This is a genomic window from Paenarthrobacter sp. NPDC089675 (assembly GCF_044749185.1).
Lineage (GTDB): Bacteria > Actinomycetota > Actinomycetes > Actinomycetales > Micrococcaceae > Arthrobacter.
This window is the reverse complement of sequence record NZ_JBIVHM010000003.1, coordinates 228,295-283,827: the sequence shown is the minus strand read 5'-3', so window position 1 is coordinate 283,827 and position 55,533 is coordinate 228,295. Positions and strand designations below refer to the sequence as shown.

56 protein-coding genes (2 of these 56 cut by a window edge) are annotated in these 55,533 nt (G+C 61.2%); 30 read left to right on the top strand and 26 right to left on the bottom strand.

The genetic code is table 11. The features are described 5' to 3' along the window. Positions 1-984: the 3' portion of an MFS transporter gene (locus ACIPY2_RS08940; RefSeq protein ID WP_400266021.1), read on the top strand. It extends 369 nt beyond the left edge of the window; the window shows 984 of its 1,353 coding nt (coding positions 370-1,353); its start codon lies off the left edge, out of view; its stop codon occupies positions 982-984. A 9-nt stretch (positions 985-993) separates the two neighbouring features. Here the strand turns inward: ACIPY2_RS08940 and purN are convergent, their stop codons facing one another. Next, complete coding sequence (purN, locus tag ACIPY2_RS08935) at positions 994-1,563, bottom strand: phosphoribosylglycinamide formyltransferase (protein WP_400266020.1); 570 nt, start codon at positions 1,561-1,563, stop codon at positions 994-996. 11 nt (positions 1,564-1,574) lie between these two features. Here purN and ACIPY2_RS08930 point away from each other — a divergent pair, with 11 nt between their 5' ends. Beyond that, on the top strand, positions 1,575-2,024 hold the full coding sequence (locus ACIPY2_RS08930; protein ID WP_400266019.1) for a hypothetical protein: 450 nt from the start codon (positions 1,575-1,577) through the stop codon (positions 2,022-2,024). 30 nt (positions 2,025-2,054) lie between these two features. On the opposite strand, the gene ACIPY2_RS08925 is transcribed toward ACIPY2_RS08930, so the two are convergent. Then, on the bottom strand, positions 2,055-3,386 hold the full coding sequence (locus ACIPY2_RS08925; RefSeq protein ID WP_400266018.1) for a DUF6350 family protein: 1,332 nt from the start codon (positions 3,384-3,386) through the stop codon (positions 2,055-2,057). Between the two features lie 420 nt (positions 3,387-3,806). Between ACIPY2_RS08925 and ACIPY2_RS08920 the strand changes: the two genes are divergently transcribed. After that, the gene (locus tag ACIPY2_RS08920; RefSeq protein WP_400266017.1) at positions 3,807-5,273 is read left to right on the top strand and encodes a flotillin family protein; all 1,467 of its coding nucleotides are present in this window, start codon (positions 3,807-3,809) and stop codon (positions 5,271-5,273) included. Continuing rightward, positions 5,266-5,520, top strand: coding sequence for a hypothetical protein (locus ACIPY2_RS08915; RefSeq protein WP_400266016.1), 255 nt, complete (start codon positions 5,266-5,268; stop codon positions 5,518-5,520). The genes ACIPY2_RS08920 and ACIPY2_RS08915 overlap by 8 nt, the downstream gene beginning before the upstream one ends. A 46-nt stretch (positions 5,521-5,566) precedes the next feature. Here ACIPY2_RS08915 and ACIPY2_RS08910 read toward each other — a convergent pair whose 3' ends face one another. The 3 genes from ACIPY2_RS08910 to ACIPY2_RS08900 form a co-directional block, all read right to left on the bottom strand. Beyond that, entirely contained in the window at positions 5,567-5,944 is a 378-nt protein-coding gene (locus ACIPY2_RS08910; protein WP_400266015.1) for a hypothetical protein, read from the bottom strand. Beyond that, complete coding sequence (locus ACIPY2_RS08905) at positions 5,941-6,306, bottom strand: J domain-containing protein (protein WP_400266014.1); 366 nt, start codon at positions 6,304-6,306, stop codon at positions 5,941-5,943. Before ACIPY2_RS08905 ends, ACIPY2_RS08910 begins: the two co-directional genes overlap by 4 nt. A gap of 230 nt (positions 6,307-6,536) precedes the next feature. Further along, positions 6,537-6,959, bottom strand: coding sequence for an Hsp20/alpha crystallin family protein (locus tag ACIPY2_RS08900; RefSeq protein ID WP_400266013.1), 423 nt, complete (start codon positions 6,957-6,959; stop codon positions 6,537-6,539). 141 nt (positions 6,960-7,100) lie between these two features. Between ACIPY2_RS08900 and ACIPY2_RS08895 the strand changes: the two genes are divergently transcribed. Together ACIPY2_RS08895 and ACIPY2_RS08890 are read left to right on the top strand one after the other, a co-directional pair. Next, entirely contained in the window at positions 7,101-7,538 is a 438-nt protein-coding gene (locus ACIPY2_RS08895; RefSeq protein ID WP_400266012.1) for a MerR family transcriptional regulator, read from the top strand. A 203-nt stretch (positions 7,539-7,741) separates the two neighbouring features. Continuing rightward, complete coding sequence (locus tag ACIPY2_RS08890; protein ID WP_400266011.1) at positions 7,742-8,263, top strand: hypothetical protein; 522 nt, start codon at positions 7,742-7,744, stop codon at positions 8,261-8,263. Positions 8,264-8,342: 79 nt separating this feature from the next. Here ACIPY2_RS08890 and ACIPY2_RS08885 read toward each other — a convergent pair whose 3' ends face one another. Both ACIPY2_RS08885 and ACIPY2_RS08880 read right to left on the bottom strand, forming a co-directional pair. Beyond that, a complete protein-coding gene (locus ACIPY2_RS08885) occupies positions 8,343-10,229 on the bottom strand; it encodes an FG-GAP-like repeat-containing protein (RefSeq protein ID WP_400266010.1) in 1,887 nt (628 codons plus the stop codon). 67 nt (positions 10,230-10,296) lie between these two features. Beyond that, positions 10,297-12,207 (bottom strand): FG-GAP-like repeat-containing protein, encoded by a 1,911-nt coding sequence (locus ACIPY2_RS08880; protein WP_400266009.1) that lies wholly within the window; start codon positions 12,205-12,207, stop codon positions 10,297-10,299. Between the two features lie 160 nt (positions 12,208-12,367). Here ACIPY2_RS08880 and ACIPY2_RS08875 point away from each other — a divergent pair, with 160 nt between their 5' ends. Together ACIPY2_RS08875 and ACIPY2_RS08870 are read left to right on the top strand one after the other, a co-directional pair. Further along, positions 12,368-13,543 (top strand): glycosyltransferase family 4 protein, encoded by a 1,176-nt coding sequence (locus tag ACIPY2_RS08875; RefSeq protein ID WP_400266217.1) that lies wholly within the window; start codon positions 12,368-12,370, stop codon positions 13,541-13,543. Beyond that, positions 13,540-14,898 carry a UDP-glucose dehydrogenase family protein gene (locus tag ACIPY2_RS08870; RefSeq protein WP_400266008.1) on the top strand — a complete coding sequence of 453 codons (1,359 nt, stop codon included), beginning with the start codon at positions 13,540-13,542 and terminating at the stop codon, positions 14,896-14,898. The genes ACIPY2_RS08875 and ACIPY2_RS08870 overlap by 4 nt, the downstream gene beginning before the upstream one ends. Positions 14,899-14,989: 91 nt before the next feature. Here the strand turns inward: ACIPY2_RS08870 and ACIPY2_RS08865 are convergent, their stop codons facing one another. After that, on the bottom strand, positions 14,990-15,241 hold the full coding sequence (locus ACIPY2_RS08865) for a hypothetical protein (RefSeq protein WP_400266007.1): 252 nt from the start codon (positions 15,239-15,241) through the stop codon (positions 14,990-14,992). Positions 15,242-15,955: 714 nt separating this feature from the next. Here ACIPY2_RS08865 and ACIPY2_RS08860 point away from each other — a divergent pair. Continuing rightward, positions 15,956-16,384 (top strand): hypothetical protein, encoded by a 429-nt coding sequence (locus ACIPY2_RS08860; protein ID WP_400266006.1) that lies wholly within the window; start codon positions 15,956-15,958, stop codon positions 16,382-16,384. Positions 16,385-16,629: 245 nt separating this feature from the next. Here ACIPY2_RS08860 and ACIPY2_RS08855 read toward each other — a convergent pair whose 3' ends face one another. The 4 genes from ACIPY2_RS08855 to ACIPY2_RS08840 all read right to left on the bottom strand — a co-directional run bounded on the left by ACIPY2_RS08855 (position 16,630) and on the right by ACIPY2_RS08840 (position 21,829). After that, positions 16,630-17,886, bottom strand: coding sequence for an APC family permease (locus ACIPY2_RS08855; RefSeq protein ID WP_400266005.1), 1,257 nt, complete (start codon positions 17,884-17,886; stop codon positions 16,630-16,632). A 19-nt stretch (positions 17,887-17,905) separates the two neighbouring features. Further along, complete coding sequence (locus tag ACIPY2_RS08850) at positions 17,906-20,455, bottom strand: LuxR C-terminal-related transcriptional regulator (protein WP_400266004.1); 2,550 nt, start codon at positions 20,453-20,455, stop codon at positions 17,906-17,908. A 401-nt stretch (positions 20,456-20,856) separates the two neighbouring features. Beyond that, positions 20,857-21,060 (bottom strand): cold-shock protein, encoded by a 204-nt coding sequence (locus ACIPY2_RS08845; protein WP_021472668.1) that lies wholly within the window; start codon positions 21,058-21,060, stop codon positions 20,857-20,859. 232 nt (positions 21,061-21,292) lie between these two features. Continuing rightward, entirely contained in the window at positions 21,293-21,829 is a 537-nt protein-coding gene (locus tag ACIPY2_RS08840; RefSeq protein ID WP_400266003.1) for a hypothetical protein, read from the bottom strand. 152 nt (positions 21,830-21,981) lie between these two features. Here ACIPY2_RS08840 and ACIPY2_RS08835 point away from each other — a divergent pair, with 152 nt between their 5' ends. The 8 genes from ACIPY2_RS08835 (at position 21,982) to ACIPY2_RS08800 (ending at position 28,198) form a co-directional block, all read left to right on the top strand. Continuing rightward, positions 21,982-22,341, top strand: a complete 360-nt coding sequence (locus ACIPY2_RS08835) for a TfoX/Sxy family protein (RefSeq protein WP_400266002.1) — start codon at positions 21,982-21,984, stop codon at positions 22,339-22,341. Positions 22,342-23,282: 941 nt separating this feature from the next. Further along, entirely contained in the window at positions 23,283-23,627 is a 345-nt protein-coding gene (locus ACIPY2_RS08830; protein WP_400266001.1) for a hypothetical protein, read from the top strand. After that, the gene (locus ACIPY2_RS08825; protein ID WP_400266000.1) at positions 23,627-24,166 is read left to right on the top strand and encodes a hypothetical protein; all 540 of its coding nucleotides are present in this window, start codon (positions 23,627-23,629) and stop codon (positions 24,164-24,166) included. Before ACIPY2_RS08830 ends, ACIPY2_RS08825 begins: the two co-directional genes overlap by 1 nt. 345 nt (positions 24,167-24,511) lie before the next feature. After that, positions 24,512-26,143, top strand: coding sequence for an AAA family ATPase (locus ACIPY2_RS08820; RefSeq protein WP_400265999.1), 1,632 nt, complete (start codon positions 24,512-24,514; stop codon positions 26,141-26,143). A 9-nt stretch (positions 26,144-26,152) separates the two neighbouring features. Continuing rightward, entirely contained in the window at positions 26,153-26,578 is a 426-nt protein-coding gene (locus tag ACIPY2_RS08815) for a hypothetical protein (protein WP_400265998.1), read from the top strand. Further along, entirely contained in the window at positions 26,575-26,793 is a 219-nt protein-coding gene (locus ACIPY2_RS08810) for a hypothetical protein (protein WP_400265997.1), read from the top strand. The genes ACIPY2_RS08815 and ACIPY2_RS08810 overlap by 4 nt, the downstream gene beginning before the upstream one ends. Next, positions 26,790-27,581, top strand: coding sequence for a ComEA family DNA-binding protein (locus ACIPY2_RS08805; protein ID WP_400265996.1), 792 nt, complete (start codon positions 26,790-26,792; stop codon positions 27,579-27,581). Before ACIPY2_RS08810 ends, ACIPY2_RS08805 begins: the two co-directional genes overlap by 4 nt. An 11-nt stretch (positions 27,582-27,592) precedes the next feature. Continuing rightward, the gene (locus tag ACIPY2_RS08800; RefSeq protein ID WP_400266216.1) at positions 27,593-28,198 is read left to right on the top strand and encodes a 4Fe-4S single cluster domain-containing protein; all 606 of its coding nucleotides are present in this window, start codon (positions 27,593-27,595) and stop codon (positions 28,196-28,198) included. A gap of 170 nt (positions 28,199-28,368) precedes the next feature. Here the strand turns inward: ACIPY2_RS08800 and ACIPY2_RS08795 are convergent, their stop codons facing one another. After that, entirely contained in the window at positions 28,369-28,554 is a 186-nt protein-coding gene (locus tag ACIPY2_RS08795; RefSeq protein WP_400265995.1) for a hypothetical protein, read from the bottom strand. 108 nt (positions 28,555-28,662) lie between these two features. On the opposite strand from ACIPY2_RS08795, the gene ACIPY2_RS08790 reads away from it, so the two are divergent. The 4 genes from ACIPY2_RS08790 to ACIPY2_RS08775 all read left to right on the top strand — a co-directional run bounded on the left by ACIPY2_RS08790 (position 28,663) and on the right by ACIPY2_RS08775 (position 31,526). Then, a complete protein-coding gene (locus ACIPY2_RS08790) occupies positions 28,663-29,130 on the top strand; it encodes a hypothetical protein (RefSeq protein WP_400265994.1) in 468 nt (155 codons plus the stop codon). A 94-nt stretch (positions 29,131-29,224) separates the two neighbouring features. After that, positions 29,225-30,019 (top strand): hypothetical protein, encoded by a 795-nt coding sequence (locus ACIPY2_RS08785; RefSeq protein WP_400265993.1) that lies wholly within the window; start codon positions 29,225-29,227, stop codon positions 30,017-30,019. A gap of 42 nt (positions 30,020-30,061) precedes the next feature. Further along, complete coding sequence (locus tag ACIPY2_RS08780; RefSeq protein WP_400265992.1) at positions 30,062-30,217, top strand: hypothetical protein; 156 nt, start codon at positions 30,062-30,064, stop codon at positions 30,215-30,217. A 52-nt stretch (positions 30,218-30,269) separates the two neighbouring features. Continuing rightward, complete coding sequence (locus ACIPY2_RS08775) at positions 30,270-31,526, top strand: flavin-containing monooxygenase (protein WP_400265991.1); 1,257 nt, start codon at positions 30,270-30,272, stop codon at positions 31,524-31,526. Here the strand turns inward: ACIPY2_RS08775 and ACIPY2_RS08770 are convergent. Together ACIPY2_RS08770 and ACIPY2_RS08765 are read right to left on the bottom strand one after the other, a co-directional pair. After that, positions 31,523-32,146, bottom strand: coding sequence for a dihydrofolate reductase family protein (locus ACIPY2_RS08770; protein ID WP_400265990.1), 624 nt, complete (start codon positions 32,144-32,146; stop codon positions 31,523-31,525). The genes ACIPY2_RS08775 and ACIPY2_RS08770 overlap by 4 nt on opposite strands. A gap of 104 nt (positions 32,147-32,250) precedes the next feature. Next, positions 32,251-33,648, bottom strand: coding sequence for an APC family permease (locus ACIPY2_RS08765; protein WP_400265989.1), 1,398 nt, complete (start codon positions 33,646-33,648; stop codon positions 32,251-32,253). Positions 33,649-34,214: 566 nt separating this feature from the next. Here ACIPY2_RS08765 and ACIPY2_RS08760 point away from each other — a divergent pair. Then, positions 34,215-34,949: an SHOCT domain-containing protein gene (locus ACIPY2_RS08760; protein WP_400265988.1), complete on the top strand. Its 735-nt coding sequence runs from the start codon at positions 34,215-34,217 to the stop codon at positions 34,947-34,949. Between the two features lie 3 nt (positions 34,950-34,952). On the opposite strand, the gene ACIPY2_RS08755 is transcribed toward ACIPY2_RS08760, so the two are convergent. Both ACIPY2_RS08755 and ACIPY2_RS08750 read right to left on the bottom strand, forming a co-directional pair. Continuing rightward, on the bottom strand, positions 34,953-36,188 hold the full coding sequence (locus ACIPY2_RS08755) for an McrC family protein (RefSeq protein WP_400265987.1): 1,236 nt from the start codon (positions 36,186-36,188) through the stop codon (positions 34,953-34,955). Beyond that, entirely contained in the window at positions 36,188-39,139 is a 2,952-nt protein-coding gene (locus ACIPY2_RS08750) for an McrB family protein (RefSeq protein ID WP_400265986.1), read from the bottom strand. The genes ACIPY2_RS08755 and ACIPY2_RS08750 overlap by 1 nt, the downstream gene beginning before the upstream one ends. Positions 39,140-39,444: 305 nt before the next feature. Between ACIPY2_RS08750 and ACIPY2_RS08745 the strand changes: the two genes are divergently transcribed. Further along, complete coding sequence (locus ACIPY2_RS08745) at positions 39,445-40,035, top strand: HNH endonuclease (RefSeq protein ID WP_400265985.1); 591 nt, start codon at positions 39,445-39,447, stop codon at positions 40,033-40,035. A 339-nt stretch (positions 40,036-40,374) separates the two neighbouring features. Here the strand turns inward: ACIPY2_RS08745 and ACIPY2_RS08740 are convergent, their stop codons facing one another. Both ACIPY2_RS08740 and ACIPY2_RS08735 read right to left on the bottom strand, forming a co-directional pair. Further along, positions 40,375-40,656, bottom strand: coding sequence for a hypothetical protein (locus ACIPY2_RS08740; RefSeq protein WP_400265984.1), 282 nt, complete (start codon positions 40,654-40,656; stop codon positions 40,375-40,377). A 284-nt stretch (positions 40,657-40,940) separates the two neighbouring features. Beyond that, positions 40,941-44,096, bottom strand: coding sequence for a DUF3427 domain-containing protein (locus ACIPY2_RS08735; RefSeq protein WP_400265983.1), 3,156 nt, complete (start codon positions 44,094-44,096; stop codon positions 40,941-40,943). A gap of 119 nt (positions 44,097-44,215) precedes the next feature. On the opposite strand from ACIPY2_RS08735, the gene ACIPY2_RS08730 reads away from it, so the two are divergent. After that, the gene (locus ACIPY2_RS08730; protein ID WP_400265982.1) at positions 44,216-44,719 is read left to right on the top strand and encodes a hypothetical protein; all 504 of its coding nucleotides are present in this window, start codon (positions 44,216-44,218) and stop codon (positions 44,717-44,719) included. Here ACIPY2_RS08730 and ACIPY2_RS08725 read toward each other — a convergent pair. Both ACIPY2_RS08725 and ACIPY2_RS08720 read right to left on the bottom strand, forming a co-directional pair. Further along, a complete protein-coding gene (locus ACIPY2_RS08725; protein ID WP_400265981.1) occupies positions 44,685-45,470 on the bottom strand; it encodes a hypothetical protein in 786 nt (261 codons plus the stop codon). The two genes, ACIPY2_RS08730 and ACIPY2_RS08725, sit on opposite strands and share 35 nt — an antisense overlap. Before the next feature lie 208 nt (positions 45,471-45,678). Next, positions 45,679-46,800, bottom strand: coding sequence for a TM2 domain-containing protein (locus ACIPY2_RS08720; RefSeq protein ID WP_400265980.1), 1,122 nt, complete (start codon positions 46,798-46,800; stop codon positions 45,679-45,681). Positions 46,801-47,371: 571 nt separating this feature from the next. Between ACIPY2_RS08720 and ACIPY2_RS08715 the strand changes: the two genes are divergently transcribed. Then, positions 47,372-47,647, top strand: a complete 276-nt coding sequence (locus ACIPY2_RS08715) for a hypothetical protein (protein ID WP_400265979.1) — start codon at positions 47,372-47,374, stop codon at positions 47,645-47,647. A 193-nt stretch (positions 47,648-47,840) separates the two neighbouring features. Here the strand turns inward: ACIPY2_RS08715 and ACIPY2_RS08710 are convergent, their stop codons facing one another. Both ACIPY2_RS08710 and ACIPY2_RS08705 read right to left on the bottom strand, forming a co-directional pair. Further along, entirely contained in the window at positions 47,841-48,689 is an 849-nt protein-coding gene (locus tag ACIPY2_RS08710; RefSeq protein WP_400265978.1) for an alpha/beta hydrolase, read from the bottom strand. A gap of 15 nt (positions 48,690-48,704) precedes the next feature. After that, positions 48,705-48,887, bottom strand: a complete 183-nt coding sequence (locus ACIPY2_RS08705; protein ID WP_400266215.1) for a PLDc N-terminal domain-containing protein — start codon at positions 48,885-48,887, stop codon at positions 48,705-48,707. 243 nt (positions 48,888-49,130) lie between these two features. Between ACIPY2_RS08705 and ACIPY2_RS08700 the strand changes: the two genes are divergently transcribed. The 3 genes from ACIPY2_RS08700 to ACIPY2_RS08690 all read left to right on the top strand — a co-directional run bounded on the left by ACIPY2_RS08700 (position 49,131) and on the right by ACIPY2_RS08690 (position 50,839). Beyond that, positions 49,131-49,442, top strand: a complete 312-nt coding sequence (locus ACIPY2_RS08700; protein ID WP_400265977.1) for an ArsR/SmtB family transcription factor — start codon at positions 49,131-49,133, stop codon at positions 49,440-49,442. After that, positions 49,439-49,846: an SRPBCC domain-containing protein gene (locus ACIPY2_RS08695; protein ID WP_400265976.1), complete on the top strand. Its 408-nt coding sequence runs from the start codon at positions 49,439-49,441 to the stop codon at positions 49,844-49,846. Before ACIPY2_RS08700 ends, ACIPY2_RS08695 begins: the two co-directional genes overlap by 4 nt. Positions 49,847-49,945: 99 nt before the next feature. Beyond that, positions 49,946-50,839, top strand: a complete 894-nt coding sequence (locus tag ACIPY2_RS08690) for an FG-GAP repeat domain-containing protein (protein WP_400265975.1) — start codon at positions 49,946-49,948, stop codon at positions 50,837-50,839. On the opposite strand, the gene ACIPY2_RS08685 is transcribed toward ACIPY2_RS08690, so the two are convergent. Genes ACIPY2_RS08685 through pnuC form a run of 3 tightly spaced genes read right to left on the bottom strand, consistent with a single transcriptional unit; the run spans position 50,840 to position 53,384 of the window. Further along, positions 50,840-51,598, bottom strand: coding sequence for an NUDIX hydrolase (locus ACIPY2_RS08685; protein ID WP_400265974.1), 759 nt, complete (start codon positions 51,596-51,598; stop codon positions 50,840-50,842). Beyond that, positions 51,595-52,710, bottom strand: a complete 1,116-nt coding sequence (locus tag ACIPY2_RS08680) for an AAA family ATPase (RefSeq protein WP_400265973.1) — start codon at positions 52,708-52,710, stop codon at positions 51,595-51,597. Before ACIPY2_RS08680 ends, ACIPY2_RS08685 begins: the two co-directional genes overlap by 4 nt. Further along, positions 52,707-53,384: a nicotinamide riboside transporter PnuC gene (pnuC, locus tag ACIPY2_RS08675; protein ID WP_400265972.1), complete on the bottom strand. Its 678-nt coding sequence runs from the start codon at positions 53,382-53,384 to the stop codon at positions 52,707-52,709. The genes ACIPY2_RS08680 and pnuC overlap by 4 nt, the downstream gene beginning before the upstream one ends. Positions 53,385-53,583: 199 nt before the next feature. Between pnuC and ACIPY2_RS08670 the strand changes: the two genes are divergently transcribed. Beyond that, positions 53,584-54,771: a TerC family protein gene (locus tag ACIPY2_RS08670; protein WP_400265971.1), complete on the top strand. Its 1,188-nt coding sequence runs from the start codon at positions 53,584-53,586 to the stop codon at positions 54,769-54,771. A gap of 149 nt (positions 54,772-54,920) precedes the next feature. Next, positions 54,921-55,533 carry the 5' portion of a DUF1648 domain-containing protein gene (locus ACIPY2_RS08665; protein ID WP_400265970.1) on the top strand. Its footprint extends 137 nt past the window's final position, so the window shows 613 of its 750 coding nt (coding positions 1-613); it begins with the start codon at positions 54,921-54,923; its stop codon lies off the right edge, out of view.

Below are 55,533 nucleotides of genomic sequence, written 5' to 3'. Positions count from 1 at the left end.
GCGGGCTTCGGACTTGGCGGTTGCATTCCGGTGGACTATGCCCTGGTCGGCGAGTTCACGCCCCGGAAGCAGCGCGGCAAGGTCCTCACCGCCATGGATGGGTGGTGGCCCGTGGGCGCTGCCCTGTGTGGCTTTGTTTCCGCCGGACTCGTGGCTGCGTTTGCCGACTGGCGGCTCACGATGCTCATCATGGTGATTCCGGCGCTCTTGGTGTTCTGGGTTCGGCGTTCGGTCCCTGAGTCTCCTTTGTTTCTGATCCGCAAAGGCCGACGCGTTGAGGCCGCCGCCGTGATCGATGGACTCGTGGAAGCTACAGGCGCATCCGCCCGCGCCTACAGTTTGCCCGAACCACAGGATGCGCCGCGGCTCTCCCCCGGCAGCGCATGGGGCCAGCTCCGCCGGATTTGGACTTTCAACTGGAAGATCACCACAGCGGCGTGGGCGTTGTTCTTCTCCGTGCTGCTGGTCTACTACTTGTCCCTCACGTGGATGCCGCGGATTCTCATTGGTGCCGGGTTCGAGGAATACAAGGCCTTTGTCACTACTGCGGGGATGGCCGCCGTCGGGCTTTTGGGCGTTATTGTTGCAGCCCTCCTGGTGGAGCGCGTGGGCCGCAAATGGATCCTGGCGATCACGGGTCCCTTGTCCGCCGTGACTTTGGTGATCGTGGCATTGGTGGTGGACGTTCCGACGGCTGCAGTGTTCTGGCTGCTTGTCTTCGGCTTTGTGGTCCAGGTGGCCATCCCCGTGCTCTACGCCTACGTGTCCGAGCTGTACCCGACTGAGCTCCGGGGCTCCGGCTTCGGGTGGGCCTCCACGTTCTCCCGCATCGGTGCCGGGTTCGGGCCGCTCGTGTTTGCCTCGTACTTCTGGCCGGAGTTCGGACTCGCGACCTCGTTCGCCCTCGCGGGTGGGCTGGTGCTGATCTCCGTGCTGTGGATGGCATTGTTCGCCCCGGAAACGAAGCAGCGCGAACTCTCGTAGCGCTTTCCCCTAGTTGGGCTGCGCGGCGAGGTCGGCGAGGGTCTGGACCAGCAGCCGGCGCTCGACCACCTTTATGCGCTCGTGCAGGGTCTCCTCAGTGTCATCCGAAAGCACAGTAACGGCTTCCTGGGCGATGATCGGGCCCGTATCCACCCCGGCGTCGGCCCAGTGCACCGTGCAGCCGGTGACCTTCACGCCGTAAGCCATGGCGTCCCGGACACCGTGCGCGCCAGGGAATGACGGCAACAGCGCCGGGTGTGTGTTGACGTACTTGCCACCGAAAGCTTCGATGAAGTCCGCGCTCACGATCCGCATGAAACCGGAGGAAACCACAACATCCGGCTTGTAGGAGAGAACCTTGTCGCGCAAAGCCGCATCCCACTCGGAACGGGTCTCAAAGGAGTTGAAGTTCACCACGAAGGTCTCAATGCCGGCCTCGTCCGAGCGCTCCACGCCATAGGTATCGGGACGGTCCGCACCCACGGCTGCGATCTCGACGTCCAGCTCACCCGACTTCACTGCGTCAATGACAGCCTGAAGATTGGAACCGGTACCGGACACGAGGACAACAATGCGCATTGCACTAGCTTATGGGCGGCTCGCGTAGGCTGGAAAACATGAATCCCGACGTCGGTCCCCGGCCGAGCCAGCAATCCCGCGCCGAGGCGGAGAAGTCCGCATTCGGCGTGACGCAGATCCTGTTCCGTGCGTTCCTTTTGTCGGCTTTGGGATCGTTCTTCGTTTTCTCACTCAACGTGAAATACGTGTGGCTTAGCGCCATCCTGACAGCCGCGGGCCTGATCCTGGGCATCGTTGTTCTGGTCCGTGCGGTGAAGTTCAAGCACTCCAAGCTGGTCCTGTTCGGAACCATTTCCGGCCTGGTTGTCTCGGCGATCATGTGCCTGCTGATCCTGACGTCCGTGCTCTTCTACAAGCAGGTCACCACGTACCAGGACTGCACGCGTTCGGCCCTGACGGAGAACGCCAAGTCGCAGTGCCTGTCCCAGCTGGAAGACTCCATGCCGGGCTCGTTGCGCTAGGCACCTCCGGCGGGACCATCCGCTGAAGCGTCAGGCGTGTTCGTCGTCGTACGCGTTTTCGTCCAGGTTCGCCTCGCGCAGCTTCTGGCTGCGTTCCAGCCACGGCCCTACTGCGTAGCCGATAACGACGCCGATCCCCACCTCGGCGGCAATCCAGACCGCCGTCCACAACGGGTTCGGCCCGATTTCGGTGAGCCGCCCGATGCCGGCCGATCCACGCGCAATCCACGCCAGGCCTCCGCTGAGCAGTCCGGCCGTGGCCCCGATGAGCGCCCCGAGGAAGAGCGTCGAAGCCGCCGCCGTGAACCAGCGGGCCTTGATCTTGATGGAGAGCCACTCGTCAAAATGGTTTTCGCCCTCACGAAGGAACCACCAGCCCGCCATGATCCCGGCGAAGACGGGCAGCGCGAGTGCCATGCCGCCGAGGTCGAGTTGCCCTGCGGGCAAGCCGCCGAAAATCGGGACGGCGGGCAAAGGTCCGACGGCGGTTCCCAACGGTCCCGCTGTGGAGCCGACGCCGAGCGAGAAGCCGGCACCGGATGACCACGCGAGCGTGAAGATCACGAGGTTCGGCAGGAAACCGAGCTGCGCAATGGTAAGGACGGCCCCGCCAAGGGCACCTGCTTTGAGGCCTTCGTAGACGGCGATGATGTCTGTCCAATGCCAGATAATGTCCACGGCCAGGAGCAGTGCTGCGAGTGAAACAGCGGCCATGGTGGCCACGAATCCGGCCTTCACGGCTGATCCAACGTAGGAGCCTGCCCAGCGCGAGTGCTGGCTGGTCTTGGCGAGCCACGCGACGGCGTCGACGCCGATGAGCCGGCTCCAGGAACCGGCCTCACGTCGTGCGCCGATCACCATTCCCAGTCCGAACGAGATCAGTGGAATGGACATGGCCAGCCACAGATTGATCACCACATCCGATGTCCTGCAGATGAATCCGGTGGCGGCCCCGAAGGCCGCGTACACGGTCCATGCGCCGAGAAGGGCCTGCCACAACTGGTCGGTGTAGGAGGCCCGCGCCAGCCGCCTGCCGGCACGCCATGCGAGCAGGAACGGGATCAGGGTCAGGCCGAGGGGTATCAGGGACAAGGAACCCGAGCCGGGTTGTCCAGCAGTACCGAGATCAACCTGTGCAAGATGCAGGGGAACACCGTGAATCAGGAGCCACGCCTGCCCGGCCAAACGTGCCAGGGCATCCACGTTGCGGTTCTGGAAACCGTCCGTTGCCCAGACGCCCACCAACGGCAACACCACGACGACGGCGGAAATGAAGGCTGCCTGCGCCGATTCCAAACCACCCTGCAGCCAAAGGGGCATCGGGAGGCCACGGTTTCCGGTCTGATCATCGCGCAGTTTCATCGTGATCTATCGTGCCACGGCGGGCATCCTTGCCCGGGAAGGCTGCCCCGTTGTCCGCGTATTTCCAGAGCTTTTTCCTTGGGCGGGCCGTAAAATTGGAGGTGGTTTCACAGTCTTGAGGAGACCCGGAAATCATCGAAGCCGGGAACTAGGAGCGGCCAATGGACAGGTGTCACAACTAACTACAGAACGTCGTACTAGCAGCTGGTGCAACCGCGCATGGATACACTCCAGGTTGCACCAGCCTTCTCATGCGCTTCCCTTCTCAGCGACCGTCAGCCAGCGCCCCGGGATAGCCCAGGCATCAGCAGCACAAATGACGCACAAAATTGCTGGACTCCCTGACACCCCGGACTCAGACTGTGTACACGAGCAACCAAGTTGGCTTCCGCACGGGTTCTTTGGAAAGGGACAGGGTCCATGAACGACCTTTCAGCATTCTTCCCACTTATCGCTGCGATCCTTGGCGTGGTTGTGGCCATCGGATTCGTGTGGCTGGCAACCAAGGCCATGTGGAAGGTGGCGGAGCCCAATGAGGCGCTGATCATCTCCGGCCTCACGCGGGGAACGCTGGAGAACACCGACGGCATGGATTTCAAGATTGTCACCGGCAAGGGGGCCCTGGTGATCCCGGGGCTGCAAACCGTGAGGCCACTCGCACTGACGTTGAACGAGACGGAGCTGAAGGTCTCGTGCGTGACGTCCCAAGGCATCCAGGTAATCGTTGACGGGGTGGTGATCTACAAGATCGGTGACGCTCCGCCGTTTATTGCCAATGCTGCCCGCCGGTTCCTTGGGCAGCAACCCAAAATGGAGAGTCAGGTGTACAACGTCTTCGAAGGGCACCTGCGTTCGATCATTGGCAGCATGACCGTGGAGGAGATCATCCGCGAGCGCGACAAGCTCGCTTCGCAGGTGCGTAGCGCCAGCGGCGTGGAGATGGAGAAGCTGGGGCTCGTGGTGGATTCGTTGCAGATCAAGGACCTGCAGGATCCCACTGGATACATCCAGAACCTGGCCAAGCCGCACATCGCGCAGGTCAAGATGGAGGCCCGGATCGCCGAGGCAACGCGCAACCGGGAGGCTGCCGAAAAGGAAGCGGAAGCTGCAGCCCTCATCGCTGATGCGCAAAGCCGCTCGGCCATCCAACAGTCAGCGGCCCAGGCCAACGCCGAACAGGCACGTGCAAATGCTGCACAGGCTGGACCGTTGGCCGACGCCACTGCCCGCCAGGAAGTGGTGGTACAGGAGACGCAGGTGGCAAAGCTTGAGGCTGACCGGGAGGAACAGAAGCTCCAGACCACTATCCGCAAACCGGCCGATGCGAAGGCTTACGCCCAGCGCACGGAGGCCGAGGCCAAGAAGGCTGCGGACATCAGCGCCGCTGAAGCCCTGGCCAAGCGCACCGAGCTCGAAGCCCAGGCCAATGCCCGGCGCGTGGAACTTGAGGCCCAGGCCAACGCGGGTGCTGCCGCCGCCATGGCCGGTGCAACCCGCGTCACCGGTGAGGCCGAAGCTGCGGCGACGACGGCCCGGGGCAATGCGGCAGCTTCGGCCGTGAAGGCCAAGGCCCTGGCCGAAGCCGAGGGAATCAAGGCCCGCGGCGAGGCCCTGGAGTCGAACCAGGATGCCGTCATCACCCAGCAGATCGCCGAGAACATGCCGGCGATCGTATCCGCTGCGGCCGAGCCCTTCTCCCGAATCGGGCAACTCACGGTGCTCAACGGCGGTGAGGGATTGAACAGTATGGTTGGGGGCATCCTGTCGCAGGTAGGCAACTTCCTGCCCTCACTTGCCGCTGCACTGCGGGGCAAGGAAATGCCCGTACGGCCGGCACCCGGAAAGGCTCCGGCGCGCCCGATGCCTGCGAAAGAGCCCGATGCATAAAGAGGTGAACCGGAGCCTCACGGGCAGGATCGGTCGCGTCACGGGAACCATCGGGCCAGGCACCCTCGGCGAGGTGATGCTCCCCTATCTGGGCGGCACGAGTGCGTTCTTCGCCCTCCCCTTCGACAAATCCAGCGAGTACCGCGTGGGCGAAAAGGTCCTGGTGATCTACTTCGAGCCGCCGCAGACGGTATATGTGGAGGAACTGCCGGCGGAGCTGCGGGAGTCCTGGCCGGACGGCGGTTGAGGTACGACGGGGACGGGCTGGGTTCGCGGCGGACAGCGGTGGACCGTTAGGGCTGCGGCCCGTAGATGAACTCCTTGGCGTGGTTGACGGCCTTCTTGAACGCATCGTTGCGCAACGAAACCTGTTCCCTTGATGCACCCTTCCCCGGCTCGGCAAAGGCCGTGGGCCCGGGCCGGAGGATCCAGATATCGCCGGCCGGGGGCAGATAGAAAACCCCGAAGGAACGGTGCTCCGGATCGTCCGTCCAGATGGGGACCACGGCAACGGCAGCACCCGTATCCACGTTGATCCACTGTGCCCGGGGCATCGGCTGCTCATGCACTTCCGGATCCAGGAACGGAGCTGTGCCCTTGCCCCAGCGTTCCTCGAAGCGTTCGTAAAACGCCGGGATCAGGTGGCTGTCGTAGGAGCGCCACGCACTCATAGAGGTCTCCTTTGGTTTCTGTTTGAGGGTGTCCACCGGGTTGGTCCGAAGCTCAGGGGTTGCTGCCGCCGCGCTGGTTCCTGGTCCGCCGTCGTGCGGTGCCAGCGGACCTTGACCGGCGTACCGGAGCCGCGTCCGCTGCGTTCGTGGTCGTAAGCCGCCCGCCTTCCCGGGTCCGACAAAACGACGTAAGCCTGCATGATCGCGTGCAACTGCTGGAGGTCGGCCGCCTCGGAGGTACCGGCGTCGCGCGTGTCCGGGTGGTGGCGCCGCAACAACGCGCGGTAGGCGCGGGCAATGTCCCGCGCCGTGGCGGTTGGCGCGACGCCGAGGGTCGCGTAGTAGTCAGGTTGGGTGGCCAAGGCAGGTTTCCGGTAAAGCGTGCGGCGGGTGGGAGACGGCCCCCGGCAGCGGAACAAACGGTACCGGGGGCCGCCCGTTCGGGAGACAACGTCGGGGGCCGCGTTTCCTCTGCGCAACAAGCGCTATGGCGTGGCGCGAAGCCTGCGCCCATTCTTCCGATGCGGCCGGTCCGAAGCTCCCGCTTGGGCGCTCCGCGTCGAGCAAGGGGCTCGACGCGGAGCGGGCTCGATTAGGCGTTGATCTCCTGGCGCTTGCCGTTGGACGTGATCTCGATGCGCCGCGGCTTGGCCTTCTCGGCGACCGGGATGCGGAGCGTCAGCACGCCGGCGTCGTAGCTGGCTTGGACGCCGTCGGTATCCAGGGTGTCGCCGAGGATGAGTTGCCTGCTGAAGACGCCTTGGGGTCGTTCGGCGGCGATCATCTCGGTGTCTTCGCCCGCAGGCGACTTCCGCTCGGCCTTGACGGTGAGGACGTTGCGTTCAACGTCCAGTTCAACCGAGGCCGGGTCCACCCCCGGCAGGTCGAGGGCAACAATGAATTCCTCGCCCTCCTGCCAGGCATCCATGGGCATGCCGGCAGGGCGTGCTGTTGTGCCAAAAACCTGTTGGGCGAGCCTGTCGAATTCGCGGAACGGGTCAGTGCGCATCAGCATTTGGTTCTCACTCCTTCAGATCTTGATGCTGATTCTGTTGTAGTGCCAGCCTTCCAGATCTGTGTTGGCTGGTATAGATTTTTTATAGCACCGGGCAGAGAGTGGTGCAAGAGGATTTTTCGAGGAATTTAGGAGTGGTTGGTGGCTGGTTCTGGTGGCGATGCTTCGGCGGAAACGCACGACGGCGGACCCGAGGGTACCGTATCCGGCGCTCTCTCCGGCGTTGCTTCTTCGCGGGACGACCTGGGCGTTTACGCGATCTCTGTGGCGGCCGAGCTCGTGGGCATGGGCCAGCAAAACATCCGGCTCTACGAACGCAAAGGGCTGCTCACCCCGGACAGGACTGACGGCGGCACCCGGCGCTACAGCGAGACCGACCTTGTGACCCTGCGGCGGATCGGAATGCTCCTGGACGAAGGGCTCAACCTTGCCGGCGTGAAGCTGGTGCTGGAGTTGGAAGCGACAAACCGGGGGCTGGTGGCGGACAACCGTGGACTTACCGAAGACAACCGGGAGTTGCGGGCGGACAATCGTGGGCTGCGGAAGGATTTGAAGCGGGCGCGGGGTGGGGAGGATTGAGTTTGCGAAAGGCGTGGCCAATAATTCCGGTTGAGAGTAATCTCTGACCCGATGCCGCATACCCGCATCAGTTACAAAGCGGCTTGCCCTGTTTAAGGCCGCCGTCAGGGACTCGTCCCGTGAGCACCGGCACTAGGTCTCCTTCCCACCCCATGGGATGGTGCCGCCATTCATCACCGCACAGCTCAAAAATCGAGAACATCATGAAGAACAAGTACATCCCCAGGCTTGCGCCTGTGGCGGTATTACTCGCTGCATTACTCGCACCCGCCGCCCCGGCGGCGGCCGACCAGAGTTTCATCCTCCCGGCAGGGCTCGGCTGCGAATTCAATCTGGGATTTGATTCGAAAGGTGGCAATCTGCAGACAAAGCAATTCACTGACAAGAACGGGGACGTGGTCCGCGTCCTCTCGGCCGGGAAGGGCGTACTCCTGACGTATACGAACTACGGCGAGGACCCCGCGAATCCGGTTGCCGGTAAGTCGATAACGATCCGGACAGACGGCTCCGTCACAAGCACGCGAGTCAACCCCGATGGGACGCAAACGGTAACCGCTACAGGTCACAACGGGCTGATCCTGTTCCCCACCGATGTACCGGCAGGGCCAACGACCATCCACTACATCGGCAAGCTGGTTTACAACGTCGACCCCTCGACCGGCGTCTTCACGTTCGTGAGCAGCACGGGCCAACAACGGGATATCTGTAAAGAACTGTCCTCGTAAGAAGCGTCAACCTCGTAAAGTGAACGGCCGGCCCTGCTCTTACGGCCGGCCGTTCAGCGAGTTCCAAGAGCCCGTTTGCTTAGAGGATAGCCTTCATGCCGTTCCACCCTTGACCCATGACGCTGCCAATGGGCCACTTGGCGCCTCCACTACCTGAAAAGAGCCACAGTGCGCCGGAGGAGTCGCGGGCCATGATGTCCGCTTTTCGATCTCCGCTGAAGTCACCGACTGCGAAAAGTGCCGTCATACCATTCCACCCTTGACCGTACTGCACTTGGGGCAGCCAGCCGCCCGCGCCATTTCCCGGATAGAGCCAGAGCCGGCCGCTGGAGTCTCGGGCCATAACGTCAGACGCTCCGTCGGTATTGAAGTCACCGACGCCAACGATGTCAGTCATTGCCGACCAGCCCGAGCCAACTTGGACGCGGGGTAGCCAGCCGCCCTTGCCGTTGCCGGGGTAGAGCCACAGAACGCCGCTGCCGTCACGAGCCGCCACATCGATGCTTCCGTCTCCGTTGAAGTCGCTCACCCCGGTGATTGCTGTCATGACGTTCCACCCGGATCCTGCCTGTACGCGCGGCAACCAACCGCCTGCACCGTTTCCGCCGTAGAGCCAGAGCACGCCGGAAGTGTCGCGAGCCAGTACGTCGGAGTAACCGTCTCCGTTGAAGTCGCCCGGAGCCACGATTGCGGTCATGACATTCCAGCCTTGACCGATCTGCCGCCGATCGAGCCATCCCGCCGCACCGTCACCGGGGTAGAGCCAAAGTGCTCCAGAACCGTCACGAGCCAGAACGTCAGCGGTGCGGTCTCCGTTAAAGTCGTTCTTCACTGGTTGCGGGTTAGCGGGCCGAATGACCGTCACAGAAGCGCTGCCCTGGTTCGCTACGTACGCGGTGCCTGTGTAATCGTGGATGGCCACGGCCACGGGCTGAACGCCAGTTCGGACGACTGTCGAACTATTGGACGAATCGATGATGGAAATGCCACCGCGGCTCAGCGTTGCATAGGTCCTGTGGCGGGTGGAATCCACCGTCAAGGAAGTCGGCGGGCTGGGAATGCTGATCTGGGCCACCTTGCTTCTCATTGCAGGGTTGACCAACAATATTGAAGAGTTGCCCGCGGCGTTCAATGATTCGATGTAGACGAGGCCAGTCCAAGAGTCGACAGCCAGCTTCCCGAACGTTTCGTTGGTCTGAAGGATGAGGCTCGAATGATTAGAGTCGTCAACCAGCCCCAGTTCGCTCTGCGGGTTACCGATGTAGCTTCCCGCGACCGTACGGTAGACCGCGTTCGTTTGAGTATTCACAGCATGACCAACAGCATCCCCTGCTCCGAGGACGTAGACGTCCTTGGCGTTTGATTGTCCATCTATGACGGTAAAGACGCCGTCCGTTGTCACGAAGACCTTGTTTCTGAACGAATCAACGACCACGCTTCGAGGACGTGACGTGTAGTAAGGGATATCGACGGGCATAGGACTCGTCCGGGGGTCAAGGACGGTGATCCCGTTGCTGTAGGCGACATAAACCTTGCTTGTCACCGGGTTGACGGCCACAGTGCCAGGGTTGGGGCCGGTCTTAACCCGTCCCGCGACTGTGGCCCCGTTCATGACGACCAGGGATCCGTTAGCACCGGCTTTGCCTGCAACACTGACGTAGGCGGTGCTGCTACCGATCGTTGCTACACCTTGAGCGGCGCCCCCAACGTCAACCGTGGTCACCTTTCGTGTAACGGCATCAATGACCGACACGCCGCTGTCGGTGGCAACGTAGACGTCGCCGGTGTAAGTGACGGCTACGTCGTGCGGGGCTGTCCCGACAGGGATGTCGAACGATGTCGAGTCGGCCACCGCCGGAGACCCCACCAACAACGAAACGGCCAGTGAAGCAACGACGGCGAGTGCCGCCGTCGTGCGTTTGAAACCGGGCGCAGGCACAGCTGAACCGGACACGACAGAACCCATGGGACCCCCAAGAAGTGAGACGCGATAGCCGCGTCGATGAGCGGAGTCTACACGGCTGTCAGGAAACTCACAGAATCGCCGTCATTCCGTTCCACCCTGTGCCCACACGGGACGCCGTAGGCCACCACGAGCCTCCCTGCCCGGAGTACAACCAGAGCTCCCCTGCGGTGTTCCGGGCCAGGATGTCAGCCCGACCGTCGCCGTCGAAATCGCCGGGACCAACAAGCGAGTTCATCGCGTTCCAGCCCTGCCCGATTGCCTGTCGAGGCAGCCAACTGCCGTAGCCGTTCGGCGGGTAGAGCCACAATGCGCCGGCCCCATCACGAGCAGCGATGTCGGCGAGGCCGTCCCCGTTGAAGTCGCCAACACCGGTGATCTCGGACATGTCGGACCACCCTGAGCCCACCCACATCCTGGGCAACCAGCCGCCGCTGCCGTCGCCACGGTAGACCCACAGGCCGCCACCGCGGTCTCGCGCAGCCACATCCACGAATCCGTCGCCGTGGAAGTCGAGGCCCTCAATGGCACTCATCCCTTCCCAACCACTGCCGATCTGCAGGCGCGGCTTCCAGCCTGCCGAACCGTTGCCGGGGTAAAGCCACAAAACGCCGGATCCGTCACGAGCCATGACGTCTGCGTTGCCGTCACCGTTGAAGTCTCCTGGGGCGAGCAGGGCCGTCATGACATTCCAGCCGACACCGACCTGAAGGCGCGGCAGCCAGCCGCCCGAACCATCGCCCGGGTACAGCCACAGCACACCCGAGGCGTCACGGGCCAACAGGTCAGCAAAGGAATCGCCGTTGAAGTCATTCTTGGCTGAGGCCGCCACCGTTCCGTCGATCACCGAGACGGACGCACTGTCGTAGTTGGATACGTAGGCCTTGCCCGTGGAGGGGTTCACGCCGATTGCAACCGGGTTCTGCCCCGTGAAGACAGCCGACGAACTGTTATCGGCGCCGTTAATGATCGTGACGCCGCGGCCGGACATGGCGACGTAAATCTTGTTGCTTGCTTGGTTCACCTCGATGTCGCGGACTAGCGTGGGCGTGGTGATTTGGGCAATTTCGGTGAAGGCCGCCCCGTCTATGACTTTGACGTAGCCCTCCAGGGAGTTGCTGTCCGCGGCAACGTAGATTCTGTTGGTGGCCGTGTTGACTGCCAGCATCCCTACCTTGCTTGAAGTCTCGAGCTTTGCTGTGGTCTTGTCGGTTGCGCCGTCTATGACGCTCACACCAGGGCCGTACCTGCCGAGGGTTGTGTAGTAGATCCTGTTGGTGGCTGGGTTGACTGCCACGGCAAGGATGCCCCCGGCACCGATGATGATGTCCCCGGTGACGCTCCCGGCGGCGTTGATGACCTTGATGGTTCCGCCGGACTTTACGTAAACCTTGTTGGTGGCACCGTTCACCACAATGTCCTGTGCACCCCCGGAGAGAGGAACGGTAGAAACTGCGTTGGTGGCACCGTCGATGATGGCAACGCCTGCAGTGAGGCCAACGTAGATCTTGTTGTTCCTTTCGTTGACCGCGACGACTCCCGGTCCAGGCCCCACGGACACAGACGTAACAGCCCGGGTCACCCCATCCACCACAGCAACGGTGCCACCGATCTCGCTGACGTAGACCTTGTTTGTGGCGGTGTTCACCGCGACGTCCACCGGCATGTCTCCCGAGTACAGCTTGCCCGCGCCCGTTGCACCGTCGATGACGGAAACACCTTCAAAAGTGGTGACGTATGCCTTGTTGGTAACGGGGTTCACGGCGATTTCCCCCGGCCGCTCTCCTACGGAAACAGCGCCGGTCACCGCGTCTGCGATGGCAGGACCAGGACAGGCAACACCGCCCACCAACAAAACCAGCCCCAAACCGACGGCGACAATCCGGGCCGCCGCGAGGCGCCGACGTCGTACGCCTCCCAGGTGTTGACGTCGTACGCGAACCGAGCCAAGCGCGCGCAAAGAAGCCCCAACAGCACCCATTTTTTGAACCCCCAAATCCGGAACGCCCCAGCGCGTCCGTAGAACGCCAGACTACAACCGGGCGCGGACAAAGAACATGAACCTCCTGTTAACCAACTCTTCCTCCACACGCCACCCGTTCGAACCCGCAACGCCAACCTCCGCGACCACCGTTGAAGGCGTGAGGATCGCAATCATCGCCGAATCATTCCTGCCGCTGATGAACGGGGTAACGCACTCGATACTGCGGGTGCTGGATCATCTGCAGGAGCGCGGCGATGAGGTGATGGTGATTGCGCCGTCGACGTCGGACACTGATGTTTCGAGCGTCGTGAAGGGTGCGTATGTGCACCGGCTTCCGTCCGTGCCGCTGGCCGGGTACACGAATGTGCGGGTCGCGTTGGGTGGTGTGAATCGGGTCAAGCGTATCCTTGCCGATTTTGCCCCCGACGTCGTTCATCTCGCCTCTCCGTTCGTGCTCGGCTGGCGCGCCGTGCAGGCCGCCGACCAGCTCGGGATCCCGACTGTCGCGATCTATCAGACCGAGGTACCCAGCTATGCCGCCCGTTATGGCGTGCCATTCCTTGAGAACTGGGCCTGGAACCGCGTGGACAACATCCACCTCCTGGCCACCCGGACGCTGGTGCCGTCCACGTTCGCGCTGAACCAGTTGCGCGGGCGCGGCATCATGCGCGTGGACATGTGGCGTCGCGGTGTGGATACCGCACGTTTCAACCCCGCAAAGCGTTCGACGGCGTGGCGCAGCTCGGTGGCGCCGGAGGATCACCGCATCATCGGCTATGTGGGGCGCCTCGCCGTGGAGAAGCAGGTGGAGGACTTGGCGGTCTTGAACGGCCTGCCGGACACCACGCTGGTGATCGTTGGCGATGGACCGCAGCGAGCCGCCCTTGAAACACAGTTGCCGGACGCTGTGTTCACAGGATTCCTTGGCGGAGATTCCCTCGCGGAAGCCGTGGCTTCCTTCGACCTTTTCGTCCATCCTGGCGAGTTCGAGACCTTCTGCCAGACCATCCAGGAAGCCATGGCTTCGGGCGTTCCCGTAGTGGCGACCGGCCGCGGTGGTCCCCTGGATCTCGTGGAAAACTCCCGCACCGGTTGGCTGTATGAACCCGGCAACCTGGCTCAATTGCGTGGTTACGTGCAGGACCTGATGGGCGACGACGCCAAGCGCCGCGCGTTCGCGACGGCGGCCAACGCTTCGGTCCAGGGACGGACGTGGCCCGTGCTCTGCGCTGACCTGGTGCGGCACTACGACGAAGTGATCAACGGAGTGCCTTCTGACCCAGGCCCCGACAACGACTCTGAACTGACTCCAAGCAAAGGACCTTTCTCATGAAGATTTCTGTGATCGGCTGCGGCTACCTCGGCGCTGTCCACGCCGCCACCCTCGCTTCGATGGGCCACACTGTGGTGGGCATCGACGTCGATTCGCACAAAGTCGAGCAGCTCAACAAAGCTCTCGCCCCCTTCCACGAACCCGGCCTGGATGAGCTCCTTGAGGATGGCCGAACCACCGGACGACTCGTTTTCACGTCGGACTTCTCCTTGGCGGCGGATGCCCAGGTGCACTTCCTCTGCGTCGGCACCCCGCAGTCCAAGACCTCGGACACCGCGGACCTCAGCTACCTGATGAGCGCCACCCGGAGCCTGCTCCCCTACCTGGCCAAGGGTGCCGCCGTCGTCGGTAAATCCACGGTGCCGGTGGGCACGGTGGAAAAGCTGCGCGACCTCCTGGCCCGCCGCTCCGATGTGCTCCTCGGCTGGAACCCCGAGTTCCTGCGCCAAGGCACGGCCGTGAAGGATTCGCTGGTGCCCGACCGCTTGGTCTACGGTGTCCCGGGCGGCAAGGGTGCCGCAGCCGGTGCGCCCGTCACCGCCGTGCTGGATGCCGTGTACGAGCCGCTGGTCACCGCCGGAATCCCCCGCTTGGTATGCAATTTCGCGACGGCGGAACTGATCAAATCAGCGTCGAACGCGTTCCTGGCCACGAAGATTAGCTTCATCAACGCGATGGCCGAGCTGTGCGACGCGTCGGGCGCCGACGTCAGCGAACTCAGCGAAGCCATGGGCTTGGACCCGCGGATCGGTAACCGCTACCTGCACGCCGGACTCGGATTCGGGGGCGGCTGCCTTCCCAAGGACATCCGCTCGTTCCGGGCGCAAGCACGCGAACTCGATGTGCCGTCGGTGGACGAATGGATGGCCTTGGTGGACTCCGTAAACGTGGACCAGCGGTCCCGCGCCGTGGAGATCGCCCGCGAAATGTGCCGCGGCTTCCTGTCCGGACGCACGGTTACGATCCTCGGCGCAGCCTTCAAGCCAGACACCGACGACATCCGCGACTCGCCCGCCCTGGACGTCGCCCAGCAACTCGCCGCAGCCGGCGCCCACGTCACTGTCACCGACCCCAAGGCCATCAACAACGCCTGGATCCGCTACCCGCAGATCCGCTTCGAAGCCTCCACCAAGCGCGCCCTCGAAGGCGCCGAACTGGTGCTGCTGCTGACGGAATGGAACGAATACGTTGCGTTGTCGCCTTCCGAGGTCGGGGCACTCGTACGACGCCGGATGGTGCTGGACGCGCGCAACGTCCTGAACGCTGATGCATGGCGGGCGGCCGGCTGGACTGTACGCGGTTTGGGGACCGGCGCTGCGGTTGCGGCGGAGGAACGGAAGCACGCGCGGGCGTAGGTTTTCCTGGCGGAGGCACACCGCGAACTGTAACTTTCGGGGTGAGCTAAGTCATAGAAAGCTTCTCCTCCCCTTACCGATTCGGTGGGTGTTAGGGTCTCACCAGCGCCATCGCATCGGCGCATTCAAAAGGGGGCATTACTTTGAAATTGCGTGATTTTCGCACGTCCAAAAATAAGCATTTCCGTGGCAAGTCTTCCAGGGCTGTCGGTGGAAGGGCATTGGGTTTGGTGGCTATCGGCTCGCTCGTGGTCTTCACTACAGCCTGCGGCGGCACGTCTACTGCCAGCTCGGTGAATAGCTCGAAAGCATCGACTTCGTCGAGCCCGTCTCCGACGCCCACACCTTCGAAGATCGCAGGGACCGCGTGTACAACGGAGAAGACAACGCAGGTCGGAGCCGGGGAAACCTACATCTGTGGCGTGGACCGCGCCGGCAAACTGACCTGGTTGGACTCAGCAACAGCCAAGAAACTTTCGGACGAGCGCGCTGCCGAAGCCGCAGCAAAGGCTGCCGCAGAGAAGGCCGCGGCTGAGAAGGCTGCTTGCCGACAAGGCCGCCGCTGACAAGGCCGCCGCCGACAAAGCTGCGGCGGATCAGGCAGCGGCCGCTCAAGCTGCGGCTGCAAAGGCAGCCGCGGACCAGAAAGCCGCCCAGGCTGCGGTCCCCAAGGCCGCTCCGCAGGCACCAAGTGGCTGCGACCCCAATTACTCGGGTTGCGTTCCCATCGCCTCCGACGTGGACTGCGCCGGCGGTAAGGGCAACGGTCCGGCCTATGTTCGAGGTCCCGTGACCGTGATTGGTACTGATATTTACGGTCTGGACAGCGACGGGGACGGTATCGGCTGCGAGAAGGGCTAGCTTTGAGGGGCCGGGGCGTCGGCAACGCCGGCACCCCGGCCTCGGGCTAGGAATGGGACCTTCGGACGCCGCGAACCCCTAGACCGTCCGCGCCACTACCTAGATCAGCCCAAATCACCACCTAATTACTCCCAAATTCAGCTAGGGAGACCGATTTCCAACACCTAGACGGATTTTTCGGGTTCAGAATCTGACCATGGTGACACGCTATTTCCCCTGGGCCCTCCGCGTTCTCGGCTTCATCATCATTGGGGGTTCGGTCCTGTCGGCGACACTGCTGAACATGGCCCCGCCGCCACACGGTTTGAAGGTCCTCGACCCCGACATCCTGAAGACGACCGCCGTCGTTCTTCTCGCAGTCCTGGGTGGCTTCGCACCGGCGTTGACGCTGTTCACCAAAGCGGTCAAGTATCCGCTGGCGAAGGCTGCCGTGTTCGCGGCTGCAGCATTCACGAACGCCATGACGCTTGGCCCGCAGGTGGCAGTGGCGGTCCAGGACGTCTCGTCCACCGCCGCGGAGATCGCCAGCCTTGTCCTAACGCTGGGAAGCTTGCTCGTCTATATGGACAGAGTGCAGAGCAAACTCGCCTCGAAGAGGGCCGGAAGTACGAATTCCACCACCTAGAAAAATCCGACGAGCACCTATTTTTCCTCCCGAACCGCCCAAAACGGCCCCAAAAGGGGCTTTTCGGGCCATTTTCACCACCTAGGAAAATCGAAACACCACCTAGACGCGAAATCCGGCCCTACGCTCAAAAGGTGCCTCCGGAGCGGGAGACCCGGTGTCCGGCGGGAACCCCCCACCCGTTCCAGGCGTAGGAGGCACAAGGCACGGCTCCACCATTAGATACCCCGTGGTGGAGCCGTGTCCTAGCCGGATACGGCACGGAGACGAATCCACCGATACGTGACACCCACCGCGAACATCAGCACACCAAGCCCAACAGACAGCGGCGGCAGCGTGGCCACCAGAACCACGCAGGCGATTGCGCCCAGTACCTGCAGCGCTTTCGGGTACCGACGGTCCGCCGCCGGCTGGGTGAAGGCCGCGATATTGGCAACCAGGTAGTACAGCAGCACCCCGAACGACGAGAACCCGATAGCCCCCCGGAGGTCGGCCACAGCGATGATCGCGCAGACGACAACGGCGATCGTCACCTCAGCGCGATACGGAACCTTGTACCGCGGGTGGACGGCTGCGAGCGCCTGGGGAAGGTCGTGCTCGCGGGCCATGGCGAGGCTCGTCCGGCCGAGGCCGGCAATCAGTGCGAGCAGCGCGCCGAGAGAGGCAACCGCAGCGCCGACCCCAACCACGGGAGCGGCCCAAGCCAACGAACCGCGTTCGACGGCGGCAGCCAACGGCGTCGGATTCCCGGCCACGCCGTCCGGCCCGAGAACCGACAGCACTGTCAACGCGATGACGGCATACACAACAATCGTGATTCCAAGCGCGATACTGATTGCCCGTGGAATGGTCCTCCTCGGCTCCCGGACTTCCTCCCCCATCGTCGCGATCCGCGCATACCCCGCGAACGCGAAGAACAGCAGCCCGCCCGATTGCAGGATCCCGTACCAGCCGTGCGACAGCAGCCCGTCCCCGATCACGTTGCCGAAGTCGGGCCCCGAGCCACCCCAGCAGGCAGCAACAGCAATCGCGAGCGCAGCAAGCACGGCAATGACCAGGATGCGCGTCAGGCCAGCAGTTCGGGTCACCCCGTGATAGTTCACGGCGGTCAGGAGTATGACGGCGGCGATCGCCACCGGGCGCTCCCAACCCGGCGGGGCGGCATAGGCGGCAAAGGTCATGGCCATGGCTGCGGCACTGGCTGTCTTGCCGATGACGAAGCCCCAGCCGGCCAGGAAACCCGGCCAAGGCCCGAGCCGCTCGCGCCCGTAAACATAGGTTCCACCCGACGTCGGATAGGCGGCGGCGAGCTGGGCGGAGGAAGTCGCGTTACAGAACGCCACGAAGGCAGCAACAACCAAGCCCACCAACAGCCCTGATCCGGCGGCAGCCGCAGCCGGCGTAAACGCTGCAAAAACACCCGCCCCGATCATGGAACCAAGGCCGATCAGGGACGCGTCTAAGGTGCCGAGCCTTCGGGCCAGCGCGGGTGGGTTGTTCACCCAGCCAGCCTATCCAGTGTCATTTAGGCGGAAATGTATTTCCCACCAGTATGAAGAGACTGGTACGTGAAGTTGCGCCGGTTTTGCGGAGGGCGTTGGAGATGTGGTTCTCCACGGTCCGGGCGCTGATCCGCAGCCGCTCGCCGATCTCCACGTTGGAGAGGTAACCGGCCAGGGATGCGACTTCGACTTCCCGCTCTGTCAGGGAGCTCGCTTCAAAAGTATTGAAGGCCAGTTGCTCATTGGCTGTGGGGAACCTTGCAGCGAAGGACGAGGACGCCTTGGCAATGGCCTCAGCCGCCGTGGTGTCCCCTTCCAGCACGTGCCGTTTGAGCGCGCTCCGCAGCAGCATTCCGATCTCGTAGACATCCACGTCAGGTTCGTAGTGCTTCAGGAGCAGCCCGAGCAGTTGATGATCCGTCTCCACCACCGCCGTAGCTATGGCAACGAAATGCTCATGCACAGTGATGCCGCTCTCGCGCAGGATCTTCTGCAGCAGGTCCAACACCTGGCGCCCCGGCAACAAACAAGTGCACAGCAGCGCGGTCAGCATGGCTTCGAGCACATAGCCGCTTCGCAGCTGGCGTTTGATCAGCCGGCCCGCCTGCCTGTCGAAGGCTGCGGGCAGGAGCTCCGCGTCGGCGATCAGGACGTAAGCGCCCTTGCCAACGCCAGGCAACGGCCCGACGTCGGGCACTTCAGTCCGCGCCTGGGTGGCGATGGAAAGCTTGGGCGTAAGGGTGGTGGTTGCGTGGCGCAGGCCGGCGAGCCGGAGCATGGCGTCGTAAAGAGTGTCCACCACGAAACCGGGACGGCCCATCGCGAAGACGCTGCTCATGAGGTATTCGGCTTCATCGAAGTGTCCGCTGTACAGCAGCCCGTGAACGGCCACATAGCTGCTGGTCACCACACCGAACTGGTCCATGTTCTTCCGGGCTTCGGCACGCCATTCGAGAGCGAAGACGAGAGACTCGTCCACCCTTCCCGCAGCGAACAGCGCGAATCCGTGGATAAAAGGGCGCAGGTGCGGGAAGAGCTCGTCGTCGTCCGCGCCCTCGATGATTCGCAGGGCCCCGTTCGGCTGCCCCCTGTACAGCTCAAGCAGTCCTTGGGTCAGGACTTCGAAGGTCCGGGCCTTCTCCCCTGTCCTTCCAATTCCCGGCCCGGGCACGCGGCCATGCGACGCGGTGAGGAAGAGGATGGCTGCCTCGATGTCCGCCTTTTGTTCCGGATTGCCTTCTGCAAACTCCCGCAGAACCTCGACGGCGGCAGTCAGGCCGCCGCCGTCGTAGATCGCCAGGAGGGCCCTGGTGATGGCGAGGAAGAGGAGATCGGTGGGGTCGGCGCCGAGCGTTGACGATTCCTTGACAACGCGCTTGGCCCGCAGCACATCGACCGGCGCGCCCCAGTAAACACGGAGTAGCGCAGCGGCGTTGGCGGCACTCTTGTTGGCCTCCCAGCGTTCGAAGCGTGCGCGTTCGCGGCTGGCGCTGTGTTCGTGGAAGTGCCGTGCGGTAACGGCGTCGTCGTTGCCTCGTTCGAGACGGAGTGCTGAGAGCACCCGTGAGAGGCAGTCCGCAGTGGTCAGATCGTTTCCCGGACTTTGCGGTGTGGACTCGAGGATGCCGGCGATCTTGCTGCGCAGGATGTGCCGGTCCCGGAGCGTGCGCTTGCCCCGGAAATAGTCCACCACCACAGGTGGGCTGATCGCGGCGATGGTGCCGTTGTGGTGATCATCCATGACCGAGAGGAAGCCGTGGCGTTCCAGGCTGTCCAGAGTCTCGGGCGAAACGATCTTTTCCAGAACGTCTACCCGGGCGGTGCCAAGGATGGCCATGCTGTGGAGGGCCGTAACCTCTTCCTCCGAGAGCTCTGCGAGGAGAGCCTCAACGGCCCCGCTGAGGTGGTCACTCCATAAGGTGCCGCTGGACATGCGCCAGACGCCTTCGCGACGGATCAGGAGGTTACCCAAGGAGCCCGTCTCCGCGATCTTGACCACGAGGCGCGGGTTCCCCGCGGATTTGGTGAGAATGCGGGCGGTGGTGTCGGCGTCGGCAGGGCCACCGAGCACCCTGGCCAGCAGCGCATGCACTTGCTCGTAATGCAGCGGATCCAGTTGGATAACCGCTTCCCGTCCCTGGTTCACGACCGCCAGTTGCCCCCGGGAGAGGGTGTGGGTTTCAGGCGCCGTGGCAATCATCGGCGCGGCTGACTGTTGCCGGACTGCTTCAAGGACTGCCAACGATTCGTTGTCCACCAAGTGGAGGTCGTCCACCAGGATCAGGTGCTTACCCGTCTTGGCGAGTTGGCTGGCCATCACATCGGCGAGGTCCAGGACGCCGCTGCGGCCCGGACGCATTTCCATGCCAAGACCTTTGACAGCGGCGTACGGAATGTTGCGGTGGGTTCGCAGCCCGGTGACCGAGTGGATGGTGAAGCCAGTCTTCTCCAAATTGAACACCGCGTTGGACGCCACAGTGGTTTTGCCGCTTCCGGGCGCTCCCACAACGCGCACGCCAATGCCGTGACCTACGTAATCGAGGATGCGCTGCACCTCTGTATCGAACACCCGATCCAACCTTCTGCTACCAAACATGACCGACATGCGGCTCACCCCGGAGACTAAGGCCGAAAAACGGGACTAGGTGTCGAAAAGCCCCTTGCACAGGCCATTTGGGCCCAAACTAGGTGCTGTTTTGGCCAAATTAGGTGGTGGTGCGAATCTTCTAGGTGTTGGAGACATGGCTGAAGTTGGCTGTTGGAAGTGTTCGGGCAGGTCATCGGTACCCCTTGCGTATCGGCTTGTTGCTATCAACGCTATGGGCGTCCGGAAGCGAATTACATGGGTGTAATTTGCTATGTGGATACATCTTCGAATGGCTTCGAAGGTAGTAGTACATATATCCGGTAGGCACGACAAAAAGCAGGGCCGGTCAGCTGACCGGCCCTGCTTTTTGAGTTATCCGAAGACTAGATAGCCTGGATGTTCACTGCCTGGGGACCCTTGGGGCCCTGCTCGACGTCGAAGGAAACCTTCTGGTTCTCTTCGAGGGAGCGGTAGCCCGAGGAGTTGATTGCAGAGTAGTGAGCGAAAACGTCCTGGCTGCCATCTTCCGGGGAGATGAAGCCGAAGCCCTTTTCAGCGTTAAACCACTTGACGGTACCTGTAGCCATAATTTCAGTCCTTACTGAAGGTGGAGATTGTTCCCGACTTTCGGGTCTCCGGTGTGGGGTGTTCTCCACCGTTACTTCAGAAGACCGGGATCCGAGGGATCTCGGGGACTGCCTGAACTACCAAATGCCAAACACAACAACACCGTCCAGTCTACAGACATCTACAGGGATAGCTAGTGCTGGGGCGGATTAATCCAACAGTTGTGGTTCAGACGCCCGAATCGAGTGTCCCTCAGCTTTTCCGTTCCAGATGCCCGTCCACTCCCCTGGACCATTTCCGGCCGTCGCTATCGGTGAAGGTTACCGAAGGCATGTAGACCGAATTGCCGGTGACAGGCACCAGGACCACATCGTCGGTAAGCAAGGATGGCCAGCGCGCATCTCCCCCTACGAAGTACCTGCCGGGTGGGACGATCTGCGCCGACGCTGTCATGGAAGGAACTTCCTTGTTCTTCCCAGTCAGGCCACGAGGCCGCTCCAGTACGAAGTCGAACACAGGCCCCTCACTCGCATTGACCAGTTCGACGCCCCAAGGCCGCCCAACCGAAAGATCCCCTTCAACCGGCCACAAAGCTATCTTCGACGCCTGACGTCGTTCTTCCACGGCGATCGCCCGCTCGTCCCGTTCGCCCTCCAACTCCAGCATGCGCTGCGCATCGCGGACCGCTTGGCCTGAGTGCTGCGTTGCCTTCACCACGAAGATCAGCGTCACGCATGCCGCAACTGCTCCGACGAGTTGTCCGAGATCAGCCAAGAATTCCACAGCCACCCTTCCTTTGCATTTTGCAGGGCAACAACCTGCCCCTCAGTTGGGTGAGGCGAACGACGGCGACATGACGGGCCGCCGCGGAACGACCACTATCTGAGCCGCGACTCCCGCCGTATGCTGCAAACAGCCCTACTCCCCCGGAGGAAAATCCAATGCAGATGCCCAAGCCGTCAGAAGCCGACAAGGAACGCTTCCGCGCAGCCGTACCGGAGCATCCCGATGTGGTGGTCAAGCCGATGTTCGGCAATCTTGGTGCGTTCGTGAACGGGAACATGTTCGCGGGGTTGTTCGGACCCACCATCGGCGTAAAGCTTTCCGAGTCCGACCAGCACGACATCGAAGCGAACCACCAGACGCAGCCTTTCGGTCCCGCGGAGCGCCCCATGGGTGGCTACGTTGGCTTGCCGGAAGCCTGGGAGAACGACGCCGAGCAAACGGCCGAGTGGGTGGCTAGGGCGTTCGAGAACGTGGCGAAGATGCCGCCGAAGGCTGCGAAAGCGTCGAAGCGGTAACCGGACGCAACTTGATGGCATTTTGGGGAGGCGCGATTTCGTTGCTCGGATCGGGGCTGTTGGAACGCTTTGTCCAAGCCGATGTTGCCGTCCGCACGACCGTAAGCGCGGGGGCTCCTCTGCTGACGGGTTTCGCTCTTTTAGCACTGATCCTGGCTGTTGCGATGGTCATGGCCCACATATTCAGTGTGCTGCTTTGCCCCCTATTGGCGCGGGAAGCTGGCAGCAGCACGGCGGCTTTGGACGTCGCGCGGGAACCAGGTTCACCGTCGTTACTAAGGTCTGTCCCCAAAGGCGGGACGGGTCCACGCGCTCCGGGGCAGGCTCTCGGTCCCCCAAGGAGCCTTCGAGCAGCATCCTGAGATTCGTCGCGGACACCTTGCCCCGCGGCTCTATCAAATCAACGCGTCCCCGGCGCTGCTCCTCTTTGGGCGATCCCACGACAGTCCTTTCACTGCCGCCACAAGGAGCTCATCGCAATGTCTTTCAATACCCTTTTGTCTTCATCTCGCCGCAAGCCCGGTCGATTCCGCGTACGCCCGCTTCGTTGCCTCATATTGCGCTGGAGGCTTACTCAACGTTCCGTTCTCCGTATCACCGCCCAAGCAGCCCTGCTCGGTGGTTGGGTCTGGTTTGCTGCTGCCTCCCTCATCGGGTGGGAAGCCTTCGAAATCGTCGTCGGCGCGTCCGTGCTGGCACCTGAATTACTCCCTCTCGTGATCATCGCCCTCGCCCTGGCGTGGTATTTCCGTGGACGAGTTCGGCGAGCCTTGACGCGGGCGCGGGCATACCGGCGACTAAGGCGGGTGCAGCATGGTGCCAGATCTGCCCGCTGACCACTAAGGAACGACGGCGGCACGACGCTCGCGGCCGTCACGAACCTCCCGCTCGCCTCACGTATTCAGACAAAAGGCACACGTCTGAAATCGGGGGGCAGAGGCATGTTCAAGGAGTACCAAGCCGGCCAGACCACGTTTGGTCCACTGCAGTTGAAGAGCATTTGGGAGCCGCATATCCTTCGGGACTTCGAGCTCCGGGTGATCATGCAGGTGGCGGGCTGCGAAGACATCGTTGCGCAGATGCTTTCGGGCGCGTCAGTTGCGCCCAATGACCGGGCGCCTTTGGACCTGGCCAACTACATCGCGAAGCAGAAGGGGTATCAGCCGCTCTTTGTTTTCTCAGGGCGCGAGGTTGCTATCGCAGATGGCGGCGAGGAAGTTCTGCGCAGATTTTTCGCCTCAGACGTTTGGGCAGGACGGAATACTAAGCAAACGCGGCGCATCTGATGCCTCCAGGAGACGGAGCCATCCCCTACTTCAGTTCCGTGGTCAGCCATGACTGGGAAAGACTTGGATACCCAAACCTCCACGTTGCACGCTTCTGGGACACCCGCTCCTGCGGCGTAGCGTGCCTCCGCATGGCCTATGAATATCTGAGTCCTGGCATCAAACTGCTGCCGGCCGGGATCACCGAAGAGCTGCTCCGGCTCGGCGCCTACACAGAGGCAGGGGGTTGGAACCATTTAGGCTTGGCGCGTCACGCCAGGGGCCGGGGTCTTGCAGCCCACCTGGTGACCCTCGCCCGCCCAGATGACCTTTGGAAGATTGCAAACGCTCCAGGCGTGCTGATCGTTTCGATCGGGTCCTCGTTCAAGTCCGACGGCGATTCCGGTCACCTCGCGGTGGTGGCGGGCTTCTCCGATGCGGGCCACGTCATCATCCACCGGCCATCAGGGCAAGATCCCAGGGAAGGCCGAGATCTCCACGTAGATCCCGACACCTTCTGGGCCCACTTCTCCGGCCGAGGAATTTACATCAGTCGATGAACCCGTAGGCCTAGCAAGTGCAGCGCGTGTCCTCCCGAAGTACTCAGGGCATTCCTAGTTGTCGAGACTCTTTTCAAACCTGAGGGAACCTTCAATGAACATACTGTCATCGGGCTTTCTCAGACGGCTCAACGTCCCCCCTGCCCAAGTGGGTTGGCCGACTGATCGACGCCGAGGCTCGAACATGTCCAGCTCGGGGTTCCAAGACCGCTCTACGGTGTCCGCACACCTGCGAAGGGGGTGCGTGCGCCACACGTGACGCAGGCCGGTAACTTGGTATTGCTCCGGACAATGCTGGGATATGCTGCCCGGAGTTGTGGCACTGAAACACGTTGGGGAGCCTAAGTGAATGCACAGACGCCGTTGACCTTCGGCAATACCCTGGTCGAGCTCATCCGGGCACGGCACCCGATTCTTCTCGTCGAAACTCACGAGGGCAACCGGGTTATCGCGGCCGCCGAAGCCGTTGCTGTCAGCCCTGAACTGCGGCGCCCGCGGAAGGTCGTGGCCTACACGGTTTCGAAGGGCTTGCACGCACCAGGACAGCCAGGAAAGCCAACGTCACCTGACACGGCGCTGAACGAAGCCCTCAAGGCAACCGAGCCGACCATTTTCGTGTTCTTCGACCTTCATCATTTCCTCGGTTCGCAAGGCCGGCCAGCTGAGCCGATCATGGTCCGCGCCGTCCAGGACGCCGCACTGGCGTTCCGCACCGGAGAAGTGCCGCACACGCTGATCATCGTCTCCCCGGGTATGAGTCTTCCAAACGATTTGGAGAAGGAAGTCACCGTCGTTGACCTGCCGCTTCCGACGGCCGGGGAAATCGAAGGTGTCCTTGACGAGATTGTTGGCGCCAATGCAGCCTCGATCGTTGTCGACCTGTCCCCGGATGACCGGATGCGGCTCATTCAGGCCGCCCAGGGTCTGACGTTGGGTGAAGCAGAGAACGCGTTCGCCCGCGCCATCGCCTCAGACCGACGCTTGGACGCCTCCGACATCGCGCTCGTCCTGGATGAGAAACGCCAGACGATCCGGAAGTCCGGGCTGTTGGAGTTCATCTCTCCTGAAGGGACGATGAACGACGTCGGCGGTCTGGAGAACCTCAAGAAATGGCTGAACAAACGCAACGGCTCCTGGCTGCCCGAAGCCCAGCGCTGGTCCATCCCGGCCCCCAAAGGCGTCCTTATCACCGGCGTTCCCGGTTGCGGCAAGAGCCTCACCGCCACGTGCATGGCCACTTTGTGGGGGTTGCCGCTGCTCCGTCTCGACGTTGGCCGGGTCTTCTCCGGACTGGTCGGCTCAAGCGAACAGAACATGCGCGGCGCTCTTAAGCTCGCCGAGGCAGTCTCACCATCCATTCTGTGGATCGATGAAATCGAGAAGGGATTCGGTTCCAGCGGCAGCGGCGATTCCGGAACCAGCCAACGCGTGTTCGGAACGTTCCTCACGTGGATGCAGGAAAAGAAGAACCCCGTGTTTGTGATCGCTACAGCCAATAAGATCGACTCCCTGCCCCCGGAATTCCTCCGCAAGGGCCGCTTTGATGAGATCTTCTTCGTGGACCTTCCCACAAAGGAAGAACGAAAGCACATCTGGCGGATCCAACTGGAGAAGCGGCTCACATCTGATTCGGCTGCCAGCGGCGACTTTGAAACCACCGAGGACTCACTGGACTTCCTCGCCGAACTAACCGAAGGCTTCTCCGGAGCCGAAATCGCCGAGGCAGCCGTCAGCGCCTGCTTCGAGGCATTCTCGGAACGGCGAATGCTGAACGAAAAGGACCTACGCCGGGCCATCTCCAACACCGTCCCCCTGTCGGTCACCCAGGCTGAACAGATCAACGGTATCCGCGAATGGGCTTCCACCCGGGCCGTGGCCGCTACTTCCATCAGCGCCCGTGAGGAATACTCCTCGACCAACACCGCGGCCAGTACTGACGTCAACTCCTGGCGCGGCGGCCGCCAGATCGATTTCTAGGCGGCCACGATGAGCCTCGAAGTTCTCCTCATCCCGCTCGGCATCGCAGCCATCGCCGCTATCCGCGAAGCAAAGAGCACCGATCTGTGCGAGAAGTGCAAAGCAACGCGCATCACCGACCAGCAACTTCTCGAAGACGCCCTGGTGGCGATGGGTGCGACCGAGTTGAGCGTGGCCGAAGGCCGGGTCACCGGCAACAGCCCCTACGGGCGCATCACGTTCCAACGAATTGGTGAGACCTTTCTTGGCAGGGTCGATAACGACGAACAACAAACCGGCAACCTGCTGGCCGCCCTGGACTTGAGCGTCGGTGCGCTGCTGCAGCAACGCACTATCGAGTCCCTCCATGCGCGTGCCGCGGAAATGGGTATGGTCCTCATCTCCCAAACGAACGCAAATGGCGAAGTCCAGCTCGTATTCGAAGAGGCAACATGACGCAGAAGAAAACCATCACCATCACTGTTTCAGCGACCGGCTCCATCACCGCCGAAGCGCACGGCCCCGGCCCCAGCTGTACCGATGAACTCGCCGCCATCCAGGCCCTGCTTCCAAACGCGGTCATTACCGACTCACGGCTGACGCCGGCTTATTTCCAGCAGGCCACCACCGACCAGACGACATACCAGTATGAAAATGAGGCAGACCGATGACACCCGAAGAGAAACTCTGTTCGCGTTCCTGGCGCCTGCGCAACAGTGCCGGCGTCCTCTGGAGCATCCTCTCCTTCGGTCTTCTCACCGGAGTCAATTTCCTCATCCGTGGCGTGAAATCCAAGAACCGGCGTTGGATCGGCATCGGCATCGGTTTCCTCATTGTGGGGATCGGGTTGATTTGGACCTCCAGTATGATCGACTCCGGGACCAAGGCAGCGCCCAAATCCTCCCCTGAACTCACTATCTGGGGTTGGGTCATGTTCACTTCCTTCATCGGCGGGGTGATCGCGTCGTTCGTCACGAACAAGAAGTGGCTCATCTGGAAAGCCCACGTCGACGACAGGAAGTGGTACACCAAGGCCGGAGCCACACAGCCCGCAGGCAACACCTCCCCTGCTTATGGCTACAACCCAAACGCTGCAGCCGCCGCGTTCTCAGGTCCCCCGGCCCCTGCATCGCAGCCCACATCCGATGTCTCCGCCCCATACGTCGCGCCGACAGCGGCCCCAGGCGGCGGCCTCGACGTCAATGCGGCAACACCGCAGGATCTGGTCACGGTGCTCGGCGTCGACCACGAAACAGCCAACCGGATTGTGGGGACACGTCAGCAGCTCGGCGCCTTCTCTTCGTTTGAGCAGCTCATGTCGAAGGCCCAGGTGCCGCCGCATCTGTTGATCCCGCACCGGAACAAGCTCACCTTCGGTGCAGTGCCGACCGCACCCGCATCCCCGCCCCAGGAGCCGGCACCCCAGGCCAACCACCACGTCCGAAGGCTCGACATTTGACCCACAACCAGATGCTCCGCGTCGGCCGCATCTTGCATGGCACCACCGCTGAGGGCCCCGGCCTGCGCACTGCCGTCTGGTTCCAAGGCTGCAGCATCAGATGCAAAGGCTGCGTTAACCCGCACCTGTTCAGTCCTCGCGGCGGAAAACTACTACCCGTGGCCGGGATCATCGAAGACTCCATCGCAGCCGGTGTCGAAGGCCTGACCCTGATCGGTGGTGAGCCGTTCGACCAACCCGCCGCCGGCCACGCCCTGGCTGCGGCTGCCCGCGCCGCAGGCCTCGGCGTCATTGCCTTCTCCGGGTACGAATACCAGACACTCTGTGACCGAGACGACTCTACGCGAGCCTTTCTGGCCAAGGTGGACTTGCTCGTCGATGGCCCCTACCAGGACTGGAACCCCGAAACGAATCGCGCTCTGGTCGGTTCCGGAAATCAGCGGTTCATTCACCTCACCGACCGATACAAGAACTACCGACCGGAAGGCGTCCTCAACAGGGTCGACATCCGGGTCCGCCCTGATGGGACCATCGAAGTCGCTGGCTTCCTTGATTCAGCCTCCCTCAAGGACCTCAGTAGCCTGACAAGCTCCGCGCGGACGCTTCGTGTACGCTGACCGGAACCGGCGCCGTCACCGTTCTGACTTCATCGGAGGGGCGCAAGCACCTTCGCAACTGGCGCAAGAGGTAACCCGGAACGACAGACTCGCCTCACCTACTGCGGCGGGCCAATTCGCAGAGCCATCAGCGGCTGACACTGTGAGACGCACAACCTACTGAGCATCCCTCATCTTTCGGCACCCAGGCGCCGCTCCAGGATTACCCAGGCAACCGCCGTCGGAAACCCTATAAGCACCATCAATGAAATACTCCAGAAGCCACTAATCACGTGGCTGAGTTGCAGGAGCAACAGGCCCAGCAGCACCACCTTGGCCGCAATATTCAAAGCCCGCAGCTTACGTGCAGTCGTCATTTTCAAAACCGTTCCCCCTACGATCGTTACCCAAGAGGGTAACGTCCCTCCTCGTAGAACTGCGTCCATTCGTGGGACGATGTCCGCACTGACAAATGGGGGTGTCCAGTGACTCATCTATGCAAATTCGGAATTATTGCCGGCGGCCTGGCGCTGGCGGGAACGTTGTCGAGTTGCACGACGGCCGAGCAACCCGACGTCGCGACTTCGTCCCGGAGCCAAGGGTTCGGCTCGCTGACCGAAGCCGGAGAGGCCGTCGCCGCCGTCGTCGGTTGTGACAGTGAACCAACGACGAAGCCGATCGTGAACCCGGACCTGGCTGGGTTCACAGCTGAATATTCGGTTTGCGGGAACAGGGTGCAGGTGGAGTGGTTCAGCAGCTCGGACGCCCGACTCGACGCAGCAAGTGTCTATTCGGACGCCTCGCAACCGATGGCTTTTGTCGAAGGTGAAAACTGGATCGTCGCAGATATGTCCGTCGCCCTCGAGGAGGAGTGGAGCGGGAAGGACTTGAAGAAGGTGGCTCAGGAACTGGGCGGGACGTACACGGATCTCAACGGATTCGGCCCGAACTAGAGATTTCCGAGGGAGCGTAAATTCAAGTCGCCACGGGCCGAAACGTTCCGCGGAGATGACCATCGGAATGGAAACCGATCGCTACGATCTACCCATGACCGAAACCCAAGAGGTGGATAACCTCGGCTCGAATTTCACCCAGATATTGGATGCGGCCGCAAAATTGCCGGGCGTACGAATCAATAGAGCTACATATCTCCGGACAGCTCTAAAGCGCCATTGCACCCAGGAACAGATCGAGCGTGCTATTGCACAGAGTCCTGCAGCCGCTGGAATCTCCCTTAAGATCATCACCGAAGTGGCAAACAGCTCCATCAAGTATGAGACAAGCAAAGTCACTGGTCTATCGGCATTGTCAGGGATCCCCGGCGGCCTACTAATGCTGGGTACAGTGCCAGCCGACATTCTCCAATACCTGGGCCACATGCTGCGCATTTCCCAGAAGCTTGCTTACATCTACAGCTGGCCCGATCTTTTCGCCGAAGAGGGCGATGAAATTGACGAGGCGACGGAGAGCATGTTGGTCCTCTTCGTTGGAGTCATGTTCGGGGTGCAAATCGCCCAAAGCGGCGTCTCAAAGGTGGCGGCTATGGTCGCGGCGAACGTCGCAAAGAAGTTACCCCAGAAGGCGCTGACTCAAGGGGTCATCTATCCGATCGTTAAGAAGGTTGCAGGGTACCTCGGCGTCAGCATGACCAAGAAGCTATTCGCTACGGGAGTCGCGAAGGCAATCCCTGTGGTGGGCGCAGTGCTATCCGGAGGTCTCACTTTGAGCACCTTCCTACCGATGTCCAAGCGGTTGCAAAAGCACCTTGCGAGCCTTGAGCTAACCAAGCCTGACCACAGGGCGAACGAGACTGACGTCATTAACGGAGAAGTAGTCCGCTAATCGCCACCGGACCTGCTAAACAGTCAGGCAAAGGAGTCACGAATGCCCAACGACGCCACGTCGGAACCAATGCCAGAGCTTGAAGGGCAAACGTCAATCAACGACTTCCTGCCGGAATCGCCAGCAATAACACCCGTCGAAGTCAGGGAACCAACCGACGTCGAAATCGCGGCATTCTTGTTGTCAGCAGACAGGTAGGCAGCGCCCAAACCCATCCACAAACAAGGCCCCCAAGCGTACAATCCACGCCATGGGATCTGCCCCAGATACCGTGATCATCGGCGCCGGCCAAGCCGGTCTCGCCACCAGCTACTGGCTCACGCAGGCCGGCGTCGAGCATCAACTCCTGGAGCGGCGCGTCACCCTCGGCGGCGCTTACCAGGACCGCTGGGACGGGTTCTACATGAACACCCCCAACTTCACGCTCGACCTCCCCGGGATGCCCTACAGGGGCGATGACCCCGAAGCTTTCCTGCCCCGAACCGCCGTCGTAAATCTCCTGAGGCGCTACGCAGAGGTCATCGACGCCCCGGTCCATACCGGCGTCGACGTCACCCGCCTGTCCACGGCAACCGACGGAACTTTCAACCTGGAAACCTCGCTCGGCGCTATGCAGGCGAAGAGGGTCGTACTGGCCACCGGCGCCTACCAGATTCCCAAGCTCCCGCCCATGGCAGCCAAGCTCCCCAAGGAAATCACCCAGCTCCACACGCACGACTACCGCAACCCCGAGCAGCTTCCCGACGGCGCCGTGCTGATTGTCGGCACCGGCCAGTCCGGTGGGCAGATCGCCGAGGAACTGCACGACGCCGGTCGCGAAGTTCACCTGGCCGTCTCCACCTGCCCCGAGGCACCCCGCCGTTACCGCGGACACGACATCCTCTATTGGCTCCTCGAAACGGGCAAACATGGCCCCGACTTCGGCGTCAAAGCCCTCACCCGCGAGGCGCTCCCCTCCCCCGCCGCCCGCCTCGCCTGCAACCCGCTGCTCTCCGGCACCGACGGCGGCCACGACATCCACCTCCGCGAACTCGGCCGCCGCGGCATGCACCTGCACGGCCGCTTGGAAAACGTCGACGACGGCGACCTCACCTTCACGGACGACCTCCCCGAGCGCCTCGCAACAGTCGAGTCCGGATTCAACAGCCGCATGCGCAAGGCCATCGACGGGTATATCGCGGCGGCCGGCTTGGACGCGCCAGAGCAACCACCCGTGCCCGATGACAACTGGCTACCGTCAGAGCCTGCTTCCTTGAACCTGACTGACGCTGGGATCACTTCCATTTTGTGGGCGACGGGGTACGGACTGGACTTCTCGTTCCTGGACATGCCGTTGCTCGATGAGTGGGGCTACCCAAAGCACACTGCGGGCGTCACTGAACAGCCGGGCTTGTACGCCGTCGGACTCCCCTGGCTGACGCGGCACTATTCGTCGATCCTCGGCGGGGTTGGGATGGACGCGAAAAACCTTGCCGCCCTTATGGCGGGACCCACATCAACCGCCTAGGACTCCTGGTCCATAGCCGACATGTCTCCCACCGCGGGCGTCCCATCGACCAAAGCGTAGCGCTGCATCACTGCACCGTTCGGCGAGGTGACCACAGGCTCGACGAGCCGGAGGTTCATCGGAACCACCCCATCGCCGAAGACCTTCTTTCCGCTGCCGAGGAGGATCGGATACACCCAGAGGTTGAGCTGATCGAAGAGCCGTTCAGCGAAGAGGGTCTGAACCAAGTCGAGGCTGCCGATGACGTGGATGTTCTGGTGCTTGTTGCGCAGTTCATGCAGGGCAGCGACCACGTCCGGGCCGAGCAGGCTGGACCCTTCCCAGCCGAGCGTCGGCGCCTGGCGCGAGGCCACGTATTTGGGGATCCGGTTGAAGAGCTCCGCTATGTCGCCGCCCTGGTGCGGCCAGTACGCCGCAAAGATGTCGTAGGTCCGGCGCCCGAGCAGGAGGGCGTCCATCCCTTCCATCCCGGAGCCGACCTGTTGGCCGACCACGTCGTCGAACAGGGGCGCCTGCCAGCCGCCGAACTCGAAACCGCCCACCGGATCTTCCTCGGGCCCGCCGGGCGCCTGCGCGACGCCGTCGAGTGTGGTGAACAGGTCAACGTGGATGAGTCCCATCCCGGGCTCCTTCGCTACGCCCGTCGTCACCCAGGCGACGGGATCACTCCGAGGCTTCCACAGGACTCGTCGATAGGCAACGGTAAATGCCCGACGGCGGGCCTTCAGGCTTCCTTCAAATCCAGCTGCGGCGCTGACTGACGGAAACCGCGCGTCAGGAACGCGAGATAGGCAAACCCAACAGACGCCCAGGCCAATCCGAAACCGAGCGACAGTCCGCTCAGGCTCGTCCACAGCCAGACCGTGAGCGCGAACCCGATAGCGGGCAGCACCAGGTTGTGGATGGCACCTCGGGTTCCCCGGTCCTTCTGGTCGAAGTAATAGTGCTTGATCACCGCGAGGTTCACCACGGAGAATGCGACGAGCGCGCCGAAGCTGATCAGCGATGAGATGGTCAGCAGATCCAAAACAAGGGCCAGCAATGAGACGGCCGAGGTCAGGAGAATGGGCAGGACCGGCGTGCCGAAGCGGGCATGCAGCCTGCCAAGGGCTGCCGGGAAGACGCCGCTGCGACCCATTGAGTGGATGATGCGCGAGACCGAAGCCTGCGAGGTGAGGGCCGAGCCGAGGCTGCCTGCGATGTAGGCGGCGGTGAAGAAGGCGACCAGTAGTTGGCCGCCGGCCTTGCCGATGACCTCGATGGCGGCAGAGTCGACGTCATTGAAGGTGCTGACCGGGAGAACCAGGTGGCTGATGTAAGCCAGACCGAGGAAGATGACACCGGCCAGGACCGTGGTGAGCATGATGGCCTTGGGCAAGTTGCGCTTCGGGTCCTTGGTCTCTTCAGCGAAGGTCGAAACGGCGTCGAACCCGAGGTAGGAAAGGCAGAGGATGGCCGAGCCGGCGAAGATCGGCGAAAGCCCCCCGGCGCCTTCTGCTCCAGCTCCAGTGAAGGGTGCCATGAGGTCGAGGTTGCCCGCGCCGGTGATGGATGAGAGTCCGAGTGCAACGAACAGGACAATGAAGAGCGCCTGCAGGCCCACCACCACGAAGTTGGCCTTCGCGATGGCCGTGATGCCAAGGACGTTCAGCACCGTGACCGCTGCGATGGAGACGATCATGAACACCCATGCCGGTATGGCCGGGAACGCCGCTTCCATGTAGATACCGATGAGGAGGTAGTTGATCATCGGCAGCAACAGATAGTCGAGCAGCAACGACCAGCCGGCCATGAACCCGAGGCCAGCGCCGAACGAGCGCGTCGCATACGTGTACGCAGACCCACCGAACGGGAACGCCTGCGACATCCGGCCATACGAGCGGGCAGTGAACAGCATGACCACGAGCGTCACGGCGTAGGCCGCCGAGAGGCGACCGCCCGTCAGTTCCACCACGATGCCGTAGGTGCTGAAGATGGTCAGCGGCACCATGTAGACGAGGCCCAGCAGGACGAGCGAAGGAACGCCAAGGACGCGGCGCCAGCCTTGGCCGTTGGGCTGGACGGATGTCGGCCCCACAGGCTTCTCGCCTGCCGGTGTATCTGTATTGAATGTGGGGGTCATGGGTAGTCCTGGGTGCTCATGCAGTTGTGGTGAAGCAGCGACGCTGGTGCTTCTGGGCTGCGGTTGGGGGGGCTCTGTGTGTGGGTCAGGGGCGTGGCCGGTGGGTGGTCGGCCTTGGCTCATGACGCCAGAAATGAATAGCGTTCATTTATTGTGACGGTGAGGCGGGTCACAGTCAATATGTGTCGTGCATCCCGCCCGCTCGCCGACATGGATTTTTCCTGGGTTGGACCATAGGCACGGACTCAACCGTCCATTCGACATCACCTCAGCTGCTGGGAGCTAGGCAGCGCCGGCACCCTTGACACCGAACTCCCACCTCACTGCCGAGGAGCTCTTAGCAGCACGCGTACGCAAATGAACGAGAGCTGGCCATCCCAGATGACCAGCGCGGCCGCTAGGCGGGTAGATGTGTCACGACATCCAGATCTCTCCTGCATGCTGTGCACCGGCAGTGCGTTTTCTGAGATCGTAATAGACGGCTTGACTCCGCCAGGTTGAGGTGACGCCCATGATGTAATTCAGAGGAAGCATTTGATTCGGCGAACCTGAAAGATAAAAAGCCAATGGAAGTAATCCTGTTTCTTTTGATCGTTGCCGGGATTATGGCTCTGCTGGTTCGCAGGTCCAACGAGCGATCCAAGGCAAGAGCCGAGCACCAAGGTGCGCTTGCAGGCTTTGATTCTCAAATGGCAGCGAGATCTGGTTTCGAAAAGACGCGCTGGCATGCTGACGCATTCGTGGCAGTCGCGCTCGATTCGAACTCAAATCAAATTGCCTATGCGGAGGCACCGAACTATCTGGCGAAGTTCGTCGAAGCAAGGAAGCTCATCTCTGTTACCGTGTATGAGGATCAGCGATCAATCACCCATACACACCGCGGGCGTCAGATTGGTGCTGCCTACATTGGAAACAAAGTTGCGGGGTCTGCCGGTGCCGTCATCGGAGCTCTGGGGGCGCGATCTCATTCGGAGGACCAAGTCAATCGTGTCACGCTTCGGATCGAACTGGAAGATGCGACAAAACCTGTACTCGATGTGGAATTCCTTAGAGCTCCAGCACCACGTGCGAGTTCATTCCACGAGAAGGCCAATCGCGAAGCCCGAACTTGGAGCTCTCTCATTACGGCGATGATACGGTCTATCGATGAGGCGACCCCTCACCCAATATCCCCAGAAATGGAAGTCAGCGGGTCTCGACTCGAAATGCTCGAAAAGCTGGCGACGCTCAAGGAACGCGGCACACTCACTCAGGAAGAATTTGAAGCAGAGAAGGCAAGAATTCTCGGCCTTGGGCACTAAGAATCAGGTTCTGGCAGACGTACTATCCGGGTCTTGATTCGCTACAAAAAACGCCAGCTTGGCCAACTCCACTACCCCCGCCAACAAGGCTTCCGGCTCCTGCGAAAGATCCAGCGGAAACTCCACCACGGACACCCCCGCATTCCTGATTCGGCGAACCCGCGGTTCTCCCCTCCCTGCGTAAACAAGCCAAGCACGCGGCACTCCGAGAGCTGTGCAGTACGCAAGCATCTGGTAGTGGTCAGCATTCGGATACGCACCACTTGCCGACGCTGCCTTGTACTTCGCGTCGAAGATCAGGGCCGGCCGACCATTGACGCAGTGGACGACATCCACAAACATCCGTACCCGGTCACTGCTCCGAAAACCAGGTTCTGCTTCATCCAGGAATGCTTCGTATTGCCACTCGGTCAACCCTGGATATGGCTCAAGCGCCTCCTTCAAAGCAGTCGCAACAAAGTCCTCAAACACAGTGGCCATGTTCACAACGAAGGAGGCGACCATGCGATGACCCGTTCCTGCTTCGGCCGACATGGAGCGAAGGATGATCTCAGACAACCTCAGCGCCGGTACATAATGGCCGTTGATTCTGGATTCGGTCCAGACCGGTAACGCGGCTCCGTGGTTCAAAACGGAAACACCCTCAAGCTTCGAATCCAGGTGCGCAAGGCGTCCCAAGAGCGGGTCCGACAGCCGAGGAACCTGCATCATCATCCGAATCGCGCCACGGAGAATCTGGTTCTCAGCGACATCGGCGGTGTAGTCATCGTAAGAAACTTCGAGGGGCAGGAGCTGTCCAGGACGCCTGCTCACCTGGTCGCCGACACGGATTCGTCCTTTCACCGTCCGTAGAGCCTCTTCGACGGACACGTAACCATTCAGTGGCCCACGTTCCAGTGCCCGCTCGCCGTGCCTCGCAAGCGACTCACCCAATGCAGCAAAAAGATCCTCGTCCTCAGAACCGATTACGTTGTTCGGACGAAAACCTGGGTCGGCCGCATAACCCAGCAGAAACAGCAGCCTATTGAGACCCACTTTTTCCTTGGGCTTCACCCGAACCAGCAACTCGCCGATCTGGACTGCCCCAACTTTCCCGGCCGGCAGAATGGTCCAAGCACCCCCATGGGCAGGCACAACGGACACCAGGCCGGTGTCGCGCAGCGTCGCAGCCACCTCACGGTCCAGCTCGACTGGCTCCGTATAACCTTGCAACTCGTCGAGTACGATCTCTCTCGACATCAGACGACAGCTTCGTCGCCAAATTCCGACACGGACGAGTCCTGCACGCTATCAGTGGTTCCGATGGCCAGGCGCGCTTTACGCCGTATGGCCTCAAGCCCGAACTTCTCCCGAATCTTCTCTCGACTCAACCGCCCAAAGTACTGCTCCTCCAGCAACGGCAGAAGCTCGTATTTCCAAATCTCAGCGAGCCCCTGATCGGTCTCCGCGTGGGGCTTCATGAAGTACGACGGGCCGATCATCAAATCCCGGTTCGTAGCCTCGATTTCGCCGTTCAACGCATTCAACAGCTCAGCTCGCAGGGCAGGTTTGCCCGTGCTTTCCAAAAATCGCTCAAGCATCCCCGAGATCATGCCCTCCTGCGGATGCAGCTCCACAAACGCGAATCGGCGACGAATGGCGGCGTCCACCAAGGCAATGGAGCGATCCGAGGTGTTCATCGTGCCGATGATGAACAGATTCGGGGGCAAAACAAATGTCTGCTGTGGGTTGTACTGCAGATTAATGCCTTGGTCCCGGTACTCCAGGAGGAAGTACAGCTCACCGAAGATCTTTGCCAGATTGCCGCGGTTCATCTCGTCAATGATCAGGAAATAAGGCTTGTCCCGGTTTCCGTCCAATGACGCCTCAGCGGCTATTCGCCTCAAAGGACCAGGTTCGAGACTAAAGCCGACGTTGTCGCCGTCGGACTTCGCCGGACGATAGCCCTCGAAAAAGTCCTCGTACGCGTAGGACGGATGGAACTGCACTGTCTTGACGTGGTCAGCGTGTTCGTCGCCCGCGAGGTATCTGGCGATCTTGCCCGCCAAGTACGTCTTGCCGGTCCCTGGCGGTCCGTAGAAAACAATCTGTTGCCGTGTCTGCAGCAGCCGCACTACTTCCTGAATGTCGTCGCGCTGGACGTGCAGCTTCGTTGCAAGTTCGGTGGTTGCCTCGCGCAGCCGAGGTACGACGGCGGCCTGCGGCGATGCGGTGGGCTCAGGTTTGGCGCCAGTTGCGATAGGTTCGGATTCGAACCATTCAGTAATGATTGAGAGACCGTCGGTCAGGTCAACGACAGAACCCTGCTCCTCCAACAGCCGCGGCATCGGTGCTGGGAGGTCATCATTGGCAATTGGTTCCTGCCGCCAAGCCACCCTCCGCCGCAAACGGGACGTCTCGTCGTCGGCGTATTCCGCTTCGCCAGTGATGACGCCCAGGTAGAGGTTGCTTTCGAAGGCCGTCAGAACGAGGTCGTCCACCGTCATCTGGGTGAGGAAACGGTAAAACTCCTGGGCCCGCACTTTCCGTTCGGCGTAGTCGATGTGCTGGTAGCCGGCATTTACGGCCGCCTGTACTTGGTCAAAGTTGCTCCCTTGGGCAGGAGAGCCGAGGTGTTGGGCTCTGAGCGAGACGAAGTCTTGGCCAAGCCATGAGTCGACCATCGCGACGCCGCCTTGGTTCTGCCGCACAAGCCAAGCACGTCGCCCGGCGTCACTGCTCGAAGGCTGCCATTCGCTCAAGTAAGGCTCGTCGTACCACTCGATGAATTCGTCAGAGTCACCCTGCTGTGCCCTCCGGATGTTCAAAAGGTCCTTGGCAATCTCGATCTCCGAATCGCCGGTTGGCCCTCCGATGATTCCTGCGAAGGCATTCCGGATCTTGAGTCTGTGATCTCTGCTGACAACGGGCTGAAGATGATCCGGCCACGCCAGGAACTCAATGCTGTAGCGGATTGTTGGCCAGTCCTTGGGAACTGACTGTGTGAGGGAAATGAACGCCCACGGGTCATCGAGGGCCGCGTTGATGACGTGCTCGGGCTGCTGAGTCACGTAGTCCACAAAGCGGCTGAGCCAACCTACATGATCCGCGACTTGAATATTGAAGCCCACTCCGCCGTTGAAGGCACCTTTCGATTCGAGACCCTCACGCAGTTGCACTGACAAACTCAAGTTGGCGCCTGGCACCCACGATAGGACTTTCTCCACCCGGGCGATCTTCGTTGCCGGTGTCACGTTTTCCAAGGGAAAGACCTGCAGATACACCAGTTCGGCTGCCAGTATAACGGTCTCCTTGGCGGCGCCTTCTAGCTGACGTTCCAGCTTGGACATGAAGGATCCCGTGCCGACATCGGTGTTCGCGCTCCGAAGGGCCAAGTCCTTGGCTGCTTCGGCCGTCCACGTAATGGTGCGGCCGTCTATGGGCGAAGCCTGCCCCCGAAGGCCTGCTGAAATGATCAGCCCCGCTGGCGTTTGCGCATGCCTAATACTGCTGGGCACGCTCTCACGAGACTCCACTTTGTCGCCCCTCCAGGCTCGGAACGCGGCGCTGTCAGCCGGGCTCCACTCGTCCGTCGGATCTACATTCATCACAGTCCACATCAGGCCTTGCGCGTCCAACCGGTCGCGTAATTCGATGCCATACTCGGGAGCCAGCCGGGCAATCTCGTCGAGCGCCTCCAGGAGGAGTTCATAGCGGAGCGAAGCGTCTCCATTTGCGCCTCTGTCACCCCAGCCAACCAGTTTCAAAAACTTTTTGGCTGCCTGAGCGCGGTAAGGCGGGAAACGGTGCGGGTCACGCCCCATGAGCAGGAGGGAAGCGAATCCGATGATGCCGCCCACGGAAAACTGTTCTTGGTTGTATGGACGGAGCGCAAGCGCGAAATCATCGATGCGACCGGTATTCAAATCACCATCCCACAGCAAGGCGATCACTTGCCACAGGTCACCGGGCCTTGTCCGGCCAAGGTCAATCAGTCGCATCATGAAGTATCGATTCATCAACCCGGATGACGAGATGTCCCGCCGAAGTCCTTCGAACCATTCTGGATCCTGTTTGAGGAAGCTTTCCCGGGTCCTCCCGAGTCGCTCTGCAACTGCAATCTTGTAGCTGTACTCGTCAGCGTCTAGATCGACAGTCTTAGTGAACAGTGCGCCGAACTCCATGAATTGCTTCCACAGGGAATCGCTCACGGGGCCGCCCTCCCCAGCAGCGCCATAAATGCGCATTCGACACAATGGGACATCCAAGAACTCCGATTTCTGCTCAGTCAGGGCAACGTAAGCGCGAATGCTGGACCTCAATCAGTACGGCATCCACGACCATCTACATATCTAGCACCGCTGATGCGCGAATCCACTGGTCGACACAGGGGCGCCGGCAATTTGACGCGCACCGGCCCACTGCCATTCCATGACTCCGCGGTCCTGATTCCGGCGTCCATGTCCTCACGCGCGAAAAACCACCTCCCGAGCGCATTTGATGCTAGCGTCGGGTCATGGCCGAGGGTCCGTCATTCAGAGCGACTTTGAGTCGCATCTACTGGACTAGACAGGCTCTACGCTTTGCCCTCTTCATTGTGACAGTGTGGCTCTTAATCACCGGAATAGCGTCCTTGGAGAGTGGAGCTGCGAGCGCATTCGCAGGACTCAACTCGGCGAGGGGCGTCTTTCAATCGCTCGCAGAGGGTTTTCTGCAGGCTATCGCTGTGCCCGCCGGATGCATGATCGTCTTGGTCACTGCCGCTGCCGCAACTCAAGCCAGGGACATTCGTCGTCGCGATCCCGTTCGACGCTTCAGTGCGCAACAGCGACAAATCGGCATGGCGCGTGCAAACGGACTATGCGAACTGGAGTCAGCTCTAGGCCGTCGCTGCTCCCGGCCTGCAGAACACGGCGACCATTACTATCCATGGTCCAAGGGAGGTGCGACTTCCCTCCGAAACTTCGCTGCGGCGTGCAGCCGATGCAACCGCACGAAAGGCGCGCGCCTCCCGACGCCGGGCCACCAGGTGCGGCTTGAAAAACGCAGAAGTAGTTACGTGAGCTCCCCTGAGATGGCGATGATTGGGGAACGTCGGAGCCTGTAGCCCCGGCTTCAGTCCCCATAGGTTGCCCCACTACTCTCGCCCATGGGTGCAGGGTCCACGCTTACGCTTCCTGCAAATCCAACTGCGGCGTCGGCCGACGGAGTCCTCGGGTCAAACACGCAAGGTAAGCAAACCAACGGCAGCCACGCCTGGCCGAAGCCGAGCGACAGCCCACTCAAATTTTGTCCACAACCAGACCGTGAGCGCGAACCCGATAGCAGGCAGCACCAGGTTGCGAACAATGCCGCTTGTTCCGCGTTTCTTCTGGTCGAAGTAGTAGTGCTTGATCACCTCGAGGTTCACCACCGAGAACGCCGAAGCTGATGAGCGATGAAATGGTCAGCAGGTCCAAAACAAGGGCCAGCAGCGAGACAGCTGAGGTCCGGAGAACCGGCAGAACAGGCGTTCCGAAGCGTAGGCCGCCGAGAGCCGACCGCCCGTCAGTTCAACCACGATGCCGTAGGTGCCGAAGATGGTCAGCAGCACCATGCAGACTAAGCCCAGCAGGACCAGCGAAGGAACACCGAGGACACGGCGCCAGCCTTGGGCATTGGGCTGGGCGGATGTCGGCCCCACAGGCTTCCCGCCTGCCGGTGATTCTGTTTCGGAAGTGGGGTTCATGCGGAGTCCTGGGTGCCCATGAACCCCCGCCCACCGTCTCCATTTAGCCCAAACACCCCCTGTACCGCCGCCTCGAAGACAACGACAACGGCGACATCACCTTCAGTCTCGACCCTCCAGGCGTCCCGAACGGTCGAGTGAGTTCAACGATCGCATGCGCAAAGCGCAGTTATCCGTTCTTGGCGGCCCAAGCTACATTACCGGTGCATCCCTCAAATCTCAGGGGCGTTCCAGGGCTGCTGAATTGTCGATCGCGTCCGTTCGAAGCGCTCGTTGAGCAGGCACTATTTCGCGACGGCTGCAGCAGTGGCGAACGCATCGGCAGGCATCGGGCGATGGAGTCTCCACGTGATTGCGATGGGCTTTTCACCGGAATGCTGCACGTAGTCCGCCTGCCCGAGGCATGTATACGGAACTGTCAGGCCGGTCTCGTCTTCAGCGGTGTCACGGGTAAAGAGGACCACCTGTGACCCCTGTGCTCGACGGTCCAGGTAGCGCTTGCCAGTTGGACTGGTAGGCGACGTGGCGTTCTGCGATTCCCAGTGGAACAACTCGGGACTAATGGCATAGTCCTTGTACATCGTCGTCGGGGAGTGCTTCCGATCGTCCTTGTTCAGGGTCACGAAGAAGGCGTCTGTCGCGGTCGCTGGACACCATGCCACACCTTCGCGGTGCTGCACGTTCTTCCCTTGCTCCAGCGAGCCATACTGAAGCGCCGCGAGAACTTCTTCGCGTCGATACGTTGCATGCGACAACAGGGGAATGTGCTGAAGCCCAGCGCCCAGGCCCTTGGCCGCGTGCTTGGAGGACGCAAGTCCCAAACGAACGATTTGCCTGATCTCATTGCAAACGAACCCGTAGGCACGAAGGTGGTCCAGACCGTCGTCGTACGTCTTGAAACCTCCGCCGTCGTCCCAAAGTGTGTAGAAGAGCATCCTTGCGAACGTCTGCTCTCGGGCGCCTAGATCCTCGTAGCGGGGCGCATCGGCACCAACGAGCATGGAATACGCCTCGGCCCGTTCCGGATCGTCAACGTGGATGAGGGCAGCCATCCGTCCCAGGAGCTTCTTCTCCTCAGCACTGGAGCGATCGTGATGGATACCTTTGAGAACCGATTCAAGGGGAGAAAACCCGTCAATGAGTTGAGCTTGGCGGAGGTATCCCGTCCAGGAGTCACGTGTGGAGCGGTAAATCGTCTTCATGTCGTTGCCCGACTCCCTCAGGTACGAGGCGAGCTCGATTTCCCCATAGGACGCAACGTCGCTGACCAATTGATTCCGGTTGAAGCGGAGCTGGGCCTTGATGTTGTCCAGCACTACTTTCTGTGCAACACGATCCAGCACGATCTGGGATCCTGAGGGAAGGTACGGGAATTCTTCCTCTACGGCCTTTTCGAGCTGTTTACGTCCATATCCAGTAAGAGCCCTGTAACGCACATCGAAACGGAACTCACGCCGCTGTTGGCCGATGAAGTCCAGGACCGTGAGTACGGCCTTGTCGTCCGCACGACGCAAGCCACGGCCCAACTGCTGCAAGAAGATCGTGGCGCTCTGGGTGGGCCTCAGCATAAGGATGGTATCCACCTCGGGAATATCCAGACCCTCGTTGAATATATCGACGGCGAAAATGCAGTTGATCTCGCGGTAACGCAGTTGGTTCAGAGCGTCTGCACGCGCAACCTCGTCCGTACCGCCGTCAACCGCAATCGAGCGTATGCCGGCGTCGTTAAACACCCCGGCCATGTAATGGGCATGCTGTACCGATACACAAAACCCGATCGCCCGCATGTGTTCAGTGCCGACGACTTTGTCCCGAAGTTCACGGATGACCTTCGCCGCGCGAGCGTCGTTGCCCGTGTACAGCCGGTCTAGTTGAGCGGTGTCGTAATTGCCACGTTTCCACTCCAACCGACTGAGATCTACGTCATCCGAGACCCCGAAGTAGTGGAACGGGACCAAGAGATCGGCGTCCAGCGCGTCCCAGAGACGGAGCTCGCTGGCCGTTCTTCCCTCAAAGAATTCCTTGGCGACGTTGCCGCCGTCGCCACGCTCGGGCGTTGCCGTTAGTCCAAGGAGCTGCTGAGGTTTCAAGTGCTCAAGCAGTTGGCGATAGGTAGGTGCCAACGCGTGGTGAAACTCATCGATGACGACGACGTCGAACTGGTCGGCGTCGAAGGTCTGGACTCCAAGGGAGGCCAGCGACTGCACTGACGCGAAGACTTGTGTCCATTGCTGGGGTTTGTGATCGCCGACGTAGAGTTCACCGAAAGCGCCGTCCTGCATGACGTTCCGATATGTGCCCAGGGACTGTTTCAAGATTTCCTGCCTGTGAGCCACAAAGAGCAGGGACAACTGCCTGCCTGCCGCTTCACACAGGCGTTTGTAGTCGAGGGCGGCAATAACCGTCTTACCTGTACCTGTCGCTGCTACCAAAAGATTCTTGTTGAACCCTTTTGACCTTTCCGCTTCCAGGTCTTCGAGCATTTCTTCTTGGTGCAGGAATGGCACGACCTCAAGCCCGGTGATGGTGTTCGGGGCGGCCGTTCGCTTCCCGCCATTGCGTTCCAGTGCCGCGTCGAGCTTGGCGCCGTCGCGATCTGGGTCGTAGGACTGAAAAGCCCTTTGCTCCCAGTAGCTGTCGAAGGTGACCTCGAACTTCTTGAGCAGCTCCGGCGTGGCGACGGAACTCAGACGGACGTTCCATTCAAGGCCGTCCAAGAGGGCTGCTTGGCTAAGGTTCGAGCTACCTACATACGCAGTGTCAAAGCCTGTGTGTCGCCTGAAGAGCCAAGCCTTGGCGTGAAGTCGGGTGGCCTGGGTTTCGTAGCTGATCTTCACCTCGGCGCCATAGCGCCTGACGAGTTCGTCGATCGCCCGACGTTCGGTGGCGCCCATATAGGTGGTGGTGATGACCCTGAACTTCACGCCACGCTCGTTCAGCTGCTCAAGGGCAGGCTCAAGCAGCCTCAAGCCTGTCCACCTCACGAAAGCGCAAAGCAGGTCTACGGTGTTTGCCGATTCAATCTCCGTTCTGAGCTCCGCGGCGAGGTTGGGGTCGTCCTTCCCGTTTGTGAGCAGAGCTGAGTCACTGAGCTTTGTTGTGGGTCGTCGCAGTCGGCGCCGCTTCAATGCGTCAGGCCGGTGCAATGACAGCAGTTGTTGCGGGCCGGGCGTGATCGGGTTGTCATTCTGAACTTGAGCCAGGAGCCGGTTGGCCAGTGCAACGCGATCTTCCGGCTTGGCGGCTGCGAGTGCATCTTTCACGACTTCAGCAACGTGTCGCGACAAAACGTCGGGGCTGTCTTCCGGGTCGACGGCACTTACTACGGCTTCGAAATTCGGCAATAGTGACAACTTCGACTCAATACCCGATGTGTGCAGAAGTTCGTATAGTCCCTCTGGCAGCACTCCCGGGCCGACTCCCCCATCAAATGTGTTCATTGCGCCAGGGTATGGGGCAGGTGTGACATCCACCAACCGGCACCGGCTAGGGCCCACCGTGCAGGTCGGTGATCTGTCACAAACAGCACCAACGTGTGTTTCTAGATTAGGTTTACCGAATGTGGGATAGCTTCTGGGCAGACGTCGTTGTTGCCGTGATCGGCGCCGTCATGACCGTTGGAATCGCCTATGGGACCTTTGCGTTGCAACAGCGGCACAATGAGATGCGCGTTCTTCGGCACCTCATCTGGGATATCGAACATCGTCGGGCTTTAGCAATCGGGATCCCAGTCGAGATTCCGCATGCTCGCGCATTGGACGACTATAAACGGGCAAATCTCAGCGTGGTCGATATGCGCGACCGCGTTCGATACTCGGTAGATCAAGTTCGCCCGAACTCGAAGGCCCATGAAGGGTTATCTAAGATGACGGCGGCCTGTCACCACTACCTTGAAGACAGCCATTCGGATCCAGATTTCTACGCCTTCTTCCTTAGAGACTTGCAGCTTGCTCTTCAGCTGGCAATACAAGGCCTCGCCTCGGAATTTCGTGGCATTGAATTCCGGGAACCGGGCTCGTCCGCTTACATCAAACGTCCCCAACAGCAGACAACCCAGCCATAGGTCCGGCGTCCGTCCGAGTCTTTATGTCCGGTTGGACAGTGCGAAAGACTTCCCGACCAGACACGTGCCTCCAGATCACATGGTCGAGTTTCCGGGCTTCAGTGGGATACAGCGTTGCCACCAAGGAGATGAGACTCGCCGCCTCCTTCGGATTGAGTCGTCGCTCGCCGAGGTCGGCATGTTCTTCAATGAAACGGATTACCATGCGGTCAGGTTTTACGGACTGAAGTCCCACAAGAATCAAAAGGTAATTGAAGGTCACTCCGGAGGACTGGCTCGGGAGACGGAGCCAAGCCTTCTTGATCCTTTTCAGCTCTGGATCAATAAGGGACTCTCGCCGCACGTCCTCAGCGGTCTCAACCGTGCCGCCTTCGAGAGACGCGAGCGTCAGCGCCGCTCGGTAAACTACCTCAGCCTTTAGAAGCGCTCCGGAACCCGTATGCGCTGGCTTGCGGTTGTTCACTGCCTCCGCCCAGCCCGCGCTCCCACCAGCAGACTCGAATGAGGCCAGCAGTTCCGTCGCACCGTCCGTATTAGGGTCGCCACCCTGAGCACGCCTCATTTTGCGGTAGGCGGTCACGACGTTCACGACGCTTGTATAGTGCGACCCGGTCGAGAAGATTGAGTCGATGATGCAGAGGGCAAGACTATCGGGATAACCATCCGCTTCGATCCAATGTGATTCATCGCGGAAAATAATTCGACAAACGTCAGTCAGCTTCGCTGCGGATTGGCGGAGATCGCTGGTCATGGTCAGACTCTAACAAGAGTCACGAACATCTCGTTCTGCGACATCAATGATGTCCTTCCCGCCGTTACAAAAAAACTTCAAACACCAACGGTGCTTGAAGCTACCAAGAATGTGAAGACGTCTACGGAAAGGAGAAACAGTCGTCTAAAGAGGCGGCTGATTGGGCACAGGTGGTGCCGTCAACCGCCTCCCTAAACCAGGAACTGCCTTATCCCGGAGTGATCGTCCAGTCGCCGCTCGATGTCACTTGGACGAACCCCGGTCCCGTCAACTTTACGGTGCCGGTGTAGGACCCAATGGTGTTCACCGCTAGCTCAGTACGACTTCCGCCGTATCCCTTTACGACGAAGTTCCTCTCGCCGACGTAGGTGATTGCAGCCTTGGTTGACTTTCCGCCCAGGAGGACCACTTGGTCGCCATGACCTGTGACAGGTCCATTGGTTGTGGGAATGGTGGACACGTCTGCCACCGTTAGCGACCAGGTACCTTCGGCGTTGATTGTGAACTCCGAAGTCGTTGAGCCGGTCGTCATGTCAATAATGTGGCTCCCGGTGTAGGAACCGATCTCGTTAACAAGGAGGCTGTCGCGACCGTTCGTCTTTAGTACTGTGTTGCTGCTACACGGGTTGCAGGTAAACGTCACTATTGCAGGTTCCCCGGAGAGGGAAGCTGTCACGATATCGTCGCCAACGCCATTAAATGTTTGCGTCGCCACCTTTGGTGCCGCGGGAGCGGGCGGAGGTGTTGTCTTTGCAGCGGACGGGGTGGAGGAGGGCTTGGGAGCGGAGGAGGCCGTCGCCGACGACTGCGCTGCCGGGTCCGCCTTGGCCGACGATGAAGTGGTTGGAACAGGGACTGCTGCTGGCGTGGTTGATGCACTCCGTGTTGCATTAAATGCAAGGCTGACCACGATAAATACCGCCGTGACAATGAGTGCGACAACCTTGTGCTTGTCGTACCCTTCAAGCGGCCTCCGGTATTTGTCAGTCTGCTTGTTCGCCAGGACGAGTATGAGGTCAACGAGCGCCCAGACCCCCAGGCCTCCGAACGTTAACAGCTTGGCAATACCTGTTCCGATTTTGCCCAGGTAAAAGCGATCTACACCGAAGACTCCTACCAGCAAGGAAAGAATCCACGTCACGAGGAACGACTTTTGCGGTGCAGGAGGTTGAATCTGCTGGTACGGCGGCTGAGGTGATTGATAGCCCTGCTGTGCCGGGCCCGGGGTATACCCCGCAGTCGGAGGATTCTGATATCCCCCTGAGCCGGGCGGTGGAGTGAAGCCACCGGGAGGGTTTGGCGGCCTGTATTCTTCAGGATTTTGACTCATGAGGGTCCTTTCAGCGCCGGTTTTTGGGCGCAGAAATTCAGTGCGAATGGGTGTGATGCGAGGGAATTGCCTTGGATGATTGACAGTAAACCTGCCAAATGGTCACGACGCTGTGTCGATTAGTACCCCCATTAATGCTCCCCAAGGCTCCGAGCCTTTCGCTCGGTAATCGGATACTACATGTCTTTAAGATATTGGCAAGGAGGATGCTTGTTTGTGTCAGAAAGTCCCGCCAAACGGCCCCGGAGGGATCACTTGCGACGTCCTTCAGAGGGTGAAGTGGTCGTGGCACGGACCAGATTTCCCCCTGGCGACGGGCTTGCATTGAAGCCGACGTAACAAATATGCCTCCGGTTTGTTGAACCTTACACTTTCCATGGTGTTCACACTCCGTGAGCGAAATGGGGGACGGCAGGATTACTCCGCCGGAATTGAAATGGGGAAAAATTTGAAGAAGTCCATCCTTGCTCTTGCTGTGTCGTGCTTGGCCCTCGCCGGATGCGCGGGCACGCCTGCAGCCGTGCCCACAGTCACACAAACTGTTACGGCGACAGTTACAGCGACAGCGACTGTGACAGCAGCGCCCGAGCCAGCGGCAGTTGTGACGCCAGCAGCGGCGATCCCAACAACAGTGGCTGCGACGGCGGTCATTCCGGCGAACGTGGCCGGAATGAATGCTGAGGCTCTCGACGACGAACTGAAGGCGCTCGGCTTCAAGAAAGTCGTTTACAACGCGGATACCGGCAAGACTGTTCTGTTGCTCAGCAACTGGACGGTCACCGGAATCGATAACCCAGGCATGGAGCAGGCCATCAGCAAGGCTGTCGTGGTCCACGTGACCAAGTAGCGGCACGAGCGAGCCTTCTCTCGCACCCACTGAGGGCTAACTTATAAGCAAGTGTGGGACCCGTGTGGTCCCACACTTCGCCCTCTTTTTACTGTCAGAAATCACGCCAGCCTCTGCACGCGCCAACAAGAAACCGAACCCGGGCAGGCTACTGACGAAGTCACCGCAGTTGTCGTCCGCTAAACCAAGCCCGCTAACCAGCAGCCGACGTCGACTCCCCTACCTCCGAACACCACGCCCTCATCAACTCAATTCCCACCCCGAACTCCTCAAGCCGAGGCCTATTCAAAAACGCATGACGAGCCCCAGGCAAAACATGGTGCTCAACCTCCACCCCCGCCGCCCGAAGTTCCCCCGCGAGCAGGTCACCCGAAGCACGTACACCGTCGCGATCTGCATTGATCATGAGGGTGGGCGGAAACCCATGCAGATCGTGGCCTCCAGGAAAAGCCAAACGGTCAGCCAGCGCCGCCGCCGTCCCTGCGTAGTTTCGGTTCACCGCATTGAGCACCCATCGGGAGTGCGTTAGCCGGCGGTGGCCGCGTACCCGCCGTCGGATCTCCGCCGACCGAGGATGCACGGCATGGAAGAAGCCGTACGCAAGGATCACACCCTCCAGGTTCAGGTCCATTTCGAGGGTTCGCAACGCCGCGGAGGCAGCCAAGCACGCTCCCGCACTCGCTCCCCCGAGGACCAAGCCGCCAGTAGACTCATCGCTCCCGTGTCGCAGCGCGGTCAGAAGGTCTTCCATCGGACGCGGAAACCGCTCCCTTTGCCGGGCACCTCCCTTGAACGCCCAGTGCACCCCGGGAAGCGGCGCCAGACGGTAGTCAACCGTGACAACAGCCACCCCTCTATCCGCAAGAGCCCGGGCAACATCGTGCGCTTCGGGCTGCTTGATTCCGCCGCCGAAGAAGGCTCCTCCGTGCGCCCAGACCAGCGTCGGCCCGGGAACCCGCCGGGTGATTGCCGGCCGATACCAGCGCAGCCCCACGGGACCGTCCGGACCTATCGCCTGAGACTCGAGATACTGGTGCTTCATAGCCCCCGCAAGGGTTCAAAACGTCTTAGTCAGGTTGAGCCCGTCGAACTGAGTGCGTAGCCGCGGTCTTATGTACAGCCAGGCGATGATGCCAAACAGCGGAACTGCGAATAGAAGCAGTACCCAAAGAGCTCTCGCCATCTCATCCAATCTGCTATCCCGAACTACGTCGAAGATGCCCCAGATGATGGACGCCATCACGAAGAAAGCAGACAGTACAGCCAGAACAACCAATGCCCAGAGCCATGCGTTCACAGGGCCTCACCATTTTCTTGCTGAATCGTCACGCCCAGACGGGGTTTACATACGGAGTGGCACGGGCGCACGTTTCATGACGAAGCGCAATATCCATGGGTTCAAGTCCGAGTTCCGCGAGATGTGCTGGGAGATGATGTCGGACCCCGCTTGTCATTTCGGAAATTTCCGACATACCATTATCACGTGCTTCCCGACATCTTCGGTGCCCTCGCGAACCCGTCGCGGCGCACCATCCTCGACAGTCTCCTTTCCGGTCCCCTGACCGCAGGGGAACTGACGGGACGCCTGGCACTCAGCCGTTCATCGGCGTCGGAACATCTGACCGTCCTGAAGGAAGCCGGGCTGATCCGGGAGGAGCGGCAGGGACGGCACAGGATTTACCACCTTCAAGCCGCGGGCCTCCAGGAAGTCAGCGGCTGGCTGAAGCACTACGAGCAATATTGGAACCAGCGGCTCTACGCGCTGGGCGAACTACTTGATAAGGAAAACCCATGACCGAGAACGCCATCCGTTTGCAGCGCACCTACCGCCACTCCCCCGAGGCCGTTTGGGCAGCGCTTACGACGCCGGATCTCCTCGCCAAGTGGTGGGCGCCCGGTGACATGGCCCCTGTGGTCGGCCACCGTTTCACCATGGACATGGGTGGTTGGGGCCAGCAGCAATGCGAGGTCACCGCCGTCGAACCCGGAAAATCGATCACGTTCCTCTTCGCAGAAGGCACCCTGGACACCACCATCACTTGGGCGCTTGAAGCCACCGAGGACGGAACGATCCTGCACTTCGAGCACGCCGGCTTCAACCTGGACGCCCCGATGGGCCGCGCGGCCATTGAGGGCATGGGCAACGGCTGGCCCGGCCTGATCGAACGCATCGACCAGGTGCTGGTCAGCGTCGACTAGGCCCTATCAAAAGCACCCCGATCGGACTAAGCTCCCCTGCATCGTGTGATGGCTGTGTTGCTAATGGGGGTAGCAGTGACGAACCGATCGAATCCGAGTATGCCTGTCCGCCGGGGGACGCCCACCACGGGGCGCCTCGGGATAATCCTGGCCACAGCTGCAGCCCTGATTTTCGGCTCAGCGGCTCCCCCGGCCCAGGCAAACGAACCAACCGGCCGTGCCCTAAACAACTGGGACTACGTGGACATCAACGGTGGCTACTTCCACGATGTCCTGGCGCGGGACACCGCAGGGGATCTATGGGTCTACGCGGGAGACGGCCGCGGCGGCTGGAAGAAGCCGCGCTTCAAGATGGGCGAGGGCTGGAACGTTATGACCGCGATCATCGGTCCGGGTCCTTTCCAAAGCGAATTCACGGACGATCTCCTTGCCCGCGATACCAACGGCGATCTATGGCTCTACCCAGGTGGTTACGGGCAACTCAAGCCCCGCACCAAGGTCGGTGAAGGCTGGAATGTCATGACCTCCATCATGGGCCCCGGTGATTTCGACGGCGACTACTGCCCGGATGTGATTGCACGTGACGCGCAGGGACGCCTCTGGCTGTACCCGGGCGACCACAGGGGCGGCTGGCATCCTCGCGTTCAAATCGGTGAAGGCTGGAACGTGATGACTGCCCTCATCGGTCGCGGTGATTTCAACGAAGACGGCAAGCGGGACGTCCTGGCAAGGGATACCAGCGGGCGACTCTGGCTCTACCCGGGCGACGGCAAAGGCGGCTGGCTGCCACGAACGCAGGTCGGCGAAGGCTGGAACGTGATGACGGCGATCATCGCCACGGGCCGGTTCGACGGCAACTACGAAGGATATTCGCAGATCATCGCCCGGGACACCAACGGCGATTTGTGGCTCTACCCAGGCGTAGGAAGTCGGCACCTCGAACCACGGAAGAAGATTGGCGAAGGCTGGAATGTGATGACCGCCCTCGTCTGATCAGCCGGCCCCCGCGGCACTACCCCGCGCACCCGCGGGCCTCGCCAACGGTGGATGGATGTGCTTGTCAGTCGCGCTGAACAACGCCGCCGGCGCACCTCCGGTTGCTGCCCGTACCTTCTGGCCCGTGTCGTGAAGCTGCGGCATCATCTTGCGCGTGAAGTTGCCCGCCGGCAGCGAGGTGTCCCAAACGGCGTCGTAAACGGTACGGAGCTGGGTCACTGTGAAAGTCTCCGGCAGCAGCCGCGCCGCTATCAGCGTGTACTCCATTTTGCCGCTCAGGCGCTCCAGGCCGTCGCGAAGGATGGCAGAGTGGTCGAAGGCCAGCTCACCCTTGAGTGTCTTGTGAACCGGCGACCATTCTGCTCCGGCCGCATCCGACCCCGCCGAGAGCGGAGGAAGCGTGTTGCCGTCGGTGGCGAGTAGTACCAGGTGTGCGATCGAGACGATCCTCATCCGGGGATCCCGGTCCGGCGCGCTGTAGCTCGCGAGCTGTTCAACATGAGCCTCCGGCGAGGGCAGAGCCATCCCCGTTTCTTCGGCCAACTCCCGCCAGGCTGCGTGGAGGGCATCCTCATCCGGGTGAAGGAAGCCGCCGGGGAGCGCGAGGGCGTCCTTGAAGGGATGCTCCCCGCGCCGAACAAGCGCAACGTGGAGCGCACCCCGCGCCACGGCCAGCACAACGAGATCCACAGTGACGGCGGTTGCCGGATAGTCCTCGGGCCGGTACGAGGCCAGGAAGTTCTTTTCGCTGTTCAAGCCGTGGCTCCTGTCAGGACTGTCCGCGTGGCCCACGGCGGGGAGGTGAATGTGGACCGTTGCTCCAGTATGAGGTCGATGATCCTCGTAGCCGTAGCCATCCTGCGTTCATGACTGCCGGTGACCAGAACCCAGGAGTGCCCGGCCGAGGTCAAGGCATCCTTGAACCACTCCGTCATGTCTGCCCTGATGTGCTCACCGTCGCGGACCCCGTCGTCCTCGAATTCGACACCATCGTGGTCCGTCAGCAGGTAGATGTCCCGCCGCGGTAAATTGCCGGCCGCCTCCGCAGAGCCAAAGCTGTACGGCCCCATGTACCGGCGTTCCCACAGCACGGTAGCCAACGAATCGGTATCGGCGATCACCAGTGGGCACTGGGACGCAGCAGCATTCTCCAGCTCATTCTGGCGTTTGGCGATCCGATCGAAATCATCAGTGGTCCACACCAGGTCCTCCACGCCCGCGCTCGGATTGCGAAGGCGCAACTCGTCGAGCTTCTCGTAGGTCCGCAGGCGACCGTACTCGGGTACATCCTCAATGGTGGGAAATTGGCTCCGGTAGTGATCGGTCAGCGCGCGGGTCAGGGTGGTGGTTCCGGTGGATTCCGCGCCAACCACGATGATCCGGGTAGCCAAACCCTGCCTTGCCGGTTCGATGATGTGCGGCCACGCCGCGTTGAGGTCTTCCCGGCACAGCGTCCCGCTCACCGGGTGCGCGCGCCTTTCAGGATCGACGACGACGTGTTGCGCACCGAAGGCCTGTGCGAGTTGGTAACCGTACATCTCGGAGGTGAACACAGCGTCAACCTTGCCCACGCCAGCGCCCTTCAATACCGAGCGCATCAATTCAACGTGGGCCTTCCACATCTCGTCCGAATCGTAATCCACCGGGCAATCGTCAGCCTGTGTGAGAATCTCAACGTTCCGGTGCGAGGCGAACTCCTCGGAGAGCCACCCTGCACGTTCCTCCATGGTCAGCGATTCGAACCGGCTGCCTAGAACAACAACAAGCACCCGCTCCGACTCCGCGGCTGCAACTTCGATCAGGTGCCGGTGGCCCACATGCGGAGGATAGAACTTCCCGATGACAAGTCCAGTGCCGTAGCCGCTCATACCAGCGCTCCTTCGGCAGATGCCTTAGCCTCGGCCTCAACCCGGCGGACGCGCTTCCAGTCGATCAGGCCATAAACGCAGAGGGCCAGGAAGCCAATGTAGAGAATGCCGGTGAGCGTAAGCCCCTTCACGAAGTACAACGGGACGGAGACCACATCCACAATGATCCAGACGTACCACTGCTGGAGGATCTTCTTCGCCTGGCCCCACGTCGCAACGAGGGAGGCCGCAAGGATAAATGCGTCAGGCCACGGCACGGTGGAATTCGTTTCCAGTGCGAGCATCAGACCAACCAGCGCGGTGGCAGCCGCAGTGATCCCGACGGCCCAGATGATTTCGCGGCCGCTCGCGTCGCGGATCGGAAGATCGTCTTTCGCCGCAGTATTCCGATTGCCGCGAACCCAGTTGAACCATCCGTACGCGCCGACGACGCCGAAGATCACCTGCAGCACCGTATCGCCGTAGAGCCCGGCCCCCAGGAACAAGACCATGAACGCGAGGTTGTTCACGATGCCGACCGGCCAACTCCACAGCTTCTGGCGGGCGACGCCGTAAACGCAGGCAGCTCCGGTGACGAATCCGATGACTTCAATCCAACTCACAGGGCTGCCGAAAAGGTTCGGAACAGCCGCGGAGTTCATCCAATCGAGCAGGGCATCCATGATCTTTCCCATCGTTATTATCAAGTTGATAATAACGATGCTACCCCATGCTCCCGGGAACGCAAACCACGCCACCCAGGCAACTCGACCGGCCGCCGTCGTACCCCCACAGCAGCCGCCGATCCGACACCGCACCACCCAACCCGGTAGGTTTGTAGAAAGAGTTTTTGACCCTCGCTGAGTTACTCGCCCCCCACGAAAGCAGGATCACATGACCGTCTCTCCCCTTATCTGGGGTCTCACAATTGTCGTTATTCTTGCGCTGCTGGCGTTCGACTATTTCTTCCACATCCGCAAGGCCCACGTCCCCTCATTGAAGGAAGCGGCCATTTGGTCGTCCATTTACGTGGGCCTGGCCGTCCTTTTCGGCATTCTTGTCCTGATATTCGGCGGCGCCCAAATGGGCTCGGAATACTTTGCCGGTTACATCACGGAGAAGGCCCTGTCCGTGGACAACCTCTTCGTCTTCCTGATCATCATGGCCAGCTTCCGCGTCCCGCGCGAGGACCAGCAAAAGGTCCTCCTGTTCGGCATCGTGTTCTCGCTGATCGCCCGGACAGGGTTCATTTTCCTGGGCGCGGCGCTGATCAATTCGTTCGCGTGGGTGTTCTACCTCTTCGGCCTGATCCTGCTGCTCACCGCCGGAAACCTCCTCAAACCCGGCGACCACGGGGACGATCAAGCGAACAACTTCATCATCCGGCTCGCCAAAAAGCTTTTCCACACCACCGATAAGTACGACGGCGACAAGCTCTTCACGGTTGTGAACGGCAAGCGTGCGCTAACCCCGATGCTTTTGGTAATGGTGGCCATCGGCGGCACGGACATTTTGTTCGCACTCGATTCAATTCCGGCAATCTTCGGCCTCACGCAAAACGTCTTTGTCGTGTTCACGGCAACGGCTTTCTCGCTGATGGGCCTGCGCCAGCTGTACTTCCTGATCGACGGACTCCTGGACCGCCTGATTTACCTGTCCTACGGGCTGGCCGCGATCCTGGCGTTCATCGGCGTCAAGCTCATCCTCCACGCCCTGCACGAGAACAACCTGCCGTTCATCAACGGCGGCGAACACGTCAACGTCATCGAGATCACCACGGGCCTCTCGCTCAGCGTGATCTGCGGAACCCTGGTGATCACCGTGATCCTCTCGCTGCTCAGCCCCGCCGGCAAAGCCCAAACCGCCATCAACAACGCGCGTCGCCACGCCGTCGATTATCTGGACCTGGACTACACCGCCGACGCCGCCGAACGCGAGCGCATCTACCGTGCACTGACCGCGGAGGAAGCACAGATCGTGCAGATGCCGCTGAAGTACCGGAACAAGGCGAAGGACGTGGACAAGATCCGCGAGCAGGTCGCCGAAGCGCACCGGCAGCACGCGGAGTTCCTGAACCGCTAACGCTTTTGCTGGAAACGTAAAACGGGACCTTGGCTTCGGCCAGGGTCCCGTTTCTTTTTATGGACCTAGACCTGCGCGGCCCGCCCGTCACCAGCGTTATTCCTTGTCTTCGGCGATCCGCTCGTCCCGCTCGGGCTAGGCTGAGCTTCATGATGGGGGCAACTGAAACTCGAACCAAGCGCGGACGCAGCCTGGTCTGGCTGCTCCATCTCCTACCGGTCCTTGTCCTTGCAGCTTGCTTCGCCTATGGAACCACCGTCTACCCGTCGCTGCCAGACACGATCCCAACCCACTGGGGACCAAACGGGAGCCCCGACGCATGGTCCCCGAAGACCTTTGGCACGGCCTACTTCCCCCTCTTGGTGGCTGCCGGAGTCAGCGTGCTTCTGGCCCTGGTCACCGCTGCCTTGCCGAAGATGGTGGTTCCAGACCAGGAACCGAGCGCTTGGGAGCTCCACCGGCAGGAAGGCCTGATCCGTGGCACCATCGCGGCCTTGGGCTGCACGTCATTCCTGATCGCCGTCCTATCAGGATTCTTCACCGTGGCAGGATGGGCGAACCCGGATCGTGTTCCTTTGTGGCCGGCGCTCCTTCTCACTGCGCTCATTCTCGGCGCTATTCCCGTTTCGTATGCCTCGTCCTCCCGGTGGGCGCGCAGGACGGCGCTGGGTCAGGGAATCAAACCCACTGCGTTGGAAGAGAATGAAGACAAACTATGGATCGTCGGGATCCTCTACAACAACCCGGCTGACGCACGCGTTC

Bases quoted from the DNA above. Each gene is read 5' to 3' on its own strand.
- purN (WP_400266020.1), bottom strand. From the start codon at position 1,563: ATGCGCATTGTTGTCCTCGTGTCCGGTACCGGTTCCAATCTTCAGGCT.
- ACIPY2_RS08930 (WP_400266019.1), top strand. From the start codon at position 1,575: ATGGGCGGCTCGCGTAGGCTGGAAAACATGAATCCCGACGTCGGTCCC.
- ACIPY2_RS08925 (WP_400266018.1), bottom strand. From the start codon at position 3,386: ATGAAACTGCGCGATGATCAGACCGGAAACCGTGGCCTCCCGATGCCC.
- ACIPY2_RS08920 (WP_400266017.1), top strand. From the start codon at position 3,807: ATGAACGACCTTTCAGCATTCTTCCCACTTATCGCTGCGATCCTTGGC.
- ACIPY2_RS08915 (WP_400266016.1), top strand. From the start codon at position 5,266: ATGCATAAAGAGGTGAACCGGAGCCTCACGGGCAGGATCGGTCGCGTC.
- ACIPY2_RS08910 (WP_400266015.1), bottom strand. From the start codon at position 5,944: ATGAGTGCGTGGCGCTCCTACGACAGCCACCTGATCCCGGCGTTTTAC.
- ACIPY2_RS08900 (WP_400266013.1), bottom strand. From the start codon at position 6,959: ATGCTGATGCGCACTGACCCGTTCCGCGAATTCGACAGGCTCGCCCAA.
- ACIPY2_RS08890 (WP_400266011.1), top strand. From the start codon at position 7,742: ATGAAGAACAAGTACATCCCCAGGCTTGCGCCTGTGGCGGTATTACTC.
- ACIPY2_RS08885 (WP_400266010.1), bottom strand. From the start codon at position 10,229: ATGGGTTCTGTCGTGTCCGGTTCAGCTGTGCCTGCGCCCGGTTTCAAA.
- ACIPY2_RS08880 (WP_400266009.1), bottom strand. From the start codon at position 12,207: ATGGGTGCTGTTGGGGCTTCTTTGCGCGCGCTTGGCTCGGTTCGCGTA.
- ACIPY2_RS08870 (WP_400266008.1), top strand. From the start codon at position 13,540: ATGAAGATTTCTGTGATCGGCTGCGGCTACCTCGGCGCTGTCCACGCC.
- ACIPY2_RS08860 (WP_400266006.1), top strand. From the start codon at position 15,956: ATGGTGACACGCTATTTCCCCTGGGCCCTCCGCGTTCTCGGCTTCATC.
- ACIPY2_RS08845 (WP_021472668.1), bottom strand. From the start codon at position 21,060: ATGGCTACAGGTACCGTCAAGTGGTTTAACGCTGAAAAGGGCTTCGGC.
- ACIPY2_RS08835 (WP_400266002.1), top strand. From the start codon at position 21,982: ATGCAGATGCCCAAGCCGTCAGAAGCCGACAAGGAACGCTTCCGCGCA.
- ACIPY2_RS08830 (WP_400266001.1), top strand. From the start codon at position 23,283: ATGTTCAAGGAGTACCAAGCCGGCCAGACCACGTTTGGTCCACTGCAG.
- ACIPY2_RS08825 (WP_400266000.1), top strand. From the start codon at position 23,627: ATGCCTCCAGGAGACGGAGCCATCCCCTACTTCAGTTCCGTGGTCAGC.
- ACIPY2_RS08815 (WP_400265998.1), top strand. From the start codon at position 26,153: ATGAGCCTCGAAGTTCTCCTCATCCCGCTCGGCATCGCAGCCATCGCC.
- ACIPY2_RS08810 (WP_400265997.1), top strand. From the start codon at position 26,575: ATGACGCAGAAGAAAACCATCACCATCACTGTTTCAGCGACCGGCTCC.
- ACIPY2_RS08805 (WP_400265996.1), top strand. From the start codon at position 26,790: ATGACACCCGAAGAGAAACTCTGTTCGCGTTCCTGGCGCCTGCGCAAC.
- ACIPY2_RS08800 (WP_400266216.1), top strand. From the start codon at position 27,593: ATGCTCCGCGTCGGCCGCATCTTGCATGGCACCACCGCTGAGGGCCCC.
- ACIPY2_RS08795 (WP_400265995.1), bottom strand. From the start codon at position 28,554: ATGACGACTGCACGTAAGCTGCGGGCTTTGAATATTGCGGCCAAGGTG.
- ACIPY2_RS08785 (WP_400265993.1), top strand. From the start codon at position 29,225: ATGACCGAAACCCAAGAGGTGGATAACCTCGGCTCGAATTTCACCCAG.
- ACIPY2_RS08780 (WP_400265992.1), top strand. From the start codon at position 30,062: ATGCCCAACGACGCCACGTCGGAACCAATGCCAGAGCTTGAAGGGCAA.
- ACIPY2_RS08775 (WP_400265991.1), top strand. From the start codon at position 30,270: ATGGGATCTGCCCCAGATACCGTGATCATCGGCGCCGGCCAAGCCGGT.
- ACIPY2_RS08770 (WP_400265990.1), bottom strand. From the start codon at position 32,146: ATGGGACTCATCCACGTTGACCTGTTCACCACACTCGACGGCGTCGCG.
- ACIPY2_RS08765 (WP_400265989.1), bottom strand. From the start codon at position 33,648: ATGACCCCCACATTCAATACAGATACACCGGCAGGCGAGAAGCCTGTG.
- ACIPY2_RS08760 (WP_400265988.1), top strand. From the start codon at position 34,215: ATGGAAGTAATCCTGTTTCTTTTGATCGTTGCCGGGATTATGGCTCTG.
- ACIPY2_RS08755 (WP_400265987.1), bottom strand. From the start codon at position 36,188: ATGTCGAGAGAGATCGTACTCGACGAGTTGCAAGGTTATACGGAGCCA.
- ACIPY2_RS08745 (WP_400265985.1), top strand. From the start codon at position 39,445: ATGGCCGAGGGTCCGTCATTCAGAGCGACTTTGAGTCGCATCTACTGG.
- ACIPY2_RS08740 (WP_400265984.1), bottom strand. From the start codon at position 40,656: ATGAACCCCACTTCCGAAACAGAATCACCGGCAGGCGGGAAGCCTGTG.
- ACIPY2_RS08735 (WP_400265983.1), bottom strand. From the start codon at position 44,096: ATGAACACATTTGATGGGGGAGTCGGCCCGGGAGTGCTGCCAGAGGGA.
- ACIPY2_RS08730 (WP_400265982.1), top strand. From the start codon at position 44,216: ATGTGGGATAGCTTCTGGGCAGACGTCGTTGTTGCCGTGATCGGCGCC.
- ACIPY2_RS08725 (WP_400265981.1), bottom strand. From the start codon at position 45,470: ATGACCAGCGATCTCCGCCAATCCGCAGCGAAGCTGACTGACGTTTGT.
- ACIPY2_RS08720 (WP_400265980.1), bottom strand. From the start codon at position 46,800: ATGAGTCAAAATCCTGAAGAATACAGGCCGCCAAACCCTCCCGGTGGC.
- ACIPY2_RS08710 (WP_400265978.1), bottom strand. From the start codon at position 48,689: ATGAAGCACCAGTATCTCGAGTCTCAGGCGATAGGTCCGGACGGTCCC.
- ACIPY2_RS08705 (WP_400266215.1), bottom strand. From the start codon at position 48,887: ATGGCGTCCATCATCTGGGGCATCTTCGACGTAGTTCGGGATAGCAGA.
- ACIPY2_RS08695 (WP_400265976.1), top strand. From the start codon at position 49,439: ATGACCGAGAACGCCATCCGTTTGCAGCGCACCTACCGCCACTCCCCC.
- ACIPY2_RS08690 (WP_400265975.1), top strand. From the start codon at position 49,946: ATGCCTGTCCGCCGGGGGACGCCCACCACGGGGCGCCTCGGGATAATC.
- ACIPY2_RS08680 (WP_400265973.1), bottom strand. From the start codon at position 52,710: ATGAGCGGCTACGGCACTGGACTTGTCATCGGGAAGTTCTATCCTCCG.
- pnuC (WP_400265972.1), bottom strand. From the start codon at position 53,384: ATGGGAAAGATCATGGATGCCCTGCTCGATTGGATGAACTCCGCGGCT.
- ACIPY2_RS08670 (WP_400265971.1), top strand. From the start codon at position 53,584: ATGACCGTCTCTCCCCTTATCTGGGGTCTCACAATTGTCGTTATTCTT.